The organism is Desulfosarcina sp. (genome assembly GCF_046496365.1).
In the GTDB taxonomy this organism is placed as follows: domain Bacteria; phylum Desulfobacterota; class Desulfobacteria; order Desulfobacterales; family Desulfosarcinaceae; genus Desulfosarcina.
This window is the reverse complement of record NZ_JAWOHB010000157.1, coordinates 1-57,671: the sequence shown is the minus strand read 5'-3', so window position 1 is coordinate 57,671 and position 57,671 is coordinate 1. Positions and strand designations below refer to the sequence as shown.

The window sequence follows — 57,671 nt, the reverse complement described above, 5'->3', positions numbered from 1 at the left end:
TTTCTGGAGATGGCTTTTCGAACGGACCACCGCGAACGACTCGAAAAACCTGACGGATACGGCAAAAAGGTTGGGGACTGCGGCGATACGGTGGAGTTTTTCATGAACCTCGACGGTGCCGTCATCAGCACCTTGGCCTACGATATCAACGGCTGCCTCAACACCAACGCCTGTTGCAATGCCGTGGTTGCCTTGGTTGCGGGCAAGGCGGTGGATGATGCCTGGGAGGTTACCCCGGAACAGGTGGCCGGTTTTCTTGAATCTCTCCCCCAGGATCATTTCCACTGCGCCGAACTGGTGGTGGGCACCTTGTACCTGGCTCTGGCCAATGCCCGGGAAAACCGTCGCTTTCCATGGAAAAAAATGTACCGCTGATCGCCGTCAATCGGCGCGCAGCGGCTTATTTTTCCTTGACAGAAAATGGCAAGTTGACTATAGGTTCGACTTTGAATTCGGCTTATTTCCAGCCGTTGTGCAGGTTTTCCACCGCAACAATCCAAACGTAAAAGCTGAGGCAGCCATTTCAGCACTCGTGGTTGGTTCACGGGCGCCACCGGAGTGAAACCGTAGATGAATTCAGCACAAGCAGTGGCGGCCAAAAAACAGGAGATCCTCAAACGCTGGTTTCAGATCACGGTTGACTCCTATCCAGTCGACACAGCGCGTTTTCTAAAAAGTCAGAAAGATCCGTTTGCCAATCCGGTGGGACAGACGACCTACCAGAGCCTCGCTGCACTGGTGGATGCGCTGATTGCAGGCGCCGGGCGTGAGGTAATGATCCCGGCCCTGGATCCCCTCCTTAGAATCAGGGCCGTTCAGTCCTTCACTCCCTCCAAGGCCACAGAATTTATCTTTTCCCTGAAGTCCATCATCCGGCAGCACCTGCCGAATGCTGGCGGCGATGCGGGTGTGGACCTGAATGACCTCGACCGGCGGATTGACGAGATGGCCATGGCGGCATTCGATATATACATGGCCTGCCGCGAAAAAATATATGAACTCAAGGCGACGGAGTCCAGAAAGCAGTTTTTCGGTTCATTGAAACGAGCAGGATTGATTGTTGAAACCGAGGCAGACGGGCCCGGTTTCTGAAACTTCCCTTATAATCTTTCGATTCAGGCATCCGGCAGCGGCTCCGAATTTGCCGCAAACCCCTTTTCGGGAGGGTTGCGATGTCACTGGTGGCATCGGACCAACTGCGGGGAGGTGGTTGCACAAATTTTAATCTGCCGGAGGCCAAGGAGTGAGGTGCGGTTCGATGAATAAAAATTACATGGTTAGCCTCATAGCGGTTATCGTGCTGTTTCTGGCCGCTTATGTGGGGACGCAGCAGGGGGTGGGCCTGCAGGTGGTTTTCGGCATCATTATACCCTATCTGGCAGTGATCCTGTTCGTTGTCGGTTTTGCCCGCCGTGTAATGGGATGGGCCCGTTCGGCAGTGCCGTTCCGAATTACCACCACCTGCGGACAGCAGTCGTCCATGCCCTGGATCAAGCAGGCCAAGATCGACAACCCGTCGTCAACCCTTGGCGTCATTATCCGGATGTTTTTAGAAATTGTCACCTTTCGATCCCTGTTTCGCAACACGCGCATGCAACTGAACGGCGGCACCCGGCTGACCTACCAGTTGGAGCTCTTCCTCTGGATCGGAGCCCTGGCGTTCCACTATGCCTTTTTTGCTGTGATTGTCCGGCACCTGCGGTTTTTCACTGAGCCGGTCCCGTTTTTTGTCACCCTTGTGGAACAGGTAGACGGCTTCATGCGCATGGAGGTGCTCTACGATTCCGTTCAAGCGGGCCTTCCCGGGGTCTACATGTCCGGCCTGGTGCTGTTCGCCGCAGCACTTTACCTTTTCCTGCGCAGGGTGATGATCTCACAGGTTCGCTACATCTCCCTGGCGGCCGATTTTTTCCCGCTTTTTTTGATTATGGGGATTACCCTTTCGGGTCTCTTCATGCGCTATGTTTCCAAAACCGACATCGTTGCCGTCAAGGCGCTGACCATGGGGCTGGTGACCTTTCGTCCCACCATTCCCGAGGGCGTCAGCGGCCTGTTCTTTGCCCACATGTTTCTGGTTAGCATTCTTCTGGCCTATTTTCCGTTCAGCAAGCTGATGCACCTGGGCGGGATCTTTCTCAGCCCCACCCGGAACATGACCGGCAATACCCGGCAGGTTCGGCACGTGAACCCCTGGAATCATCCTGTCAAGGTTCACACCTATGAAGAGTACGAAGACGATTTCAGAGAAAAAATGGTCGAAGCCGGCCTGCCGGTCGTTAAAATGCCCGAAGAACAGGCCTAAGGAAAAAGGAGCAGATAATGGCAGATGAGATGATCAAACCCGACGAGCTATTGTCACAGATAGATTATCGTCCGTCCGCCGCCGGTTGGATGGACACGCCCGTTGATATCCGCAAGGGGATGTATTGCTACGCCTCCAATCCCAAGAGCGTCGAAACCCTGGGCCTACCCAATGCGCGGCCCTGGAACCCGCTGGAAGACGACTGGAAGCTTCCGGAAAACTGGCAGCAGATTGTTTACGAGGGTTTTCGCGAACGTCTGGACAAGTTCCGATCCTTCAAGGTGTTCATGGACATCTGTGTGCGCTGCGGCGCCTGCGCCGACAAGTGCCATTTTTTCATCGGCACCGGTGATCCCAAGAACATGCCGGTGCTGCGTGCCGAATTGCTGCGAAGCGTCTACCGCAACGATTTCACCACCGCCGGCAAGATTTTAGGCCGGTTGGGCGGCGCCCGACCCATGACCCTGGATGTTCTTAAGGAGTGGTGGTACTATCTGTTCCAGTGCTCCGAATGCCGGCGCTGTTCGGTCTATTGCCCCTACGGCATCGATACCGCCGAAATCACCATCATGGGCCGGGAGATCCTGAACCTGCTGGGCCTGAATATCGACTGGATCGCCACCCCGGTGGCCAACTGCTACCGCACCGGAAACCACCTGGGAATTCAACCGCATGCCTTCAAGGACATGCTCGATTTTTTTGTCGACGACATCGAGGAGATCACCGGTGTCCGGGTGGCCCCTCCGTATATGGAGAAGGGCGCCGACATCCTTTTTATCACCCCGTCGGGTGATGTGTTTGCCGATCCGGGTACCTACACCTGTATGGGCTACATGATTCTGTTTCACTACCTCAAGGAAAAATACGGCCTGAGGATCACTTGGAGCACCTACGCCTCTGAGGGCGGCAACTTCGGTTTCTTTACCTCCCACGAGACCATGAAACGACTTAACTCCAAGATGTACGCCGAGGCCAAGCGTCTGGGTGTCAAATGGATTCTGGGCGGCGAGTGCGGGCACATGTGGCGGGTGATTTCCCAGTATATGGACACCATGAACGGCCCGGCTGACTTCCTGGAAGCACCGGTCAACCCCATCACCGGCACCAGGTTCGAAAACGCCAGTTCGACGAAGATGGTTCACATCGCCGAGTTTACCGCCGATCTGATCAAACACGGCAAGCTGGAGCTTGACCCCGGCCGCAATGACAACAAAATCATCACCTACCATGATTCCTGCAACCCCTCCAGGGGCATGGGCTTGCTCGACGAGCCGCGCTATGTGCTTCGGAACGTGGCCAATAATTTCTATGAAATGCCGGCCAACACCATCCGGGAACAGACCTTCTGCTGTGGCAGCGGTGCCGGTCTCAACGCCGGTGAAAACATGGAGCTGAGGATGGCCGGGGGCTTTCCGCGGGCCAACGCAGTAAAGTATGTGCATGAGCAATTCGGTGTCAACATGCTGGCCTGTGTCTGCGCCATCGACCGCGCGGCACTGCCCGCATCCATGAGTTACTGGGTGCCGGAGGTCGAGGTGACGGGTCTTCACGAACTGGTGGCCAACGCCCTTATCCTGCCCGGTGAAAAGGAAAGAGAAACTGACCTGCGCGGCGAACCACTGCCGGGAATGGAGGAGTAGCCGATGAAGGATAAAAATAAGATTCTCGCGGGGCTGGTTGTCTTTATCGCCATCATTACTTTTCCCTTCTGGTTCAACCTGGGAAAAGCCGCCCCCGCGCCGGAGCTGGAACTGACCGATAGAGCCAAAGCCGCCAAGACCTGCGTCATGCCCACGGCATACATGACCACGGAGCATATGCGGCTGCTGGACGTGTGGCGCCACGAAGTGGTCAGAAACGGGGAGCGCATGTTCGTCAACGCCGAGGGCAAGCTCTTCAACATGAGTCTTTCCAACACGTGCCTGGACTGCCATTCCAACAAGGCGGAGTTCTGTGACCGGTGCCACAACTATGTTTCAGTAAGCCCCTATTGCTGGGATTGCCACATAGATAACCCAAAAGGAGAATAAGGGATGAAAAACAGCAGAAGACGCTTTCTTCAGATAGCTGGCGTTTCCGCGCTGGGTCTTGGGGCAAAACCCGTACTCAACGCCTTTGCTGCAGGAGGGGCTGCGGGGCCCGGTTTCCATGTGGCCCAGGGAGAGAGTGCCCTGGCGGCCAAACAGTGGGCCATGGTCATTGACACCCGCAAGCTTCAAACCGCCGCAGACCTGGAACCCATCATCGAGGCCTGCAACAAGATCCACAACATTCCCACGGCCATCGAAAACAAAAACCACGAGGTCATGTGGATATGGGAAGCGCACTACCATAACGCCTTCACCGACAAAACCAATAATTTCCTCAACGAAGAGGTGGAGCACCGACCATTTCTGCTGCTGTGCAACCACTGCGAAAATCCTCCCTGCGTGCGGGCCTGCCCCACCCAGGCGACTTTTAAGAACGCCAACGGCATCGTCATGATGGACTTCCACCGCTGCATCGGCTGCCGCTTCTGCATGGCGGCCTGTCCCTTCGGTGCACGCAGCTTCAATTTCAGGGACCCGCGTCCCTTCATCGAAGTCAACAACAAGGAATTCCCCACCCGCATGAAGGGTGTGGTTGAAAAGTGCAACTTCTGCGCAGAGCGCCTGGCAGTCGGCAAAATGCCCGCCTGTGTGGAGGCCTCCAACGGCGCCATGGCCTTCGGTGACCTGTACGATGAGCATTCGGAGGTTCGGGAACTGTTGAAGGAAAACTACACCATCAGGCGGAAACAGACCCTGGGAACAGAGCCGTCCGTCTACTACATCGTGTGAGGTGAGCATGCTTGAATTAGCCGTAAAAGGAAACAAATGGTACTGGGGATGGGTGGTCGTCCTGCTGGGTATCATCGGAGCCGGCTTTGGAATCTACCTGCTTCAGCTCAAGTTCGGTCTGGGTATCACCGGAATGAGCCGGGACGTGTCCTGGGGCTTTTACATTGCCAACTTCACCTACCTGGTCGGTGTGGCCGCCGGAGGCGTGATGGTGGTGCTGCCCTATTATCTGCATGACTATAAAGCCTATGGCAAGATTACCATTTTGGGTGAATTCCTGGCCATCGCTTCAATCGTCATGTGTCTGCTCTTCATTCTGGTGGACCTTGGGCAGCCCATGCGGGCGCTCAATGTTTTGTTGTACCCGACGCCCAACAGCGTGCTGTTCTATGATGCCATCGTGCTCAACGGCTACCTGTTCCTGAACCTGGTGATCGGTTGGAATGTGCTCGAAGCCGAGCGCAACGGTGTGCACTACCAGCGCTGGCTCAAACCGTTGATCTACATCTCCATCCCCTGGGCGGTCAGCATCCACACAGTGACCGCCTACCTGTACTGCGGCCTGCCGGGACGTCACTTCTGGCTCACGGCCGTACTGGCGCCGCGTTTCCTGGCCTCGGCCTTTGCCGCCGGACCGGCCCTGTTGATTCTGCTGTGCCTGTTCATCCGGCGCTACACCAATTTCGATCCGGGCAGGCAGCAGATTCAGACGCTGGCCAAGACTGTGGCCTATGCCATCTGCATCAACGTCTTTTTCTTCCTGTGCGAGGTTTTTGTGGCCTTTTACAGTCAGATCCCGGGCCACACCACCCACCTCAAGTACCTGTTTGTGGGCCTGCACGGCCATGGCGCCCTGGTACCCTGGATGTGGGCTTCCATGATCCTCATGGCTACGGGCATCGTGTTGACCGTCACACCGGCTACCCGCAAAAACGAGACATCCCTGGCCATCGCCTGCATCGTGATCATCATGGGAACCTGGATCGACAAGGGCCTGGGCATGATTTCGGGCGGTTTCGTGCCCAACCCGATGCACGAGGTCAACGAATACATACCCACCATGCCGGAAATCGGCATTACCCTGGGCGTATATGCCATGGGTGCGCTGGTCTTGACTGTTCTCTACAAGATGGCCATTGGCGTCAAGGAAGAGGTCCACGGCTGATCATTTCGCTGACGTTTAAAAATGAAATGGCGGGTGAGTCTACCCCGCCATTTCATTTTTCTCCCGTTTTTTCAATTTAAAACCCTTTTCATCGATGACCTTTCAATTTCCTGGACCGCAACAACGGATTTGTCCGGTTGCCGCCTGTCAGAAGGCGCATAGAAATGAATGAAGTCTGGATGGCATTTGGACTCACCCTGTTTGCAGGCATGGCAACCGGCATAGGCAGCGTTGTCGCGTTTACGGCAGAGCGGACAAACTACCGCTTTCTCTCGATCGCAACCGGGTTTTCGGCGGGCGTCATGCTTTATGTCTCCTTTGTCGAGATCTTTTTCAAGGGCGTGGAATCGTTAACCGCCCAGTATGGTGATTATTGGGGACACTGGGTCAATGCCGCGGCTTTTTTCGGTGGAATTTTTTTAATCGGCCTGATCGATAATTTAATACCGGCTGCTGATAACCCGCATGAAACACCGTCTGAGGATGAAACGGCACCGCTCCACGATCCATGTGCGCCGGTACCGGCGGCCTATTCAGGCCTCCCGGAAAATGAGTGCATGTTGATTTCAAAGTTGCACGAAGATGAAACGCGTCACAAAAAGCTTATGCGAATGGGGCTGTTCACGGCTCTGGCAATAGCCATTCACAATTTTCCCGAAGGGTTGGCCACCTTTTTTGCGGCCCTGGAAGATCCGGCGCTGGGTGTCGCCATTGCCGTGGCGGTTGCATTACACAATATCCCCGAGGGTATCAGCGTGTCGGTGCCAATCTTCTACGCCACCGGCAATCGGAGAAAGGCCTTTATCTTTTCGTTTCTCAGCGGTTTGGCTGAACCGTTGGGGGCGGGCGCCGCTTACCTGGTGCTACGGCTGTTTGTCGGCGGCGACACGAACGCCATACCTTCCCAGCTAATGGGAATTTTATTTGGAGGTGTCGCCGGAATCATGGTCTATATCAGTCTCGATGAATTGCTGCCCACAAGCAGGGCCTACGGGAAGGGCCACGACAGCCTGATTGGCCTTGTGGCGGGAATGCTGGTGATGGCAGTGAGCCTGCTGTTGATGAGATAGCCTGATGAGCTGCAGGCAACGGGTTTATGGGTCATTTCAGGGCGTGGGTCATGATGTTGAGGGTCTCCATATAAATGGCCGGGTCGTGGCTGGCCCGGGGGCCGGCCACATTGAGGGTTTCGATCCGATTCATCTCAATCCACGAGGCAATCAGCGAACCGGCATCCGACGATCGTTGCAAGAGGGTCAGGTCGATGTGCAGCAGGTGTTTGCCGTGTTTTAATGCCATTTTGCGGGTATAGTCGGTGCCGCCTGTGGGGCTGCCGCGGGAGATGAGCAGGGTCCCATCCGAATCGGTAACATTTTTTTCCGTGCGCGCTGCATATTCGTCCGTGGGCATTTCCTGCAATCGATAGTGGGCGGGCAGGCTGCCGTCCTCGGCCAGGCGCCCTTTGGGAAGCCACCCGCCGTGGGCGATGCCCCTTTGCATGGCGACGTCCAGGGCCGCACGATCGACACCGGTCTGACCTCCGGAGATTATCTTTTTTAACATGCCGTGATATCCTCTGCTGTTAACGAAGCGGTCTCACAAAATCCTATTTTGGCTCAATCTCTGTGTTTCCAATGCTGCCGTCAGCATAACCCAAAGCGGCTTTGGGGGCAAGTCAACTATCAGACCAGCAACCGACCGTCCATATGGACCAGGCAATTTGAGACAATCGATTTTCATCCCTTCGGTGTCTCAGCCAAGCCTCCAGCGCAGCGTATGCTTCACGGTTTGCAGCGGAGAGAATTCCACGTTCCACCAGAATCGACAGCAGACCGGACAGCGTATGGGATCGATTTACCGGTTTGGCTTTTCCATCCGATTCGAGTGTGCTAAGGGAGATGCAAACAGTGGGAGCTGCCGGTTATTTCCTGATATTGTCAATGGCGGTGTGTTTATGAAAAAATTAGTGGTGAAGGCCGCGTCAGGATCCTCGCAAATCCTGGTGGGAGAGTCGCTGGACAATCTGGGGCGGTATCTTGATGCGCGCCGCACGGTGATCATTACTGACGATACGGTCAAGGGGCTTTACCAAAATCGGTTTCCCGTCTGCCCGGTCATTTCCATCGGCTTGGGTGAGAAGATCAAAACCCTTGAAACGGTGGCTGCCGTCTTCGGCCAGCTGGTCGACCTGGAGGCGGACCGCTCCACATTTCTTTTGGGGATCGGGGGGGGGATCGTCTGCGATATCACCGGATTCGTGGCTTCCACTTACATGCGGGGGATACGTTTTGGATTTGCCGCCACCACATTGCTGTCGCAGGTGGACGCCAGTGTGGGGGGAAAGAACGGGGTCAACTTCGGCGGGTACAAGAACATGGTGGGGGTATTCAACCAGCCGGATTTCGTTGTCTGCGACCCGGCGATGCTGAAAACCCTGCCTGTCCGTGAGATCCTTTGCGGTTTTGCCGAGATCATCAAACACGCGGCCATCGCCGATTTTCGCATGGTGGATTTTCTGGATAATCACCGCGATGCCGCTTTGGATTTAAATGACGCCATCGTTGCGCATCTGGTCTACCGGTCGGTGGAGATCAAGGCGGGTGTGGTCACCCGTGATGAACGCGAACGCGGCGAACGTCGCAAATTGAACTTCGGCCATACCTTCGGTCATGCCATTGAAAAACTCACCGGCATTCCCCATGGCGAGGCGGTGGGTATCGGCATGGTGCTGGCCGCCAAGTTGTCCGTGCAGAAAGGACTGCTGCCACCTTTTGGCGCCCGGCGCCTGGAGCGGCTCGTCGAAAGCTACGGGCTGCCTGTGCTGCCACCGATGGATGCCCCATCCCTGTTCACGGCAATGCGCAAGGACAAAAAACGGGAAGGGGCCCGAATCCATTTTGTCTTCCTGGACGCCTTGGGCAGCGCCCGTGTTGAAGAGATTCCCTTCAATGAACTTCAACGGTCGGTCAATGCGCTCAAAGTGAGATAGACGCGCTGAGGATCAAGCGTTGACCTCGGATCGACCCTCGCAGGGCATCCGGATGCCTTCTTCAGGCGCGCGTGGACCATCCAAAAGCCGCAGAAAGCTGGCACCACCTATCTTCGATGAGGCGCTCAAGCGATGCGTTTTCTGTTTCTCGAACCCTTTTACGGCGGTTCGCATCGAGAATTTGCCGATGGCTTGGCGGCTCATTCCTGCCATCATATCCAGCTGGAGACACTGCCCGCACGGTTCTGGAAATGGCGCATGCGCGGCGCCGCACTTCACTTTATCCGTTCCGTCGGGGACCTTTCCTCCTTTGACGGTATCATTACCACCGGTTTGATGAGCCTGTCCGATTTCACCGCGCTGTGCGGCGGCCGCCGTAAGCCGACACTGGTTTATCTGCATGAGAATCAGCTGACCTATCCCCTGGCGCCCGGCGAGCAACTCGACTTGCAATTCGGCTTCACCGACATCACCACGGCCCTTTGTGCGCACCGGGTCCTGTTCAATTCCAGTTTTCATTACGATCAGTTTTTCGCCACGCTTCCCGGTTTCATCGGCAGGATGCCCGATCTAAAACCTGGCTGGGTGATTGAATCCATCCGCCAGAAAGCCGGTGTTCTCTACCCGGGATGCCACTTTGATGCAGGTCATCAGGAACCGCCGCCGCTGCCTCCCGGGCCGCCCCTGATCGTCTGGAACCACCGCTGGGAGTTTGACAAGAATCCGCAGGCCTTTTTTGCGGCCCTTGACCAGGTGGACCGAAAGGGCATTGATTTCCGCCTGGCTCTTCTGGGCGAGAATTTCCAGGCCGAACCCTGCGAATTCACGACTGCCAAATCCCGGTTCGGCGCAAAGATAATTCATTGCGGCTATGTCCAATCAAAAGCCGATTACGTGGCTTGGCTCAGGAGGGGTCATGTCGTGGTCAGCACGGCAATTCAGGAGAACTTCGGTATCGCCATGGTTGAGGCCATGCGACATGGTTGCCTGCCGTTGATGCCCCATCGGCTGGCTTACCCGGAAATTCTTCCCAAAGAGTTCCACGCTGCGTTTTTATACCGCAACACAGATGACCTGGGGGATCGACTGGCAACGCTGCTGCTTCACCCGGATCGTTTTAGGCCCCATCGGACGGTGCTGGCGGACATGATGGCCCGTCATTCCTGGGCGTCGGTCATCGGGCGGTATGACCGGGAGCTGGAATCGTTGGCAGGTGCCGGTGGTGGGAGGGCGGATGCCCGGTGACAGAAGTCTGGTGCCCGAAGGCCGGCGTCCGCCGTAACCGGCTGACTTTGCGTCCGCAGGCACACTTACCCCACGGCAGACGTTGACACCTTGGATGGATGACCCTATATTGGTCAAGATTGAAGCAAACCATTCCACGCCCTCATGCGGCGTGGTTTTTTTCATTCCAAGCACAAGGAGAAATTGATGTCGAACCAGAAGGAGAACTACAAGGAAAAAATCGAACGGGCCACTGCAGTCTTCCAGACCAACATGGGGACCTTCGAAGCTGAGTTGTACGCCAAGGAGTGCCCGGAAACCGTGTGGAACTTTATCAACCTGGCTGAAGGCCGCCAGAAAACGCCGCGGGGCGGGAATTATTTTGACGGGCTGGGTTTTCACCGCGTCATCAAGGACTTCGTTATTCAGGGCGGTTGTCCTTTCGGGAATGGCACCGGTGGACCGGGCTATCAGTTTAAGGATGAATTCGACCCCGCACTCAGGCATGATTCCGCCGGCGTGCTTTCAATGGCCAACGCCGGTCCCGGAACCAACGGCAGCCAGTTTTTTGTGACCCTGGCGGCGACACCGCATCTTGATAATCGTCACTCGGTATTTGGAAAAGTCACCCAGGGGATGGATGTGGTGTTGAAAATCGGTGCCCTGCCCACAGGCCCCATGGACAAGCCCAAAGAACCGGTGGTCATGAAAAAGGTGACCATCCGGCGTCAGACCCGGACGGTGCATTCAAGCTGACGCCATTATCGCGTTATTCTGCCTGGAGATGGGCAATTGCCAAAGAGGTCAACTATGCTTGAAGTCAAAGTCGTCAACTTGAAAAGCGCGAAAGTGGACACCCTGGTGGTGCCGGTTTGTGAAGATCGTGAGATTCACGGCGATTCAACCCTCAAATCGCTGATCGATACCGCAAAATCGGTGGCCGCCCTGACCGGTAAATCGGGTGATGTCATCACCCTTTTTCAACCCGCTTCCGGCAGCATCAACCGGGTCGTTTTTTTTGGGCTCGGAAAAGCCGACCACCTGAATGGTGAAGCCTTCAGGTCCTTTGCCGGTAAAGCGGCCAGGTGGTGCATCAATGCCGCCCTGCCTGACATGACCCTTGCCACACCCTCGGTTTCCGAGTTGACGATCGATGTCGAGACCCTTTTCCGAACACTTATGGAAGGGGCATGTCTAGGCAATCATATCTTCGATCGCTACAAGCAGGATAAAGAGAAGGAACCCCTTAAAGCGGTGGTTATCATGGCCACCGGCGCTCAGAAGAAGCGGTTTTCGGCTCTGTCCGAATCGGTAGCCGCTGTTTGCGACGCCAGTCTCCTGGCCAGGGAGTGGGTGACGACGCCATCCAACGAAAAGCGTCCGGAAGCCTTTGCCGGGATGATCCAGAAGGCCGCCCGGTCAGCCGGGCTGGAAGTCGGCGTCATGGATGACCTATGGCTCGAGAAAAAGCAGTTCGGCGCCATGCTGGCGGTGGGCCAGGGCAGCAGCGCCAAACCCCGCCTCGTGACGGTGGAATATGCACCCAAGGGTGCCAAAAAGACGGTTGTCCTGGTCGGCAAGGGGGTCACCTTCGATTCGGGCGGGCTCAACCTGAAACCTTCCGGTGGCCTCGAAACCATGAAGATGGACATGTCCGGCGCCGCCGCCGTGGCCGGCACCCTGCTGGCCGTAGCCCGTCTCAGGCCGGCCGTCAAGGTGGTGGGTGTCATGCCCCTGGTTGAAAACATGCCCTCCGGAACGGCTATCCGGCCGGGGGATATCATCCGTTCCTTCAATGGAAAAACCATCGAAATCGGCAACACCGACGCCGAGGGGCGGCTGATTCTCGTTGATGCGATGGCATGGGCCATCAAGCATTACCAGCCGGACACCCTGATTGACCTGGCCACCCTCACCGGTGCATGCGTCATCGCTCTGGGTGAGAAGATTGCCGGTGTATTTTCCAAAGATCCGTCACTGGCAGCGGCCATCGTGGCTGCGGGACAAAAAACCCACGAGCGTTGCTGGCAGCTTCCGCTGCCTGATGATTACAAAGATCTGCTGAAAAATGAATTTGCCGATCTGAACAACGTCAGCGATGGCCGCTGGGGAGGGGCGATCGTCGCGGCCCTGTTCCTGTCTGAATTTGTCGGCGACACACGCTGGGCGCACATCGATATTGCCGGGCCGGCCTGGTCCAAAAAAGCCTCTGATTATTGCGGGGCCGGAGGCACCGGTTTCGGTGTCAGGCTGCTCTGCGAGGTGATAGCGAATCTCTGAGGACAGCAACTGTCCCCGAAAAGCGGTTCAATCCACCCAGGCACACATCAGCGATGCCCGGCAACCATTGCCTCGGCCAGCTTTTCCGCCGACCAGCCGAACAGGTCATCCACGGCCACCGCATTCAGGTAGTCATCGGCCCAGGGGACGCTGTTTTCCTGGACGATGTTCTTGATGTGTTCGTATTTCCCGCCCAAAGCCTTGATTTTTTTCTCCAGCGGTATGGCCTCCTTGAATCCGATATTGAGCAGCAATAGGTAGCGGATGCGGCTGCCGTCGGTGGGATCTTCGGATGTGGCCGGAATCACCACGATGCTGCGGCCGTCTTTTCTGCCCTTGCCGATATAGATGTTGCCTTGGTGAACGATGATGCGTTTGGTGCCTTTCAGCACCGGGTCTTTCTCGACCCGGGAGGGTAGTTGGGCCAGGACGCCCGTCTTTTTCAGGATGGCAATGGTGGTCTGGTCTGTAGGATCGCCCAGCAGGCCCAGGCCGTCGATGCGGTAAAGGATGCTGCCCTTGACGGTGTCGATAACACCCTGGATGTTTTTCAAGACGATGACGTTGCGGTTGACCACTTGGGCGACGTCCAGCCGGTGGTCGGAGAGGGAGTCGAAAAGGATGCCCTCCACCCGTTCGCTGATGCGGCTGGTTCCAACGGTAACGGTTTTGGCCTGGTGTTTGATGGCGTCCACCGGACGTGACATGAGGTTGATGGCGTCTCCCAGCACCTGGAACAAGGTGTCGAGAATGTTTTTCGCTGTTCCCTTGAGGCCGAAATCCATTTCGAAATCGGACAGTGGCAGCCGACCGGACAGGTATTTGAACAAGAGGGTCAAATCTGAGGCATGGGTGATGGCCGTGGGAAACTTCTTGGCCTTGCGTCGGTTGCGAAAGGCCTGGAAAAAACCGGCCATCTTCTCACGGAAAGTCTTTTCCAGCATGACTTCGTAGACATCCAGTCCCTGTTCGGCGAGATCATCAAGCGTCTTGTGGATGGAAGCCCGGACCTCGTGCAGGAAACGGGAGCCTTCGTGAATGGCCAGGGCGGCGTGGTAGCCCCAGATGTGGCCCACCAGCGTGTTGAGAATCGGTGCGAACTGGGGACTCACCCGGGGGACGTGAAAGACATCCTCCGCATAGGCTGTGAAACGTTCTTCGCCTTCGTCGGCGATAACCACCGGCGCAGCCTTGTGGGCCTTGAAGATGGCTGTGTCCTTGATGATGTCCCCGATCACGGTGCCCTTGGACCCGGCGGCGCAAACGATGATCAGCGGCTCTGAGGAGAGGTCGATGTGCTTTTTGTCCTCCACAAAGTCCGAGGAGATGGTCTTGTAGCACAGTTCGCTGAGTTTGATGCGGATTTCATCCGCTGAGGACTTGTTGGGTCCGCTGCCCACGGCGGCCCAGTAAGTCTTGGTGGCTGCCAGACGGCGGGCCGATGCCTGGATCGACTCGCCCATGGCCAGTACGCTGCGCATGTGATCGGGAATCCGCAGCAGCTCGATAATCTGGTCCGAAATGAACTCGGTAGACCGACGGCCTTTGATGCTGGCCACTTTCAGGCCCAGCAGTGCACCGGCGACGATCTGAGAATAATAGGCCTTGGTGGAGGCCACACTCATCTCGATGTCCCGGCCGCTGGAGGTATACAATACGCCGTCGACCTTGAAGGTAATGTCCGAGTCCCGGCGGTTTACGATGGCCAGGGTATGGGCGCCGCGTGCCTTGACCATGTCCACCGTGCGGTTGGTATCGGTCGTGGTTCCCGACTGGCTGATGGCCACCACCAGGGTGTCGGCCATGCTGGTGTCGTCGTCGGCTTCATTCAATTCGAATCCACTGAGCTCCGAAGCCTTGAGGGCGCGCACCTGAATGGCGGGATCGGCCAGATAGGATTTCAGTAAATCGGCGCAAGTCTGGGCGGCCACCCCTGCGGTGCCCTGTCCCACAAAAAAGACCCGCCGGATCCGATCCTGCGCGAAGGCCGTTTCCAGCGAGCGGGGAAAGTTTGCTTGGTCGAGGTGGATAACGTAGTGCCTGGTGCCATCGCTGTCGGCAATCTTCCATCGATTGAGCAAGGTGCGCTCGACCGACAGGGGCGCTTCGGAAATTTCTTTGAGGAAATAGTGGGGGAAATTCTGGCGATCAATGTCCCTTGAAGTGATTTGCGTGTGCTTGATATCGGCCGGGGTCAGCGTGATGGGGGTACCATCGTAGTACATGGCAGTGATGCCGGCGAGTCCCCCCGGAGAGCGCTGGTCCAGCATGAAAATCTGGCCCTGGGTTTTGCCGTTTTTCCCATCCACCACCTGTTCGCCGTTCATCTTCAGGAAATGGGATGTCTCTTCGATAAACCCGTACACCTCGGAGGCCGGCATATAATGGTCTGCAGCCAGTCCCACGAAAACGGCCTGGCCGCTGCCTTTTTGGGCCAAAAAGAATACCCCCGGGGCAAGGTCGGTGTGCATGGCGATGGCATGGGATCCCTGAAAATCGCTTACTGCCAGTCGAAAGGCTTCGGCCACACCCGCACCCGTTTTCAGGTAATGCTCGATCTGCAGCGGGATAATTTTGGTGTCCGTGGTGATCGTTGCGGGGATTTTGCACCCGGATGCTTCCCGCGCCGATTTAAGATCCAGGTAGTTGTCGATGTCCCCGTTCAGGCAGGCGTGGATGATGGGGCGGTCCTTCAAGGTTGCACCGGCCATGGTGTTGTCCACCGGGTGACAATTGGGTTCGGTAATGGCGCCCACCGATGCCCAGCGCGTATGGGAAGAAACCGTGTGGAAGGTGCAGGGCGCACCGGCAATATGGTGCAGAATCAGGTCCTGCTGGATCTGCTGGCGCAGGAAGCGGATATTGTCCCCCAGGCTGCCGATCTCGGCGGCGATCTTGTAGACCGTGGTCAGGGCGACGATCGGCTTACCGTCATCGCCGGTCGACCGGTTCAGGCTGATGCTGGTGTTGCCCAATACGTCACGATTCATGCGCTGCTCAAAATCCGGGGAGAGACCCTTGCGCGCCAGCTGCGCCGAAAGTGCTTTATACGCCTTGGCCGGCATGATGAACAAAATGGAAATTCCCGCCGAATCCCGCCCGCGAACTTCCAATCGGTCGATGCTGTTGAGCACGGCGTTGATCTGCCGGAAAACGGTGATGCGGTTTTCGGCCCCGCTGTTGGCCCCACCGGGCATCAGTGCGGTGATCCGCTCGATGCTGCCGGCCAGTTCAACATCCAGACACCAGACCATGTCTTTGAGTGTCTCGATGCGTGCGGCGATGACATCCACCGCCCGGGTCGCAAGTTCGCCCACCTGTTTGGACAGCAGCGCCTGCTCCCGTTCGAGAATTTTGGACAGTCGACCGGACAGGTCGGCCAAGGATTTCTGGGCGTCTGAATCTTTGAACAGCTTGACAAACGGCGCTTCCTGTTTGAGGCAGCGGATTTCAGCCAGCAGGGTGTCCAGGTTTGCCTGTCCCCCCAGATAAGCGCCGGCCAGGGTCTCCGTCTGCGGGAGCAGGGTTCCCAGTCCGGCTGCTTCGGCGCTGTCGACGCGCGCTGCCAATGCCGATGGATCACTTGCCGGTTTCCGGTTGGATCTTCCCTTGACTGCGATGATACCTGCCAGACCGCACCCCAGCCGATTGACAGTGCAGGGGAAGAGAATCACCGCAGGTCCGGAAATCGATCCCGGAAAGCGTCCGCAATGGATGCCCGGCAACCGTGATGCCAGCTGTTGCAGCCGCTGAACCGGACGAGATATGTGCGCTGAGGTATAGGCGGCCAGTTTGGCCACAAGGTTTGGATTCATATCGGTCCTTTATCGGATCTGTCAGGATTGCCGACGACGGTGCCCGAGTCGGTCGGCCGTTGGCGCCAGATTGATGCAATCCACGCCTGTCATCGAATTTTCAGCCTTTCAGCAGCGCGGCAGCCCGGCAGACTTTTTGATTCCATTGTCTCGACTCCCGGCTCCGGAGTATTGGAAGACCGGTTACATTTTCAGATAGAGCGATCTGATTTTTTCCCGGGTCATGATAGTTTTCCAGTCCTTGCCCAGGGCGTTTTCCCACAGGGGCTCGAGAACCAGGGCTACGTCGACCATCTTTTCCATCTGGGCATCGGTGATGCCGGCCGTCAGGTTACGCGGCAAATCGATGTTCAGACCGGCCATCATCTGCCGAAACTCCCGGACTCCCTCGGGGTAATAGGCTTCGAGATGGTCGAAGACTATGCAGTTGCCGATGCCGTGATGCGTCCCAAGGACATATGAGAGCCCGTAGGAGAGGGCGTGGCAGATGCCCACCTGGGAATAGGCGATGCTCATTCCGCCGCAGTAGGAGGCCATCATCAGCCGGTCATCCGCATCCTCGGGGCTGGAAAGAAAGACCTCCCGGCAAAGGTCCATGGCCTTTTCACCGTACGCCCGGGAGAAACTGTTGAGATAGGTGCCCTCCAGGGATTCGACACAGTGGATATAACAGTCCATGCCGGTGTAAAACCGCTGTGGATTGGGTGCACCGGCGATCATTTCCGGGTCCAGAACGATCTGATCGAAGACCGTGTGGTCGGAGTTGATGCCCAGTTTTTTCTGGGGTCCGGTGAGTACGGTGGTGCGGGAGACTTCGGCTCCGGTACCGGACAGCGTAGGAACCGCGGCGTGGTACACAGCCGGTTTTTTGATCAGATCCCATCCCTGGTAGTCAGCGGCCGAACCCCGGTTGGTAAGCATGAGTGCGACGGCCTTGGCCAGGTCCATGGTGCTGCCACCGCCGATGCCGATTATCCCCGAGGGGTGGCTGTCCAGTTTTCCAGCCATGTGTTCTTTGATCTGCATGGTGAGCTGGTCCACATTGGCGGTTTTGGGCTCGTCATCGACGTTGACCCATACCATCATATCGTCGGCATTGAGCGGCAGGCGGTTTTTCAGGGGGCCGTTTTTGAATACATCGTCCACCAGAAACACCATCACGGCCTCACTGCCCTGCCTTTTTTCCTGCAGAATATCACCCAGCTGCGAAAAACATCCTCGGCCGAAAACTACCTTGGAGACCATTTTAAAGTTGCGAAACATTTGTTTTCCTTTGTGTGTATTTGCCCTGGATCCTCGACTCCTCAACCCCCTCGAATACCTGAACCGTACTATTCATGGCCCTTTTCACAAAGCGGGTCTCTTCCTTCAGATGAGGGGTTTGATCGCCTTGACGGTCGCCTGGACACGTTGTTCCAGTTGATCCGGTGTCCATCCCAGCTTGATCTGCATGGAGATGGCCCGCTGCATGATGGCGTCTGACCGTGGTGTGGCGATTTTGCCGAAGTCCGGACAATTGGCCATGGTCTGAATGGGTAGCCGGGCCGCGGCCTTCATGGCATGCAAATGGTTCCATTTGCGGAGGTAGTGCCACTTGTTGTCAAACCAGTGAAAACAGCCGTCTACCCCGGCCGCGGCCAGCGCCTTAACCGCCTGCCGGGCCGAATCCACGTCCGGCATGAAAAAAGAGAGAAAGGTCGCCGAATCCCCGTCGGGATCCGGCAGCTGGCGGAATGCGATTCCGGGGATGGCCTGCATGGCGGATTTAAGCGCCGCTTTGTTGCGCCGCTGGGTTTCCAAAATCCAGTCCAGTTTTCTTAACTGGGCCAGACCCACGGCGGCGTTGAGTTCACTGATCCGATAATTGGCGCCGATGATCAGGTGGTCTTCGGCACCCCGGTCGCTGCCGATATGGTCATGCCCGTGGTCCGCGTAGGCATCGGCGGCAACATAGACCTGCCTGTCGTCGGTGATCAGGGCGCCTCCCTCGCCACAGGTGATGGTCTTAACCGGATCAAAGGAGAAGCACCCGGCCTTGCCGAAGCTGCCCAGGGCCCTGCCTTTGAACGTGGCCCCCACGCTCTGGCAGGCGTCTTCTAAAAGTGTCAGGCCCTTATTATCGCAGATGGCCTTGATTTCGTCGATGCGGGCCATGGCCCCGCACATGTGTACGGGAACGACGGCTTTGGTTGCGGGTGTCAAGGCCGATGACAGCCCCTCCGGAGAGAGACACAGCGTTTCGTCGATCTCGGCGAACACCGGCACCGCTCCGGCCATGAGCACCGACTCGATGGTGGCTACGAAGGTGAAGGGGGGCACGATCACTTCATCACCGGCGCCAATGCCGCAGGCGGCCATGGCCGTGCACAGGGCGGCCGTGCCGCTGGCACAAAGATGGGCGTAGTCAACGCCCAGGCGCCGGGCCAGCTCGGTTTCAAATGTCCTGGCTTTCCAGTGTCCCTTGCGGGCCCAGTCAAAGCCATAGCGAAACAGGACACCTGTTTCCAGCACATCATTGACTTCCTTTCGTTCTTCGTCCCCGAATATCTCAAAACCGGGCATAAAGGCCTCCTTTTATGGGCGGATGATCAGCTACCCGCTGGAATCCTTGCCTGTCTGCTCTTTTTTGGCAAAATAGTCCTTGAAGTACTGTTCTATGACCATGCGGGCATACTGGCCTGCGCGGATGCCGATGTAATCTTCATGGGCCACCATTACCGACACCACTATCGTCTCGGTGCCCTTCTTTTCCGTGGCAAACCCCGCGAACCAGTCGAAGCGGGCGTCATGGGCCCGATTGTAGATTGAGCCGGTTTTGCCGCCAAGCTTCAGTCGCGACAGCACCTTGTTGCGGGTGTGGCCGCGAAATACTTTTTTTGCGGTTCCGGAGGTCACGGTAGCGGTCATGAGCTGATCGAGCACCTTGGCGGTTTTCGGGGAGACAGCCGCCTGCAGAAAGCGGGGTTGGCTTTGATAAACAGGGGTGCCGGCGTCATCCACAATGCGGTCTATCAGCGTCGGTTCCACCGGTATGCCGTCATTGACCACCGCCGATACAATCAACGCCCCGTGGAGGGGCGAAAGTGTGGTCCGCCGGTTGAACCCGCTGGCGATTTCCGCCCGGTGGTAGGATTCGTCGTTGACCGTCAACCGGCTGATGGGCCAGGGGAGTTCGAAATCCACCTCCCGGTTGAAAGCGAAGGCATCGCCGTATGCCTGCAGGGCCTGCTGTTCGAGGACCAGGGCACCAATCTTTCCAAACACCGGGTTTACCGACTGGGCAAACGAATCTTTCAGGGAAATTGAATTGGTATAGCGGTTGGTTTGGTCTGTCAACTGGCGTTTGTAAAGGGTGTGTTTGTAGCCGTTGAAGTTGAATCGGGATCCGGCCGTATAGCCTTTTTCTTCAACCGCCGAGGCCGCCGTCACGATTTTAAAGAGGCTGGCTGCGGGGTAGTCGGCCGTCTGGCAGGGGTCAAGCCCGGGATCGATTTTGTTGAATCCGGCCATGGCCAGGAGCCGACCTGTGCTGGGTTCCATGGCCACAATGGCAATATAGCGGGAATTGACCCGGTCCATTTTCTTCAGCAGGTACTGTTGAAGTTCAAGATCCAAGCTGGTGCTCACCTGGTAGGTGCGGCCGTCGAAGTTCACCTTGACGGGATTCTCTTCAAGGTTGATCAGACGGGTTTCTCCCAGCAGGATGTGGACATCTGATTTGTCAATCAGCGCAGGAACCGGTTGCGCCTCCGCTAGCGCGGAACCGGTATCACGCAATACGGTGACGTCATTTCCGCCGGTGGACATGATCCACCAGAACGCCACAATCGCCAGAACCAACACGCCTGCAACCGCCCAGTGGCCCCGGTGCAGTTGCACGCGCCCGGACAGGCGGCGGTTGCGTTTGAGGTGCTGCTGATACGCTTTCCAGCTGGGCTGGACGGATGAATTTGTATGATTGCGTTTAAACAAGCCGGTCATTGGCTGCAACAAAGCTCCTGGCTGCCGTCAGCGCAACGGCGTACCGGGTGTGACGGATTTGTCAAGTGTCGCCACGGTGACGCCGGCTTCGTCCGTTGCCGCAACCAGCATGCCTCGTGACAGGACGCCCATGAGCTTGGCCGGCTTCAGGTTGGCCACTACGATGACCTGCTTGCCGACCAGATCTTCAGGGGCGTAGCTGCCTGCGATGCCGGAAACGATAGTTCGCTTCTCGCCCAGGTCCACCTCCAGCTCCAGCAGTTTTTTAGCACGGGGGACGGCCTGTGCAGATACCACGGTGGCCACGCGCAGGTCGATTCTGGCAAAATCGTCGATGGTGATTTCCGGCTTGATGGGAGGGTCCATTTTCTGGGATGCGGTTGTTTCCATGGGTTGAGGTTGTTTTTTCTCCGGGTCGATGCGTGGGAACAGGGAAATGGCTTTTCTCAGCTTGACGCGCGTTTTCAGCCCTCCCCACGCGCTGAACCGGTCCAGCTTGTAAAAATCGTCATCCCCGCTGAGCCCCAGGTGTTTTTGCATGGTGGCGGCAGTTTCGGGCATCACCGGGTAGATCAGGACGGAGATGATGCGCAGTCCCTCCAGCAGATTGTAGAGCACCGTTTCCAGCTCTTTGCGGGCAGCTTTGTTTTTTGCCAGTAGCCACGGCGCGGTCACATCCACATACTTATTCATATGGGTGATAAATTCCCAAACCGCTGCCAGGCCTTTGTGAAAGGCAAACTCGGTCATACCGGCCGTATAGGCCGCCACCGCGGTGCGTGCGTGGCTCTCAAGGCCCAGGTCCATCGTCCTGGCCGTGTCGGGATCCGGTTCAGGGACCACTCCCTCGAAATATTTATGCGCCATGGCAAGCACCCTGGAAAAAAGATTGCCCAGATCGTTGGCCAGGTCTGCATTGATACGCTGGATCAGGGCTTCTTCGTTGAAGCTGGAATCCAGGCCAAACACCATGTCCCGCATGAGAAAAAAGCGGAAGGCGTCCAGGCCATAGATGTTTTTCATCTCCAGGGGCTCCACCACATTGCCGATGCTCTTTGACATCTTACTCTGGTCCACGTTCCAGTAACCGTGAACGTTGAGATGCTGATAGACGGGAATTCCGGCGGCCTTGAGCATGATGGGCCAATAGATGCCGTGGGGTTTGAGAATGTCCTTGGCCACGATGTGTTGAGCCACGGGCCAAAAGGTCTTGAACAATTCGCCATCCGGGTAGCCCAGCGCAGATACATAGTTGAGCAGGGCGTCGAACCACACGTAAGTGACGTAATCCGGGTCAAAGGGCAAGGTGATGCCCCACTTGATGCGTGATTTAGGCCGGGAAATGCATAAGTCCTCCAGTGGGTCGCGCAGAAAAGCCAGGACTTCGTTGCGGTAGCGTTCGGGACGGATAAAATCGGGGTGCTGCAGAATATGGTCGATGAGCCACTGCTGATAGCGGCTCATCTTGAAAAAATAGTTGGACTCCCGGATGGTTTCCGGGGGGGTCTGGTGATCCGGGCAGCAGCCGTCCACCAGCTCCCGTTCGGTGTAGAACCGCTCGCAGCCAAAGCAGTAAAGGCCTTCGTAGGAGCTGAAATAGATGTCGCCGGCATCGTAGATGCGCTGGAGGATGGTTTCCACCACGGCCATGTGGGCCGGGTCCGTGGTACGGATGAAGTCGTCATTGGAAATGTTGAGTTCCGGCCACAGCTGCTTGAAAAGCCCGCTGATCTGATCCACGTACTCCCGCGTGGTCCGGTTTTCCTTTTTGGCGGCGCGGACGATCTTGTCGCCATGCTCATCCGTCCCGGTCAAAAAATAGGTCCGGTCGCTGGTCATGGCATGAAAGCGCCTGATCACATCCGCGGCAATGGTCGTATAGGCATGGCCCAGGTGAGGTCGCGCGTTCACATAGTAAATGGGGGTGGTTATATAAAACGGCGAGGCCATGATTTAACTCCTGTCGCTGATAATGTCATCAAGGTTGATTTCAACTTCGCCGCCCTCCTCCAGTCTTACCATCAGGCGGTTGCAGATCACGTTGTGGCGGGTAACCTTTCCCGGTCCGTTTTTGGTGGCCACCACCTTGCCGATCTTGGGGAAATCCTGCTTCAGTTTCCGGTAGGTGTCATTTTCAAAAGTCAGGCAGCACATGAGCCTGCCGCACTGACCCGAGATTTTGGTCGGGTTCAGGGAAAGCCCCTGCTGCTTGGCCATGCGGATGGATACCGGTTCGAACTTCTCCATGAAGGACGAGCAGCAGAACATGCGCCCGCAGCGACCCAGTCCTCCACACATCTTGGCCTGGTTGCGAATGCCGACCTGGCGCATCTCGATGCGGACCTTGAATTGCTTGACCAGGATTTTGACCAGCTGCCTGAAGTCCACCCGCCCGTCGGCTGTGAAAAAGAATGTCAACCGGCTGGCATCGAAGGTGCTTTCCACAGTGAACAGGTTCATCTTCAACCCAAGGTCTTTGATGTTTTTCATGCAGAAGGCATGGGCTTCACGCTCCAGCGCCAGGTTGTGTTCGACCTGTTTCAGGTCTTTCTCATTGGCTTTGCGAAACACTTTCTTCATCGGTTTGCCTGGTATTTCGGTCTCTTCAACTTCCTCCGGCGCTGTCTCCACCGTTCCGAATCCCAGGCCTTTTTCGGTTTCCACGATAACCTGGTCGCCTGCGTTGAGGACAAAGACCCCGCAACTGAAATCGTAGACCTTGCCACCGGTCTTGAACCGGATTCCCACTTTTTTATTCATGGCTTCACTTTTATCAGAAGCAGGTGCCTGCCATTCGCAGGACCATTGCATCCAGGGTCAATCTTGCGTTGGTATTGGCTCGCAGCGCCGTCAGCGCAAGTTCTACCGCATCAATACGGCCTATCAACTGGGTCTGGCTGAATTGTCCGGCTGTCGCTGCGAGGGCTTCCAGGCGGTCCTGGTTTAAGACCCGTCGCGGGTCGCTGCCAACCACCAGCATGTCCCGCAACCCCATTGTAATGATTTCCAGCGATTCTTCAATCAAATCCTTCTTCCCGGCCAACATTTCTGACCAAGTCAACCAGGCCCGAATCTCGGGTACGCCGGAATTGGTCATCAGACCGCACAGGGCATTGATAATCCAGTCCCGGCGGCTGAGCCATCGGCTGTCAACCTGTTTTTGTGCACGGGTGTAACTGCCGCCGCATAGGGCGGCAACCGTACTGGCGGTTTGTGCTTCGACGCCTCCGGTCGTCTCGAGCAGCTGTTTAAGGTCCGCCGCACAAAGTGGGGAAAAACGGATGTGCCGGCAGCGGGAGACCACCGTGGGCAGCAGGTCAGATCTCTGGCGCGCCGTCAGCACCAGCAGGGTTCGGTCCGGCGGCTCTTCAAGAACTTTCAGCAACGCATTGCCAGCCTCTGGGTTCATGGCTTGCGCTTCGGACAGGATGACCACCCGCCGGTCCGCCTCATTGGGCTTCAAGGTCAGGGTCTGGAGCAGGGCCCTGATCTGGGCGATTCTGATAACCGAGGCATGGGGAGCAACACGAATGATGTCTGGATGCTGGTTTCCGGCAATCTTTCTGCAGGGAGCACAATTCCCGCAGGCATCCACGGCATCGAGATGAGGTCGCTGGCGGATCGTCGATTTCAAGGCCAGGCAGTTGCAGGCCATGGCAAAAGCCGTGGCCGTCATTTTTTTCCCCACCCCGTCGTCACCGGAAAACAGCAGCGCGTGGGGCAAAGTCCCATTGCGGATAAAGCTCTTGAGCAGCCTGATGGGCTGATGTTGGCCAACGATGGCCCTAAATCCGGCTGCCGTCGTCATTGTCCATGGATCCCGGAAGGTTGAACTGCAATAGTGAGGGCATTACCCGTGGCTTGCGGCGGGTAGGATTCAAGCAGCACCGCACATTGATGGGTTGGGGCTTGGTTGTGGAAAACCCGTTGGCCAGACGTCGGCATGACCTGCTGGTTATTGATCCACCCGCTCCTTGAGCTCTTTTCCGGCTTTGAAAAAAGGAAGTTTTTTGGGTCTGATGGTGACCTTTTCCCCGGTTTTTGGATTTCTACCCGTATAGCTTTTGTACTCCTTCACGAAGAAGCTGCACAGACCGCGAATCTCAACGCGTTCGCCATCGGACATGGCATCGGCCATGCTGTCGAAAAAAATCTGGACCACTTTTGCCGCTTCGGATTTGGAGATGTCGGCCTGGGTCTTCAAAGCGGAGATGAGCTCCAGTTTGTTCATGTAACCTCCTTGAACGATCAGTAGGGTATACGGGTTCGAAAATGACTCTATAAAATAGAACTTAATAGAAAGTCAAGTAGTTATGATAATATTTCCGGCAGTTTTTCCACGTCCTCGGCATTGACGTTGACTGCGGCGAACTGTCCCAGGGCCTCGATGTTGACAATGACGCGGCCGTCACCGCGATAGCTGGAAAAGATGCCCACCACTCCGGCGAAAGGGCCGCTGATCACCATTACCCGATCCCCTTTTTGAAACCGGCTGCCGGTGACCACTTCCCCGTCCGTGGAAACCATGATCCTGAGAGATGCAATGGTCGCATCGGCAATGGAAACCGGTCCATGGGCGCTGCCGATGAGCTTCACCGCCCCCGTGGTTTTCAATATCTCAATATGCTCGCAAGGGTTCAGATCGGTCCGCACGAAGACATAACCGGGGAAAAGGGGCACCCGGATCATCTTGTGGCGGTCCCGCCGCCGGCTTTTTACCGTGATCTTAGGCAGGAAGACATCCAGCGTCTTTTTGGCCAGCCCTTCGTGGACCACATTCTCAAAACGGCTTTTGGTATGCAGTGCATACCAGGCCCGCGTCAGTTTATCTCCAGTCATGGGATGTGGTCTCGATGAAAAAGTCCGTCAATTGGTTTTAACCATCCTGCCGGATCAGGACCCCGGCGGGTGGATCGTTTAGCATCCCTGAGGTCAAAAGGCAATGCCGATCGGCAACCGATGGCGATCATTTTACGCCGAGACCACCGATGCCCATCAGGTTGATCATGGCGGAGAACGTATTGTTCTCGCCTACCACCCCAAAAAAGAGATCAACGGACCAGCATTGGGCCGCATAGATAAACCCGGCACCCTTGATAATATCCGTCTCGTCCCGCATATTGCGTTCGTATTCACCCCTGGCGGTGAGGTGATGGGTCAGTTTGACCGACAGGGCGGCGCGTATGGACTCATTGACGGTTTTTTGGTAGCGGTGCTCGATCCACATCCGGTTGCCGCGATGGTCAGCGAGGGCCGCACCTACATTGTGAGATGAGAAATGGGTGTCGTAGGTGTTGTAACTGGCGTCGGAAGCGACATTTAAATAACGTCCGAGATTGAATTCCAACTCGCCATAGATGTCTGAAAACGGTTCCGGCCGATCGTCCCGCGCCGCTGCGATGTCATAGCTCTGCTCCAGATAAAAGCGGCAAAAACGATTGTAGCCGAAGGGCGCCGGCGCCGGCAAAGCACTGCGCATCTGCTCCGTCAATTTCATCTTTTTGCCTGCCATCCTGGATGAAAGGCGGTCATCGCCGATCGCTGCACTGGACTGAGGGACCGTGGACGTCCTTGCCGTGAGGGTGTTGGTCAGTGAGTAAGTAACCTGATTTACTGCTTCGATCCGGTCCAGATCGGTAAAGTTCGGCAGATCCGACTGGTCCTGATCCGGAATGTATTCGTACACCACCCGGGGCTTGATGCTGTGGCGGATGCGATCCACGGCCGCTACCGGACTCCCCATGACCTTTGAAAACTCCGAGGAAAGATCCAGGCGTGCATCGTAGATCTGGCGGTAGGTCGTCTGGTCCAGGGAGTCGTTTTCCCAGCGGTCCATGACCCAGGCAGTCTGGCGCCATCCGGCCGACGGTTCCATCGTCAGGTAGTTTTTCCATCTAAGCGGCAGGTAGGCCCGGGGAAACATGTCGCTGCGATGGCCGCGTTCACCGTCCTCGCGGTAAAAATAGGTATACTCGGCGTCCACGTCCCAGTAGACGCTGCTGTCGAAAGCCTGCTGTTTAAGGCTGCTGAATGTGATGGTGGGGAGTTGCTGCAGGGTATCGTCGGCGGATTCCCAGCGCCGGTTGGTTACGTTGTCGTTCCACAGCAGGTCGGCGTTCAGGCTGTACCTGGACCAGATCCGGCTAAGGTTCAACCGGTTGGTGCGCGTGTTTTCATCGTAAGTGTCCAGGTCCCGACCGAATGCCTCCAGAAGATAATCCCGGGATTCGTCAAACCCGCTGCGCCCGCCCTTGAACTCGTCGAGATAGTCCTGATCACTGACAATGTCCAGGTCCAGTTTCGCCATGGCGCCCCAGGGCAGTTCCTGGTCCAGTTTGGTTCGCAGCCAGTAGCGGTCCGTGTTGGGTCGATCATAGGCGTCGTCATCGTAGCCCCACTTTTGGGTGGCTTCGGGCGTGCCATCATCGGTTTGACGGTCCTCAAGGCCGTCAACCATGACCACCCCAAGGGATTCCTCGGTCAGGACATACCGATATTCCAGGCCGATCTTGGTGCCTCTTTTCTCCATGTAGTGTGCATATAGGCTGGCATCGCTGCTGTCGCCGATGGCCCAGAAGAGCGGTTGATTCCAGGCAGCCCCTTTGCGGTCCGAATAACCCGCCTCCGGAATAAGCAGGCCTGACTGACGCCGGGTTTTTGCCGGAAAGAGCAGGTATGGCGTATACAGCACCGGTATGTCACGGGCCCTGAGTACAGCATGGGTGGCGGTGCCGTAGCCGTCGATGGTCACCTTGAGTGATCGGCCGGTGATAATCCAGTCCGGCCGGTCTCCGTCGCAGCTGGTGATCGACCCCCTTTTTGCCTGGTAGGTGTTCTTGCCGGTTTTTTCGATGCGCTCGCCGTGAATGTAGAAATGGTTCTCCTTCAGGAAAACCGAGCCGTCATGCACGACACCGGTTTCCTGATTCAGGTCCAGTTCCAAGCGTTCTCCGGTTAGAATATCCTCCCCCACGGTCATAACCACATGGCCGGTGGCCGTGGCGGTCATGGACCGATGATTGAAGGCGACCTCATCCGCAGCCAGGCGGGCGGCCTGCTTTTCGATGACCACATTGCCCCGGGCGTGATAGGTGGTGGTTGCGGCATCGTATTCCACCGCGTCCGCACTGATCTGCCAGGGCACCTTCGGGCTGCCGGTGAGCCGGTCCGTCAAGGACTGGGCCTGGGCACCGGACGTCCAGAACGCCCAGACGAGGATGGTCAGAATCACTACCGGATGGTGTCTGGCCGAAGATGGTGGTCTGGGCGTGAGCGGCGGCATTAATCGAATAAGGGTGTTGGTGTTATGGGAATGAGGTGGTTTCAGCAGGGATCCCGCGGGTGCGGGTGCAGGATAACCGCTTGCACATATATGAAAAATTAAATATAAAGCTATCCGGTTTGAAAATGCAACCATAGTTTTAACCGTAATCTATCGACGGGCATTGCGCGGCGATGCTTGATAAGCAAAACGAGTGGTGATGCAAATACTTTTGACCAACGACGATGGCATCCACGCGTCGGGATTATGGGCCCTGCAACACGTTTTTTCGGAAAGACACCAGGTGACGGTAGTGGCGCCGGACCGTGAACGCAGTGCCGTGGGCCACGGGATCACCCTGCACCAGCCCATCCGCTTTGAAAGGATGTGTGTGAATGGCGGCCCGCCCGGCTTTGCCGTCAACGGTACCCCGGCAGACTGCGTCAAGCTGGGATTGGCTGAGCTGCTTGACACACCGCCCGGGCTGGTCGTCTCCGGCATCAACCCCGGCGCCAATGTGGGCATCAATGTCAACTATTCGGGAACTGTGGCCGCAGCCAAAGAGGCGGCCATGGCCGGCATCCCCGCCATGGCCGTATCCATCATCGCACCCGGCGACAAACATGTCGAGGCAGTTGCCCGGTTCGCCGAATCTCTCGCAAGGCGGATGATGGCCTGGCGGCTTCCCAGGGGGACCTTTCTCAATGTAAACTTCCCCGACCTGCCGATGGAGGATATCCGCGGCGTGCGCTGGAGTCGGCAGGGGAATGAGGTATTTGCCCAGCACTTTGAAAAGCGGAGCGATCCCCGGAACCGGACCTACTACTGGCAGGGGTGTGACGGTCATAAGGCCTACGACCATCCGGATATCGACGGGGCTGCTCTGGCTGACCGGTGTATCTCAATTACCCCCATCAAGTGCGACATGACCGATTACGAAACCTTGACGGCCCTGGCCGGCCGGGACATCCCCCTGACCCCTTAGCAGACGGCCGATATCTTTCGCCAGGCCGTGGGAAGGAGAGACCCATGAGCAAACGATTTGTTTCCGAACTCGTCGCGGGCAGCGCCATCGACGAGGTGTTTCTGCTGGCTGAGCGCAGCATGGGCCATAAGAAAGACGGGAACCCTTTCTTGAATGTGACCTTGTCGGATCGCACCGGTCAGGTGAAAGGGGTGGTGTGGGATCAGGTTGCGCGCATTGCCGGTGCTGCAGCCGAGGGGGATTTTGTGCATGTCCGGGCGCAGGCGGGTGAATATCGGGGCAATCTGCAGCTGGTGGTCAAGGATATGGTCAGGGTGCCGGCGGACCAGGTTAATGCCGGGGACTTTCTGGCTGTCACCACCCGCGACGTGGCCAAGATGATCGACCGGCTTCGGGAGATGACCGACCGCATGCAGACCCCGCATCTGAGGGCGCTTTTCACCGCCTTCTGGTCCGACGACACCTTTGTCGCCGCCTATACCCGGGCACCGGCGGCCAAGCACATGCACCACGCTTACATCGGTGGATTGTTGGAACACACCCTCTCCATGGCCGTCCTGTCGGAGATGATCGCCGGGCATTACAGCGGTGTGGACCGTGACCTGCTGCTGGCGGGCGTAATTCTGCACGACGTGGGCAAGGTCCGCGAACTGGAATACGTCAACCGCATCGATTACACCGATGAGGGCAGGCTGCTCAGCCACATCATCATCGGTCTTTCGATGCTGGATGAAAAACTCAAACAGGTGCCGGATTTTCCTGAAACCCAGGCCCAGCTGCTCAAGCATATGGTCGTCAGCCACCACGGTTCGCGGGAGTTCGGCTCCCCCGAACCGCCCAAAACCATCGAGGCGGTTCTACTCAACTATATCGACGAGATGGATTCGCGGGTCAACAGCATCCGTGAATTTGTCGCCAAGGATACGTCGGACGGATCCTGGACGCCCTATCACCGGCTCCTTGAACGCCATTTTTTCAAGGGACCCATACAGAACGAATCATCCGGCGACGGATGAACCCGGGTGAGTGCATTGCGCCCATTCTTAATACGGTAGCATGCCTTCGTTCAATGTGTAGGCGTCAGCATTCATGATTGGATTTTCCAAGGTATTGAGGACCTTTTTATGTTCATTACCCTCGAAGGCATTGAAGGGTCAGGGAAAACCACTCAGATAAAGACGATCGCCCGATGGCTGTCCGGGGCCGGCTTCGACTGCCTGACTACCCGGGAGCCCGGCGGTACGTCCATCGGTGCACAGATTCGTTCCGTCCTGCTCCACCCGGACAACAGCGATCTGGCACCCGCGGCTGAACTGCTGCTCTACGTGGCGGATCGGGCCCAGCATCTGGAAACGGTTGTGCGGCCGGCACTGGCGGCCGGAAAGGTGGTCGTCTGCGACCGCTATTTCGACGCCACCCTGGTTTATCAGGGTTATGCCCGGGGATTGGACAGACGGATGATCCGCCAGATGCACCAGCTGGCCTGCGACGGCATGACGCCCGATCTGACCCTGCTGCTGGACTTGGACCCCCAAGCCGGGCTGGCCCGTGCCTGGAGCCGCATCCACGCCGATGCCGCCCATGCACAGGAGTCCCGCTTCGAAAAGGAGCGGCTGGCTTTTCATCAGCGGGTACGGGCAGGGTACCTGGATCTGGCCGGCCTTGATCCGCAGCGTTTTGCCGTCATCGACGCCGCTGTTGGACAGCAGGCGGTCGCTGCGCAGATCGAGGCCGTACTCGCGTTGCGTGTTAAACATGCCTCCGGCGGTGCGGGGTAAATATGATTTAGCCGGAACAGTAAAGGCAAGGCGGACATTCATGTATCAACCAACCCTTTTAGATACCAATTCGTTCCTTTACCGATGGGCCCCCTGGTCATGATTCACAGCATTCTCGATCATATCGGCAATACCCCCCTGGTGGAGATCAGGCAGCTCAACCCCAACCCGCATGTCCGCGTGCTGGCCAAGCTGGAGTACCTCAATCCGGGCGGTTCCATCAAGGACAGGCCGGCGCTGTCCATGATCGAGGCCGGTGAACGGTCGGGCGAGTTGAAAGCAGGCAAGACCGTGATCGAAGCCACCAGCGGCAACACGGGCATCGGCCTGGCCATGGTCTGCTCGGTCAAGGGTTACCGGCTGCTGCTGGCGATGAGCGAAGCAGCCAGTGTGGAGCGGCAGCAGATCTTAAGGGCGCGCGGTGCGGAAATTCTGCTTACCCCCGGTCATCTGGGCACCGACGGAGCCATCGAGGAGGTTTACCGCCTGGCCCGGGAAAACCCCGACACCTATTTCATGACCGATCAGTACAACAACCCGGCCAACTGGCAGGCGCATTACAACGGCACTGCTGTGGAGATATGGGAGCAGACTGGTGGAACATTGACCCACCTGGTGGCCACCATGGGAACCTCGGGCACCTTGATGGGGCTGTCCCGTCGGCTCAAGGAATTCGACGCCGGGATCCGGATTGTTGGGGTCGAACCCTATCTGGGGCACCGGCTGCAGGGCCTCAAAAATATGAAAGAGGCTTATCAGCCTGAAATTTTCCAGAAACGCCTGCTGGACGAGAAGGTCAACGTCGAAGATGAGCCGGCCTTCGAAATGACGCGGCGTCTGGCCCGGGAAGAGGGGCTCATGGTGGGCATGAGCAGTGGTGCCGCCATGGTGGTGGCCGCTGATATTGCCGCAGCGATGGCACAGGGGACGCTGGTGGTCATATTTCCCGACGGTGGTGAGCGCTACCTGTCCACACCGCTCTTCGCCGTCCGGGAAAAGATCGACCTCAGGCTTTTCAACACCATGACCCGGACAAAAGAGCGGTTTCTGCCTTTGAACCCGGGCAAGGTCTCGATCTACGCCTGCGGCCCCACCGCCCATGCCCGCATGCACGTTGGAGAGGGTCGTCGCTTCGTCTTCTCCGACCTGCTGGTCCGCTACCTGGCCTATCGGGGGTACATGGTCAAACAGGTGATGAACATCACCGATCTGGACGATAAAACCATCGAGGGATCGGAACAGGCCGGAATGTCCCTGGAAGACTTCACCGGCATGCACATCGATTCCTTTCACAAGGATATTAAAACCTTGGGAATTCAGCCGGCGAACCACTATCCCAAGGCCAGCGAGCATGCCGATGACATGGTCAGCCTGGCTGACCGGCTGGTCAAAAAAGGCTACGCGTACGAGAAGCTGCGCTCCATCTATTTCGACATTTCACGCTTCAAGGCTTACGGTCAGTTGTCGGGAATCGACCTCAACAAGATCCGTCTCGGTGCCACCGTGGATCTGGAAGAGTACGAAAAGGATAATCCCCGTGACTTCACCCTGCTCAAGCGCACGCGCCTGTCGGAACTCAAGCGCGGCATTTACACCCGGACCGAATGGGGCAACATGCGCCCATCCTGGCACTTGCAGTGCGCTGCCATGTCCATGCGCTACCTGGGAGATTACTACGACATCCACTGCGCCGGCCGGGAGCTGGTCTTTCCCCATCACGAAAATGAGATCGCCATTGCCGGTGCGCTGACCGGCAAAAACCTGGCCAAATATTGGGTCCACTGCGACCGGGTGCTGGTGGACGGCAAGAAGGTGGACGAAAAAGGCGATGTGCTGACCATTCAGGCCCTGCTGGATATGGGTTTTACGGGACGGGAGATCCGTTACTGGCTGCTTTCGGTGAACTATCGCAAGCCGGTCTTTTTTTCCGTGGCGCGTTTGAACCGGATGCGCAAGAGTCTGGGTCGCCTGGATGCCTGCATCCGGGCGTTGAAGACCGTCCGTCAGGGGAAACCATACGGGGAGTTGGACCAATTATGCTACGACATAAAGAGTGGCTTTTCCACCGCCATGGACGACGATCTGAATATCTCCGCGGCCCTGGCCTCGCTGTTCAGCACCGTCAAACGGGTCAACACCTTGATTCTGAAAAATGAAATTGACCGTCCAGGGGCCGAAAAGGTTCTCGAAACGCTGACCCGCATCAATTCCGTGGTCAATATATTCGATTTTGAGGACGCGACGGAGAACCCGGCCGTGCAGCAGTTGATTGCGCAACGGACGCGCGCCCGGCAGACCAGGGACTGGGCCCTCGCAGACCGGCTGCGCGACCAGTTGCTGGAATTGGGAGTGGTGCCCCGGGATGATCGTGTGCGTCCATAAATGGCAGCCGGCGGCTCAGCCCCGCACGCGCGCATCGCATAAACCCCCGCTGCAGTGCGGCCGCACCTGTGAAACACCACGTGCGTTTCACAGGTGCGGCTTTAAAGGCAAGGCGGAATAGACCTGAACCACCAGCGACTATTTTTGCATAAACATGGAGAGCACCATGAAACCTGTATACATGCCGTTCACCTATCTGTCGGAATCCACGGCGCGCATCCTGAGCGCGCTTGTGGGTCCGGTGGTGATTTACCAGCCAATGAAAAAAAACATTCCGCAAAGCCTGACGCAACTGGCATCACAGGGGTTGGTTGAGATCCGGACGCCCATGACCAAAGACGACGATCGGCTGCACGCAGCGCTGTCCGAATTTACGGACTGGGCGCGCATGAATCCAGGAAAATCCACGCCGGGTGCCGGATTCATCGGCCAACGGCAGGGGGAAATTCCATTTTTTGATGAAACCACCATCAACCGGATCCGTTGCGACATCAAACGCTTTAAATTGCCGAGCGATGGTTCAGATCGTGCGTCGGATATTGTGGAGGCTGGCTTCAGCGCCCGGTTGTTTCTGGCCCTGGCTCAGGACAATGACCGGGCCACAGACCATCTGGACCATGATCTCAGCCGATTCAAGGTTCTGGAAAAGGATTTTCTGGCATCCTTGATCGATGCCGATGAGGTGGATTTCAACCGCCAGATACTCGGCGGAACCACCTGGCGGGACGATCCAGGCAAAAAACTGACCGCACAGCGTATCCGTGCATGGGCAACCCTGGCCGCAGCAGATGCCGATCCGCCGGAAATGATGATCACCACAAGCATGGCGGTGATCGATATGCTGCTCGAAAGCCATGCAGCCGTGCTGGGGCTTGAAAAACTGGCCGGCATTCGTGTTGCGGTCCAAGATGCCGGCTCACTGCCGAGAGTTGGCAGGGTGCTGACCGATCTCGCCGTCCGTGATTCCCTGCCATCTGCAGATCTTGCCTCTTTCGAGGCGCTGGCTGCCGATGCGGTCTCCGGGTCGACGGCCACAGTTTCCCTATTTATCGCCGCCAATCGGACGCCTGCAACCGTGATTCGGCGTATGGCGCCGGCAAATCCCATCCCATCTGCGCCAAACGGAACCGCAACACCACTTCGCCACACCCTGATTGTCCTGGTGGAGGATTGATCACAAATCCGGTGAAACGCCCAATTGGCGGGGAATTGCGAGCTGTCTGGTGGGGGGCAGAAAAAAACGGTTTCAACGCTTGACGGGGTCTTTTATTTGGTATAAGCCCTTTCCCATTAAAAGCGAGCAGATGTTGATAATTGGATCAACACGCATAGAAACTATTGAAAGGAGACTTTTGAGATGGCTTTTACCCCGATCGTGGACGAATCCAAATGCGTTGGCTGCGAAGAGTGCGTTGATGTGTGCCCCGTGGAAGTATTTGAAATGCAGGATGAAAAATCCGTTCCAGTCAACGCAGAAGAATGCCTCGGCTGTGAAAGCTGCGTAGAGGTGTGCGAAGAGAACGCCATCACCGTTGAAGAAACCTAATCGTTTAAGGCGTTTAAGACGTAAAAGCCCCCGCCGGATTCATCTGCCGGGGGCTTTTTGTCCCCACCGTGTGCCGGCAACCCATGCATGAAAATTACAGGGAACCAGCCATGTACCGTTATCGGATTGTCGAGACGGCCTTCGGCTTCTGCGTGGTGGCTTTTTCCGTCGACCCCTTCAAATTGCTGCAAATCAAGCTGCCCGCGTCCGATCTCGATGAATGCTGCCAGCCATTCGATGAAGGCCATGGCCGTATCGACAACTCCCATGCCGATGTATTGCCCATTGCTGCCAGCCTGATTCGATATTTCAACGGGGAGCAGATCGAGATCCCCTGGTCGGTGATGGATCTTTCCCGCTTTACCCCCTCTCAACAAGCCGTTTACCGCAGCGTCTCCAAGATCCCCTACGGCGAAACCGCGTCCTACGGCCAGGTGGCCCGTATGGCCGGCCTTGCCCGCGCCGCCCGCTTCGTGGGCACCACCATGGCCAAAAACCCTTACCCGGTTTTCATACCCTGTCACCGGGTGATCCGAAGCGACGGATCTACCGGACTGTTCGGCGGCGGAGAGCCATTGAAGGTCAAAATGCTGGCCCTGGAGGCTGCGCGCCGTTGAGGCCTGCCAATATTTCAGCCCCAAGCCAACACCATTTGCGTGGTTGGCGCGGCGGCTCATTTCCCCTCAATGAGCATCCGCAGGATCGCCGCCCGATCGGCATCGGGATTCCGGTTCAAAATGGCCGCCACGCGGCGGGCCGTGTAGGCGGTGGCGATGGAGGTGCCGGCATACGTGCCCGGATCGCCCTTGTATCCCACCGGCAGGTCGGCCAATCCCGGGGCGGACAGGGCCACGAACTCGCCGAAGTTGGACTGGTCCCATGCATCCCCGTTGGGGGCCAGTGCGCCCACGCCGATCACGTTTTCATAGGCGGCCGGATAGACCGGGTTGCCCGTGGGGGCGTTGCCCGCGGCCGCCACTAGAATCAACCCCTTGGCGGCGGCGTAGCGGGTAGCCGATTCCAGCAGTGCGCTGGGCGTCTCCGATCCCCAGCTCAGACTCAGCACCCGGGCACCTTGTTCGATGGCATAGTCGATGCCGCGCATCAGCGTGTAATTGGAGGTGAAGCCGTTGTCGTCAAATGCACGGATGGCCACCACCGGGCTGCCGGCGGACGCATCGGCTGCGGCGCCCAGGGGGTTGACCGCCCCTGCCGCAATCAGTGCCATCTGGGTGCCGTGGCCCAGTTGGTCACCGACCTCGACGCCCGGGGATACGGCGTCGTATGCAGCCTGGATGAAGGGGCTGTTCGCATAACCGGAAAGCAGGCCGCTGTCCATTACGGCGATTACCGTTGCACCTGCTGACGGTGAGGGTGACAGCGGGGGTGGTGAGGGTGTCCCGGTTTCGCTTTGGGCAGGCTTGCCGCCTTCCAACGGGTAGGCGTAGTCCGGTTCTGCGTTGCGGATGCCCGGCATGTTGGCGATTGTTTCGGCGACTGCCGGCACATCACTGCCATGGGGCAAACGCAGCCGAAGTATTCCCAGCGGCTCGTTTGCATCGATGATGGTGGCACCCAGCCGATCCAGCAGGGCCGCAAGCGCTTCTTCCGTGATATCCGATTCAAGTCGCAGCAGCAGGATGTCGCTTACATGATAGGCCCCGTTTCCCATTTTCACGATGTTCAGGTCGGCGTTTATATACAACGGCCGGAGTCGAGCCCTCTGCCCCTTGTAAAAGATTTGGATTTCCCACAGCCGGGGTTCACCGGCGGTGGATTTAGGATCCTTTTTCCAGATCAGGGCATAATCGACGGATTTAAGGATGCTGGCCATGGCAGTGCCGATGGGTTGGTTGTCGAAGGATGCACTGATTTTTGGATTGATACGCGGGTCGATACGGATGTGGATTCCCTGATCGGAAAGCGATTTTAAAATCTCAGCAAGGTGTTTTTCTCTGGCGTGGAGCGTCAACCGGTCACCGTTGATCTGGACAACCGTATCCGCTGCCGTTACGCCCAAAGGGCCCATCACAAGGCAGAGCAGGCATAATCCAATTATTTTTCTGACTGGGTTCATCTTGCGTACCCCATCTTCTTTAATGACCCGCCGAGGAAGAACCAGCGGGCGGCAAAACCGGCAAGGATGATTCCTTCTCCACGAATTCGGCCGTGCCCTGTACCAGTTTGAAGGGCGCCTTCAAGGTTCTTTCCATCAGGTTGAGCACCCCTCTGCCGACCGCAGCTGGCGACATGGGGGTGACCTGGATGTCGGTGAGCGGTCCGGTGGCATGCAGGGGGATTGAAATCAGGGATCCGCCGGCAATATAGTTGATAACGGGTATGTTGTTGACGATCCTGTCAATGGTCTTCAACGGCGCCGCCAGCAGGATGATGTCCGCCGTGCTGTTTCCGAGATCGATGCTGCCCTGGCCGGTGATCTTCAGGGAGATTCCGTCCAGCAGGATTTCGCTGAGCTGAAGTTTCCCCCCACCGATTTCGGCCTTTGCATATGCTTTTGTGTAACCGTATCCATTTTCAGTGAGATCGGATTTTCCGCCGGTGAACACCTCAGTGACATTGAGAACGGAGAAAATTTTCATCAGTGTGCCGGCATACTCGATTCTTCCTTTGTCCGATGAAAATTCCATCTGCCCGGATAGGAATTGGGTCGGGTTTGCCTGTGTTGGCGGCAGGTGGATTTCTCCGCTGAGGTCATATTGTGCCTGGGTGTTAACCGGCCGTTGCCAGAGGCACGCGGTGGTCTTCTGCAGTGACGCACCGGTTGCCGATGGGCGGATTTGCAGACCAATGCCCCGGGGTGAGAAATTCAACTCCCCGGTGGTGGAGATCCCGCACAGGATTGCCTGGTGCACCTCAACCTCCGCGGTGCTGCCGTCAACCCGGATGTCGGCCAGCACAGGGGACCAGGTAAACCCGCCGTAGGTGAAATCGGCGGTCTTGAGGTGGAGTATTCCCCGCGGAGCAACTGCCGTTGCGGCGCCCGTTTTATCCGTGCCAACGGGTTTAAGGGCCCGGATCAGTTCCTCGTCCAGCCGATCGGCGTCAACGTTGAGATCAAAAGTCAGGGGCCCGTCCTGATTGCCCAATGTTCCGTCAACAAGCAAAAGGCTGTTGCCGAGGGATACTTTGGAGGAAGCGATTTCCAGCCGGTCGCCGCTGCCGGTGATGGAAAATTGCCTCACATGGATGGGCTTGGGAATCAGACCGGGGATATGCAGCCCTTCTCCCGCCAGCTTTCCTGAAAATGAAGACTTCAGCGGTGATCGGGCATCGATAAGGGCGTGAAAATCGCCATCGAGACGGCCGGACAGGGTCTGGTTATTTTCGAGAAGCCGGTCGGCGGTCTCTTTCTCCACGTTGCCGGAAAAGCGGACCTCCATGCCGTCGGTGTGTTTTCGGGCGGCGGCGGTTGCCTGTGAGCTGCCGTCGGCGAATTGGATTCGTCGAAAGTACCACTCCTGCGGGGAGACCGTAAAATCCGCAAAGAGGTCGACGCCGCCGGCAGTCTTCATCCCACCCATGAAGGTGAATGTTTGCGCATTCGACCAGGCGATGTTGACATCAAAGAGGTCCACCGGCGGTTTCATCTGCAGATGTTCAGGGAAGGGTAATAAGGTGCTCAGCCACTCGATCGCCGCCGGTCCCATGGATCCGTCGACGCGCAAGGCGACAGATTCTGGATTGATGATACCCCTGGATTGGTAGGAGGTGACCAAGGCGCTGTCCAGAAATTCTATATTGACGTCCGCTGCCCGCTCATTCCCCGGAGCGTAGATGATCTCACCATCCCAGAGTCTGACCGCAAACGGCACCAGGGGGCTGGTGAGGCGAATATCCTCGGGGGTTCCGGAAATTTCCAAGGCCCAGTTTTGCGGTTCATGAAGCGGGCCGCTGATACGCAGGCCGGACAATCGCCCGTTGCCGTTGACCGATGCAACATAGGATCTGGCGCCGGAAAGGCCTTCGAAGGCCGTCAGCCAGGCGTACATGGGTGCTGCATCGACCGTCACCGAAGGGCTTGATATCCACAGGGTCGGTTTTTTTTCCCAAGCGATGGCGGCATCCAGTTCCTGAAACGCGGCCCCCTTGAAATGGCCGCTGACATTTTTGAAGGCCACATGCCGGTCTTCGTAAATGACATCCCCCTCCATGCGTTCAAGATCGGCTGCAATGCCCGGGATGGTGACCAGCCCCCGGGACAGGTGGCCTGCCGCCTGCATTTTTTTCAGATGCCATCCGGTTGCGTTGATATCGAATCCGGCGAAATAGGTGGCATGGGTCAATTGTCCTTCCCTGGCCACCGAAAAGGCCGTCCGGACTCCAGCCAGGTCGCCGGCGATGGCGCGGGTGGCCGCACCGGCGACGGCCACATCCAGTTCGCCGGCGGAAGCACGCACTTCGAAAACGGATCGGCCGGCATCCCCCGTGGGCGTGATTCCCGCGGCGGCAGAAAGATCCAGGGCCGGCTGCGCGGACGTAAGGGTATCGATGGACACGGACAGGCCTTTGTCGGCAAAGCCAAACTCGCCTGAAGCGGCGACGGTGTCCAGGGTCAGTTTCAAGTCTTTGCGCAGGGCTGTCAGGGAGGGAAACTGAAGGTCAAACCGGCCGTTTACCGATTCAGGTCCGTCGACGGTGAAGTTGACGTTGACCGCTGCCTGGGTGTCTTCGGAGATGATGCCGCCGGGAAGGGCAGCATGGATCAGCAGGGGGCGAATGTTCAGGTCGGTCAGGGAAATTTTTCCGCTGGCCTGCAAGGATTGAATGTCGGCGTCGGCGCGGAGGTCCAGCCGGCCGGTCAGGTCCGACCGGCATTGCAGGTTCAGAGACAGGTCGCCATCGTTATTGCCCACGGCGGCCTGGATGCCGATAATCCGAAAATCGGGTGCATCGGTGAACGCCAGGGTTACCGTTCCCCCCTCTATTTGCAGATCCGATCCCGGGTCGATGGCTGGCAGGGCGCTAAAAATACTTCCGATGGTTGTCCTGACACGCGCTTCAAGAAAACGGCCCTCTTTTTCCACCTTTGCGTTCGGCGCATGCTTCGGATCCAAGCCCATGAAGACCTTGACGTCGGGGCTAACCAGGGCAAGTCGGTGGATACTGATCTGGCCTTTGAGGAGCGATAGAATCCTGGGGTAGATGGACAATTCCTGGGCGGTCGCATCAAATGCGTCGGACCGGCGCAGATGCGGGTAACGAACCTTCAGGTGGGGCAGGGGAAGGAAGCTGATGTCCAGACGGTCATAAGCCAATGTGCCGCCCGTCGCCTGGGCGGTTTTGGCGATGATGATCGACTTTACCATCTCGCGGTTGGCCAGCATGTGGGCGGTCAGGACAGCTGCCAGGAGCAGCACCATGACGATTCCCGTGCAAGCCAAACTGACTATGAAAAGTTTCCGGATGCGATGCATGCATTTATCTCCGGACCGGAACGGCAGGCAGACAAGCGAAACGATGTGGTTGCCTGGCAGGATTTTCAGTTTCATTGGATCGATTTTAAGACTCGGCAGTTGCTTAAAATCTTTTCGAGTATGACTTTGGTGATCAGATAGGTGGGTTTAACCCCCTCTTTGCCCATGGCCCCGGCGGCCAGTGTGCTTCCCGTTTTGATGGGATTGTCCGAGGCATAGTAGGCATAGCGTATCGGCATATCCTCCCGGGCGTTGCCCTTGATAATGGCCGCGCTGATGGCGCGCTGAAAATGGCCGCCTTCCATTTCCAATCCGATGGTCTGCCAGTCTGTCTGAAATTTTTCCAGCATGTCCCGATTTTGCAAAGAGGTCCCCAGGACCGTGACCATGGGACCCGCGAACACCTTTTGCGTATCTGGGAAATCCGACGGCGAAAGATCGTTGTCCACCCGGTAGTTGTCGGAGGTGCCTTCGAAAACGTGGGCCGTGGCCAGCATGATGTCGCCTTTATCGCCGGTCAGGATGCCGGCCTTGCCCATAATGGAGATGGAACTGTAGTTAAAGTCGGCGGTGGAGCCGTTTTTTACATAGGACTCCAACAGATTTTCCATGATCTCGAATGCCTGGGCTCCAAAAGCATAGTCGATCACCAGGATGACCGGGGCGGTTTCAGCAGATTCCGGGACGGTGATGTCAAGTTCGGGGTGCAGTGCCAACCCGTTCAACTGATAGGTATCGATGATCTGACAGTCGATGTGAGCCCCGGAGCGATCCGGCAGCCCTAAAAAACCATGGGCTGCGGCGAAGTTTTCGATTTTGTCCTGGTGTTGGCGCAGATCGTGGAAGAAGTCATACAAATTGCTGCCCGGGGAATGCCCGGGATTGTGCAGTGCCGCAAACCCGTAGAGAACATTCAGCACACTGTGAAGGTTGGCGCTGACGATGTGGATCGGTCTGTGGTGAAGGTTCTGCCGAATCAACTGTGCTTTAATATCCGCCGCCCATTTTTTTTCATACTCCTGCTGGCCAATAATGCGCATGAGTGATGGCGTCAGGTAGACGATAATGGCATCGTTCCTGTTTTTGTTTTCGGCCTCGATACGCTGGCCCAGACTGTGGATCAGGTGAAAAAGCCCGTTGTTGCTGCCTTGCAGCTTCTGGTTGGCTTCAAGGTAGTGAAACGCGTCCCGGGTTTCCTGGTAAGGGCGGCCTAGGATGATGCTCAGGCTCCACAGGGCCTGGTCCAGCCCGGCATCGGAGAACTGATTCTGCAGGCCAACGGATTTTTCAAGTTCGCTCCATTCGATGGTGAGGTTGCCGGAGTCATCGGTCATGCGGCTATGAATTTTGCGTGCTTCAACAACCAGAAAGGTCATATGGGTGAGAATGTCGTATATCTCGCTCAGGCCCCGGGTGATCACGAAACACATTTCGTTTTGCCCCACCCGGTAGCAGGTGCGCCGACGCTTCAAGGGGATGGTCGGCTTCAACACGTCGTTTTTAAAGGGGTCCTCCTCGGTGAGGATGATGCGATTGCACTCCTCGATGCCTTTGGGAAGCCGGTCGATGACGTATTCGAGTCCCTTGAGCTCCACAATCCGGGGGTCGTTCATGCTGCCGTAAATTTCGGGGCTCAGGTTGCGCAGGCATTGCTCCAGCGCCTTGCCCATTTTGCCGCAGGGGCGATAGAATCCCCTTATGGCCGACGCGTCGGTCAGGGTTTTGAATTCGCGGACGGCATGCCGGGCTTTCTGAGCTTTGGTAAACTCTCTCAATGGTGCTCCTCCTCAAGCGACCTTCACCGAGGTGTTTTTTGATTCTATAACATAATCAGGCCTAAGTTGAATAGGCGTAAACCCATCCAAGGAACCTGTTCAAGGGACAGCGGCTCGTAAGTGAACGAAGTGATCGGTGCAACCAGCCCTGCGTTGGGGTGGCGCAGCAGCGATAACAGACACCCATACCAGCATCGGTCCACGGGTGAACGGTTTCATGGCCTGCCTACTGTGCCCGGTAAACGGTGATTCAATGATAGGTCCTGCCCACCAGTGTGCCGTCGATGACTCCTCATTGTCTTCCCGGACCGCTTGCTTACCATTGACTTGCAAGGTAAGGATCATTCAGGAGTCGTGGCAAGGTCCGAGCGACCTCTCCTGCCTGGTTCTTCCTCTTTACAAAAAAAATGAACACCGACTTCCACTAGCGAGCGATCAAACAATGGGCGATGATTTAAAGCATGCTTTACTGAGATGGGTTGATTCAGAAACCGGGATAGCGGCGTTTGCGTCCGGCGGATATGAAGAGCGCCTTGACTGGGCCCCAAAACAAGGAGGTTTTTAATGCGCATCGCCATCGTTGGTACCGGCATATCCGGGATGACGTCTGCCTTTCTACTCAGCCATGACCACGAGATAACGGTATACGAGGCCAACAGCGCCATCGGGGGCCATACCGCCACCGTTGATGTCCCCCTGATGGGCCGCAACTGGTCCGTGGACACCGGTTTTATCGTGTTCAACCATAAAACCTATCCCAACTTCACCCGGTTGATGAATCATCTGGGCGTGGCTTCTCAGCCATCGGTGATGAGTTTCAGCCTCCAGGATGTCGAAAGTGGGCTGGTGTTCTGCCCCAGCAACTTGAATTCCCTTTTCATACAGCGGAGGAATTTTTTGCGCCCTGCATTTTATCGAATGTTGATCGATGCTTGGCGCTTCCGGCGCGAGGCCCCCAAACTCCTGGATTCGGATGATGACGCGACGACGCTGGCTGCCTACATGGCCGACAATGGCTACGGCTCTGACTTTATCGACTACTTTATCATCCCCATGGGGGCGGCCATTTGGTCCGCCGGGCCGGATGCGTTCCGGGAATTCCCCGCGCGTTATTTTATGGCGTTTTTCGAAAATCACGGTTTTCTGAACATCTCCGACCAGCCGCAGTGGCGGGTTGTCAAGGGTGGGTCGCGAAACTATATCGGCCCACTTACCAGGTGCTTTGCCGACCGCATCCGGCTGAACAGTCCAGTGCTGTCCATCACACGTTCGGCGGACAAGGTGACCATCAAGACCGCCGGCGGGGTCGCGGCCGATTACGACCACGTTGTGATCGCAACCCACTCCGATCAGGCGCTGGCCATGCTTGCCGACCCGTCGGAAGCCGAACAGGCCGTCTTGGGCCGCATCAATTACCAGGCAAATGAAGCGGTGCTGCACACCGACACCGCTGTGCTTCCCCCCCGGCGTGCGGCATGGGCCAGTTGGAACTACCTGAACCCTGAGCAAAGATCCGACCGGGTGGCCTTGACCTATAACATGAATATGCTCCAGGGCCTGGATGCACCGGAAACCTTCTGCGTCTCGCTGAACATCGGCGATCGCATCGATCCGGTAAAGATTATCCGCAGCTTTGTCTACCACCATCCCGTCTACACGCCAAAGAGCCTTGCCGCCCGCCGACGTCACGCTGAAATCAGCGGGGTGAACCGCACCTCCTTTTGTGGCGCGTACTGGGGATACGGGTTCCACGAAGACGGGGTCAACAGTGCGCTGGCCGTTTGCCGCGCGTTTGGAAGGGGGCTGCCATGAAAAGTGCGATTTACCGGGGCACCATCCGCCATCGCCGATTTGCGCCGGTTGAGAATGCCTTTCAGTACCGCATCTTTTTCATGTTTCTGGACCTCGCTGAATTGCCAGGGGTCTTGGACCTTCACCCCCTGTGGTCATCTGGCCGGGTCAATTTGGCTTATTTCCGTCGCCGGGATCATTTCGGTGATTCCGGGACCGCTTTGGATCAGGCACTGCGGGACCATGTCGAATCGAAAACCGGTCAGCGGCCCGCAGGTCCCATCCGCATGCTCACCCATTTGAGGTATTTCGGCCACTGTTTCAACCCGGTGACCTTTTATTACCTGCACGACGGCAGCGATACCCGTCTTGAAACCATCGTGGCTGAGATCACCAACACACCCTGGGGCGAGCGCCATCTTTATGTCCTCAATGACACGCGCAACATTCACCCGGATCGGCTGTGGCGCCGGTTCCGTTTTTCCAAGGAATTCCACATTTCCCCGTACATGCCCATGGACATCGATTACGACTGGCGGTTTTCGGTGCCGGGAGATCATCTCAATGTGCATCTGATCAACTTGAAAGGCGGGCGGCAGGTCTTCGACGCCACATTGAAACTCTCACGCATACCGATCGACCGGCAGAATCTGACGCGCATGCTGCTGCTCTACCCGGCCATGACCGTCAAGGTTGTTGCCATGATCTACTGGCAGGCACTCAAATTAAAACTTAAACAGACCCCTTTTTATGGCCATCCTGTTGAGAACACACCTGTTAATTGACGAAGGAGGTTTCCACATGACCACTGCTACCATTATTCCCAGAAAGGAGAGCGTGCCTTTTTCCGGCCCCGTCCGTTCTCTCAACGGCTTGGGGCGGCGCCTGGTCCTGTCGATGCTGGAAAAGCTTCAATATGGCCGGCTTACCCTCAAGGACAGCCGGGGGAAAAATACATTTGGCCGCGAATCTGCTGAATTCAATGTTTCGGCTACTATTCGGATCCACCGGGATGATTTTTACCGGTTCTGCGCTTTCGGCGGCAGCATCGGGGCCGCTGAGGCCTTCATGCTCGGCCACTGGACCGCCGACGATCTCACCGCCGTGATGCGCATCATCGTGCGTAACAAAACGGTTTTCGGGGAGATGGACCAGGGCTGGACCGTGCTTTCCCGGCCCGTCAACCACGCCTTTCATCTGATGCGCAGAAATACGATCACCGGAAGCCGACAGAACATCATGGCCCACTACGATCTGGGAAATGACTTCTACCGCCTGTTTTTAGACGAGACCCTGACTTACTCCGCCGGCATCTTCGAAACGCCGCAGAGCACCCTGAAAGCGGCATCGATCGCCAAGTACGACCGGCTTTGCCGCAAGCTCGATCTTAGACCCCGCGATCATATTCTGGAAATCGGCGCCGGTTGGGGCGGGTTCGCTCTGCATGCGGCGCAGAAATATGGATGCGAGGTTACTGCCACCACCATTTCGAAACAGCAGTACGATTATGCCAGGGCGAGGATCGAAGCGGCGGGTCTGTCCGAACGAATCCACCTGCTGCAATCCGACTACAGGCAATTGACCGGCAGTTATGACAAGCTGGTTTCCATTGAAATGATCGAAGCCGTGGGTCACCAGTACTACGACAATTTTTTCGAGGTCTGCGGACGATATCTGAAGGACGACGGCCTCATGGCCATCCAGGCGATTACCATTGCCGACCATGCCTTCGACCAGCACAAACTTTCGGTTGATTTCATCAAGCGCTATATCTTTCCGGGAAGCTGCATTCCCTCGGTGGCGGCCTTGCTCTCAGCCATGTCCCGGTCAAGTGATCTTCGGTTGTGTCATCTGGAGGACATCACTCCCCACTACGCCACCACCCTGCGGCTCTGGCGCCAACGGTTTTTCGAAAGCATCGACAAGGTCCGCGAACTGGGATTCGACGATGTGTTTATCCGCATGTGGGACTATTATCTGAGCTACTGTGAGGGGGGGTTCATGGAGCGCTATATCGGCAGCCTGCAGATGATTTTCACCAAGCCCTTAAACCGCCGAACCGGCTTTCTTGTGCAGGTTTAGGGACTTGGGCAGGGTTTTCAGCACCATCAAAATTGATGGTTTCGTAAAAAGTCGAAATTTCAGGTTTATTGTCATCCTCGCGAAGGCGGGGATCCATAAGATTCAGATAGTTATAGACTCCCGCCTCCGCGGGAGTGACACTGTTTGTGACTTTTTACGGGTTCATCAAAATTCATTCAATTACAAAAAAAAAATCTTGATTTCCCCCATAAGGGTGCTATTATTCACGCTAATCGAAGGTCTGTTTCAGTTTGGCAGGCCGGTTTCGTTATGAAGGTGCTGTTCATGTTTTTCAGTGGCACCCTTTATGTATGAAGCAAGAGAATTTTTTTGAAAGGAGGGTGCCAGCATGGTCAACGGCGTAGTAAAATGGTTTAACAGCAGCAAAGGCTACGGCTTCATTGAGCAGGAAGATGGTCCGGATGTATTTGTCCATCACTCAGGTATCAATTCAAACGGATTCCGGTCTCTCAATGAAGGCGACCGGGTTACCTTTGAGATCGTTCAAGGTCCTAAAGGGCCGTCCGCAGCCAATGTGACGGTTGTCTAAGGTTTCGACCTGATCTAAAAATCAAAAAGGGGGTATGCGCATTGCATCGCGCACGCCCCCTTTTTGATTTTAGATTGACAGATGCCGACGGTAAATGGTGCTGGATGAAGCGGCCAATGCATCGGGCCGTAAGTCCGCATCCGCTATTTGTAACCCAAGACGGTGAGCTCCCAGTTCAAGATCCCGAAGATCAGCATCAGGACGGAGAGCCCTCCCATCAGCCATGCCAGCGTTTCGATATTGGGTTTATTTCTGCTGCGGCCCCATCTGAAAAGGGCGTACCATCCTGAAAAATAGAGCATGATTAAAATGAATTTCAACATATTAACCCTCCTTGCGGATGCTTCCCGCAAACTTTCTTGCGCTGATGCCCCGGGCGCATCTGCAACTGGCTGAGTATGAAAGAAACGGGTGGAAGTTAACCGCGATAGCGAGCGCATTCCCCGCGGCTTGCCACGGGGAGGATTTAATCAGGTTCGCAAAAATTCGGTTTCATGTCAAGTAGTTGGTTCAGCAGTTGTCATCCGGCACCCTTTTCGTATGTGCTAAAATTTGCATAACGGTTAAAGAGGTATTATAGTTGAATTGGAACCCGGCTGCACGGATAGGTGCAGTCGGGAACCTTGGGAAAAATGAGCTTTTTCATTCTTCCTCCTCCTTGGGCAGGTCTTTCCCCAGACCTGCCCATACTTTTTGGCGCCCACCGGGTGATCCGCTTCGGGTCGACCGCTGATGCGGGCATCGATAAACGCCTGGACACGATCGCCTGGTATGAGCAAACATAGACAGCCGTTGACGCAACCGATTAAACCGGGCAATGTCCCCGACGGGCTGCGGCCCGGTTTCTTGCAGCGGCAGATGGCATGGCCGGCTGCCTGATCTGATACAATTGTGAGATGCATGACCATGGTCGACGGCGCATTCCCGATAACGATGCTCATTCATGCCGGCATTATTGCCTTCGCGGCCATGGTCCATGGCACTATCGGCATTGGCTTCCCCCTGATCGCCACCCCCTTGCTGGCCCTGACCACCGATGTGCGCACGGCCATCCTGCTGTTGGTGTTTCCGACGGTTGTGATCAACGTGGCCAATATCCTCAAGGGCGGCAGGTGGGGACGCAGCCTTGCGCTTTACTGGCCGCTGGCGGTCTACGGCATGATCGGGAGCCTGATCGGCACCCGGCTGCTCATCGCCGTTTCGCCGGAACCTTTCCGACCGCTGTTGGCGGCCATGCTTGTGTTCTACCTCAATGCCGAACGTTTAGGCGCTGGTTTTGCCTGGATCCATCGCAATCCCCGCATCGCCTTTGCCGGCTTCGGCCTGGTCGCCGGCATCCTGGGCGGCACGGTGAATGTTATGCTGCCGGCACTGATCATCTACGCCCTGGAAGTCCGCATGTCCAAAACCGTGATGATCCAGGTTTTCAATTTCTGCTTCCTTTTCGGCAAGCTGACCCAGGGGGCGGTCCTGGCAATGGCCGATCTCATGACGGCCGAGGTGGTGTGGGCGTCGGTTCCGTTAGCCGCGCTGGGGCTGCTGGTGATGCTGCTCGGCATGCGCATGCGTGATCGAATCCCCACCGGGACCTATCGCCGCTGGATGCGTTGGCTGCTGGCGGCCCTAGCTGTCATGCTGGTCGTCCAGTTCTTCCGTGGATGAGAAGAGAAGAGTAACGGGGTCACCTTGATTGGCGCACTAAAAGCTGTTGACACTAAATGCGTGTCGGGTATACGGTCGCTTATGGCACGACAATGGCGGATTGCGTTTCCTGGCGCACTGTATCGAGATGAAGACCCCCAAAAAATTCTTGAGATAGCCTCCGAGGCCTTGCTAATTGACATAGAAGGCGTTCGAAAATCAAAAGAAAGCTTGATAATGACGCAGCGCTAAGAGGGAGACGCGAGACATTAAGTGCGCTGATCAAGGCTTGATCCCCATTGTATTCCATTGTATTCATGCAGCCCCAGAGCCGAGTGTTATGCGCAGGAAGGAATCAGTCATGATAGGCTTGGTAAAACGGTTTGAACGGTTTCTAATTCAAGTGCTTATGATTATGATGGCCATTGTCTTGTTTCTGGCAACGGTAGATTTAGGCTGGACGATCTATAAGGACATATCACAACCACTCTCCTTGATCCTCTCCGTTGACCAACTGTTGGAACTTTTCGGGCTCTTCATGCTCGTGATTATCGGAATTGAATTGCTAGAAACAATCGTGAAAACCTACCTGACTCAAGGCCTGCCACATTACGAGGTTGTCTTGTCAGTAGCGATAATTGCCATTGCCCGCAAAGTGATCATCCTGGACATTAAAGAGATAAGTAGCCTATCTCTCGTTGGAATAGCATCCATAATATTGGCTTTGACCGTCGGTTACTATTTCATGAAGAAAGCAGAGGATGGGCGCGGTAAATCAAAGGAACTTTCAGGGAATACATACATCGGCGCATAACAACGGATTGCGGCCGACGCTGCTCCGCTGCGCTTCTCAACGCGGCTGAATCCGCCCGTTGGGCGACAGGCACAGCCAGTATTACAACCCCAAAAGAGAACTTCCCTTCCACCTAATCATCAGGATACATGGCGTTGATCGTTGCCTCGTATTGAGCGAATGCCACATTTTTTTTGAGTTTCATCGTTGGCGTCAGCAAGCCGTTTTCGATGGTGAACTCCGGTACGATGGTAATCTTTTTGATCGTTTCGAAACTGGCGAATTCCTTGTTCTTTTCGGCCACTTCCTTCTCGATCATCGCCCGCACCTCGTCGTTGGCTATCAACGCTTCCATTGAGTTGAAGGTGATCCCCTGGGTCTGTGCCCACTGGCTTACATTGTCAGAATCGATGGTGATGAGCGCGCTGAGAAATTTCCGCCTGTCGCCGATGATGCAAATCTGATTGATGTACTTGGACGTGGCGATGACCCCTTCTATGGCGGACGGTGCAATGTTTTTACCGCCGGCAGTGATGATGAGATCCTTTTTGCGACCGGTGATTTTCAGGAAGTTTTCGCCGTCGATCTCACCCAGATCACCGGTGTACTGCCACCCGTCGGGTGTGATCGTTTCGGCTGTCTCTTGCGGCATTTTGTAATACTCCTTCATGATGTTTCTGCCGCGATACATCACTTCACCGTCGTCGGCAGTTTTCTGCTCGATGCCGGGACCTGGAGGGCCGACCCAGCCGAACCGATAGTTGTCATAACGGTTGAGATTGGTAAACGATGTATTTTCCGTCATACCGATGCCCTCAAGAATCAGAATACCGGCGGCGTGGAAGAACTTGGCAATGGAGGGGTTTAACGGTGCTGCGCCGCTGATGCACCACTTGATCCTGCCGCCCAAGGCTGCCTGCACTTTGCTGAAGACCAGTTTGGTGGCCAGTGCATACTTGATTTTCAAGCCGAAGGGGATGGGCTGTTTGTTGAGCTTGCAGTCGCTGACCGCTTCTCCCACGCCACAGGCCCACCGGAATATTTTCAGCGCTGCGCCGCCCTTGGCTTCCGCACCGCTGATGACTTTGGAGTAGACTTTTTCGTAGATGCGGGGCACGCTGGCAAACCAGTGCGGACTGGCCACGCGGATATCTTCGACGATGGTTTCCATGCTGCGCGTGAATGTCGTTGTGCACCCGGTGAGCATGGTGGCGTAGACACAGGTGCGGGCGAAGACGTGGGCCAGCGGCAGGAATAAAAATGCTTCCTGCCCTTCGCTGATATTGGTGCTGCCTTTCACCGACTGGGCCGTAAAGGTGATGTTGTCGTGGGTCAGCACCGCGCCTTTGGGCACCCCTGTCGTGCCGGAGGTGTAAACGATGCCCGCCGGGTCCGGCGGTGTCACGGCGTCCACTCTTGAATAAAAATCGGCATCGGTGACATCCTTGCCCAACGCCAGAAAGTCTTCAAAGCTGATGACCCAATCGTCTGCCGGTACATCTCCGGCAAACAGGATCACCTTGCGGATGTCGGGAATCTCGACCCTGATTTTCATCAACTTGGCCAGTTGTGCATTGTCCTCGGCGAAAATCACCACCGCATCCGAGTGATCGACGATATAACGGACATCCTTGGGCAGATTGGACTGGTAGATGCCCACCGTCACCGATCCGATGCTGGTGATGCCCATATCGCAGAGCACCCACTGATAACGCGAATAGCTGATAATGTTGACCTTGTCGCCTTTTTCCACCCCCAGCGCCATGAGCGATTTGCCCACCTGTCGGACCTGATCGTAAAACTGGTTCCAGGTCACCGAATCGGTTTGCCCAGGTTCCGTAAACCACTTGTAGGCAAGGGTCTCGCCATATCGGTCGACCGTTTGTTTAAGCATGGCGTGCATGTTGGAATAATCGACAAAGTCCATATCGTTTTCTCCCCCTTTGTGCGGCAGAGGGCCTGCCGCGGTTTTTATGCGTTGCACATAAAACTCCCCGGAACAACGAATACCACAGCGCGATGATACTTGTCCATGCAAATGGGGTATCTTTTGAGCTTATGCGCGCATACAATTCAGCAACTCATTGACGTCAACCGTTGCGATACCGGAATTGATATCGGACATGGCATAGGGAATGATCAACGCGTTGTTATGAATTAGCGCACCGCAAGAATAAACCACATTGGGAACATATCCCTCGCGCTCCTTCTCATTCGGGGCAAGCAGCGGCTCGTCCAGGCGGGCGATGATTGTTGAAGGCTTTTCAAGATCGAGCAGGATGGCACCCATGCAATATTTGCGCATGGGCCCGACGCCGTGGGTGAGCACGATCCAGCCCTTATCCGTCTCCAGGGGAGATCCGCAGTTACCGATCTGGATGAATTCCCAGGGATGTTCAGGTTCCTGGATAATTTGGGACTTCTGCCAGAAATGGATATTGTCCGAGAACATAATATGATTATTCTCGCCGTCCTGACGCGAAAGCATGGCATAGCGGCCGCCAATTTTTCGCGGAAAAAGTGCCATACCCTTGTTTTTGATGGCTTTGCCGTTGAGGGTGACGATGTTGAAGTTGATAAAATCCTTGGTTTCGATCAGTTGCGGCAAGATCGCATGGCCGTTATAGGCGGTATAGGTTGCGTAATAGGTGCCTTCCCCCTGATTATCGAAAAATTGAACGAAGCGGGCATCTTCAATGCCTCTGCTTTCGTTTTTGGAAACGGGAAAGATCACCCGTTCGGATACACGGTGATCGGGGTGGAAACTGACCTCATAATTGGAATTTGCAAGCCAGCTCATGGTCTGGAAGGTTCTGTTTTGGTTCGCTTCCGGAAATTGCGGTTTTGCGCGAAGGTTTCCAATTGTTTCGATTAACTGATTATATGTAAAATCTTCCGGCAGCCGGTTAAGAATATGGGCGCTTATCTCATCGCCGGCTCCCATCTCGTTTAGCTTGAGTTGGAAAGGATTGCGCTTGTATACCGGATCCAACTGCAGCTCCGGTGTCTCTACAAAATTGCTGACCGAGTCGAAGCGAAACCTATTGGTCGGGTCAAGAACACCGCTGCGAAAGACAATTGACGAAATATGGCCCTCACCGGTTGCCCTCAGACTCATGATAAAGCGCAGGCTGCCTTTCTTCAGATGGCTCTGATCCGGATGGGGAACGATGGAGGGGTTGAAAAGGGCGGCCGATTCAATAGCGTACTCCTTGGTAAAGTATGCGCCGATGAGTGACTGTTGAACGTCGCTGAGCACGGTATTCGGTGGCAGATATGGCTTCACCACATCCACGTGCCGCTTAAAAACGTGCCCGATGTCCTCGTGCCGCCCGGAAAAATCAGCCATTGTTTGCGCCATTAAATTTTGGGCCGCCATGTCCGGCATGCTGAGGATGCGCTGAATTATTTTATTGATGCGATTCCGCTTGTCGGGAAGGTGAAGCCGGGTGATCACCCGTGACGCATCTCCGATGATCTTAATCGATTTTCTTTTAACTTTGGGCTTTTGACGCTTTGTGGGACGCATATCCGTGTGTCCTTCTTGTGGTGGGTTAGATCTTCAATGCCAGCCTGTCCCCAAGTTGATTCCCCGGCCTGCGATCATCCGGCGATGATCATCTACAGCGCAGGCCGTGAAACCGTTAGGCACAGCGCCACCAGGTCATCGATATCGGCCGTACCGGCGCACATAACCGTATCCGCACCGCCCCAGTAGATTTTTACCGTACCGTCTGCTTCCGGAACGGCGCCGCAGGTAAAAACCACATTGGGTACATAGCCGGTTACCTCCCACGGATCCTCGGGCTGCAGTATCCAACCATCGGAAACGCCGATGACCGTGGCCGGATCATCAAGATCATGCAGGGCCGCGCCGAGTCGATACACCGTTCCGGACATGGTCTTGAAAACGCCATGGTAAATATGCAGCCAGCCCTTGTCGGTTTTAAAGGGGGGTGCGCCGGGACCGATTTTCATTTCATCCCAGTGATAGGCCACCGGCTTCATAATCACCTGGGAATCGCCCCAGTGCACGAGGTCGGGAGAGTAGGAAATCCAGATCGACCAGGGTGAGATTTCCGAATGCGGCCGGTCCAGACGCACATACCGATCGCCGAACTTCTCAGGGAAAATGACCACGTTGCGCAGGTCGGCCTGGGTGATCAGCGCAATCCGTTCCACCTTTTCGAAATCGCTGGTTCGCGCCAGGGCAATCCGTACGCCGTGACGGGAATAGGCGCTATAGGTCAGCAGGTATTCCCCCTCTACGGGACAAATTCTGAGGTCTTCGACGCCGAAGGATTCATATTCGGCAAAAACAGTGTCCGTAGAAGGGATCAGAAATGGCTTGGGATAAACTGTAAATGAAAAACCATCCTCGCTGTCGGCCCTGCCGATGATGGAGCGCCCGTTGCACAGATGCGACCGGAAGAGCATGATGTAACGACCCTTGTGTTTGACGACGCCGGCATTGTGAACGGTAGCGACCGGATAGGGCACATCCCGGCTTGTCAGGATGGGGTTTTTTTTATGGCGGGCAATAATTGGTTTGTCGGTTTTCATATGGGTCCGTCCTGTAAAATCGTTTCGTAGACATTGAGGTACGCATCGATCATGCGGTCGACGGTGAAATACCGTTCAACATGGCGCCGGCAGGCTGCACGGTCGATCTCCTTGATATGTTCAACCCTCTCGATGGCCTCATCCACGTTGTCCACCAAAAAACCGTTTTTCCCGGTGTCGATCAGCTCGGACATGCTGCCCCGATCAAAGGCGATAACGGGCGTACCGCAGGCCATGGATTCGATAACGGACAGTCCGAAAGGCTCATCAAACTGGATGGGGTGGAGCAGCGCCAAAGCCTTGCCGAGCAGCCGGTTGCGTTCAACGGGCCCAACGCTGCCAACATAAACCGCCGTGTCGTTGTCGACGCGGGGGGCGACATATCGGTCAAAATAGGCCTGGTCCTGGATGATGCCTGCCATTATCAACTTTTTACCACAGGCCCCGGCGATATTCAGGGCTTCGCGAACCCCTTTGTCCTGGTGAATGCGCCCGAAAAACAGCAGGGTGTCGTCCGGGGCAGGTTGAAAGTCAAACTGATGCATATCGATGCCGTGATAAATCGTTTGGATATAATCAAGGTCCGGCGATCGATCGGCATCGCTGATGGAAACATAGAACACGCTGCGGTTGTATTTTTTGTAGACCGGCAAAATCCCGGGCGATGAAAAGCCGTGAATGGTGGTCACGACCGGCGTGGTGGTCAGCCTGGTGTAGGTCAACGGCAGAAAATCAAAATGATTATGGATGATATCGTAGGCATCGGCATGCTCAAAGAGTTCCGAAATATGCAGGCACTCCCAAACTTTGGGAATGAGTGCGCGGTCTTCTTCATAGCCCCGTGGGCAGACGGCATGCAGCCTGCCGCTGGTCTGCGAATCCGCGGTCGCAAACAGAGTAACATCGTGGCCGCGTGCAACCAGCCCTTCGGTCAACAGCGACGCCACACGCTCCCAGGGACCGTAGTGGCGTGGGGGTGTGCGCCAGGCAATGGGGGAGAGCATGGCAATGTGCATGATTGTTCCTTGGTTAACTGGATTTTTATGATGCCTACTGGTTTAAGATCTCGTCGGCATAGAGCTTTTGCAAGGTCATCAGCGCAAGCAGCCAGGCCAGGGAGGACTCTGCGCCTTCATTCTGGTTGATTCCGTCGGCCATCAACCCATCACGGCAGCCCCCGGTTTTGGCATCATAGAGCGGCAAGTTGAGGTCGTTGTGCCCGAGAAACCAATTGAAACACATGACCGCTTTGTCGAACCATGATTGATCCCGAGTGATATCAAAGGCTTTCACACACGCTTCGACCATGGTGCTGGCCTCGATGGGCTGCTGGTCGAAACGCGCTCTGGGTCCGCCTTGTCCATACCACCCGTTGCTGCCGATGGGCACGAAGTGGCTCTCTTCGGTCTGGATGGCAAGCAGCCACTTGAGTGCGACGAGTCCCATATCCACCATGTCGCTGCGTTGCATCCGCTGGCCTGAGAGCAGCAGGGCATGGGGTAGTTTGCCGTTGGCATAATTCAGGGTGTTCTCGGGCCATGGCCAGCTGTCGGTTGCATGGTTTTTGAACTGATCGAAAAGCCTGTTAGCCAGGATTTCCCGGACTCTGCGCACATCGCTGTCCCCGGAGAATTTATCCAGGTAGGCATGCACGCCCACGAGGCAAAAGGCGATGGCCCGGGGCGAATGAAAATTTTCGACCGCTGGCAGGGCCTTTTTGAAGAGGGTCGTACTCATTGCCAGATGTCCTGGGTTTTGAAGAAAATCCACCGCGTTGCCAAGGCTCCATATCGCCCGGCCATGGGCATCCTCGGAACCGATTTCTTCCGTCCACTGCCGCGAATAGCTCATGAAATTGCGAAAGCGCTCTTTTTTCTCATTGAACGCATACAGAAGAAATCCAAGATAATGACCGCTGAGTGAATCGAGCCCCCAGCCGTTTGTCGGCAAATATCGTTGACCCATGGCGGCAACCAGCAGCGCTCTGGCATTGTCGTCGGTACAGTAGCCATGGGTACGATCGGGGATGGTAAAATTGGCATGTTGCAGGATGCCGGTATCATCGGTAAAGGCTTTCATGTGATCGAGCTTGATCTCCGGCAGTTCAAAATTGGTGATGGCCTTGATATTATCAACGTAGGAATGTCGCGGCCGTGGGTTCTGGGTGCGGTTGTGCAGTACTTCACTGAATACCTGGAGGTAATTCCGGGCGACCTCCTTCCACACGGCCTCACGGGTGAATGTATACGCTTTTTTGCGCATGGCGTGCCGCTCGACATCGTTGCCCAGAAGGTCGATGATCTGTTCCGCCATGGCTTCCGGATTGCTGAAGGGCACAATTCGGCCGCGGCCTTCGGCAAGCATCTCGTTGGCATACCAGTAGGGTGTCGAAATGATGGCTTTGCCGGTGCCCATGGCATAAGCCAGGGTTCCGGAGGTAATCTGGGATTCTTCAAGGTAGGGGGTTATGTATATATCGGCGATGCCCAGAAACTCACACAATTCGTTGATTTCAACAAAACGATTTTGAAAAATGACCTGCGCACCGATATCGAGTTTGCGTACGAGCTGCTGCAGGGTGATACGGTAGGCATCTCCATGCAATTTCAAGATATGCGGGTGGGTTGCCCCCAGGATAATATAGGCCACATCGGGGTGTTTTTTGATGACCGTCGGAAGCGCCTGCAATACATTTTCGATGCCCTTATTCGGGGAAATCAAGCCGAATGTGAGCAGGACCTTTTTGCCCTCCACACCGAATTTGTCTTTGTTGAAGCTGGGATCGATGAAGGGTGTATCCGGAATGCCGTGATGAATAAAGACAATTTTCTCTTCGGGCACCGCGTAGATCGCTTTAAGAAAGTCAAATGCCTTATGGCTCATCACGACCAGTTTGTCAGACAGTTCGGACAGTTTGCCCATGACGGCACGATATTCCGGCGCGGGGTCCTGCAGCACCGTGTGCAAGGTCGTCACCACCGGCATGCGCAAATCAGCCAACAGTTTCAGCAGATGGCTGCCGGCCAGTCCGCCGAAAATACCGTATTCATGTTGCACGCAGACGATATCCGTCTGACTGATGTTGAGAAATTGGGAAGCGGTGCGGTAATCGCTCAGCTGGTTCTGGTTGATCTCGAAACGCACGTTATCCGGATAAGGATATCCCTCGGGTTTATCGTTCATGGCCGCTGCCCAGCAGTTGATATTGGGTGCTTCCGCTGACAATCCTTGGACCAGATCCATGGTGAAGGTGGCGATGCCGCATTGGCGCGGCGGGTAGTTGCCGATTACGGCAATTGAATGGATCCCACTATAATGCTTAATCACGGATGTCATGACAGCTACCTTTTTGACTTTCGGATATTCAATTCCGGTGGGAAAACTTGGGTACTATGTATACGTGTGGCCGGGTGTTTTTCCCCGAGCGGCATGAACGGCTTCCATCCCTTCAGATTGATGGATGGTGTAAATGTGGATGTCGTGCGGTTCCAACAGCAGGCTTTGGGTTCCCAGCAAAACACCGAACATATCGGACTGTAGATGTTGATCAAGGTCTTTTCGCGACTGCCACTCCTCGAGAAGATTCAGAATATTTTTATCTTCCATATTGCAAAAGAGGGCATAGCTTTGGCAGCCGGGTTCTATCTCCATCGACCCAATCATGGAAAGCAGCGTTTGCACCAGTTCTTTCTGCTTCTCCGGTAGCACATTCATGGTAATTTTAACGACGATCATTGTGTCAACCTCCCGGCGATGCCAGCCACTCTGGTTAGGCGATGATTCACGCACCGAACGCTTCTTCGCATTGGTCTGCATCCAAATCACTCTCAAGGTTCATGCCGGAATTCGGCTGTCGGGTATTTTTACCGCATCAAACTGTATTAATTGATTAATTTTAACAACTGAATCCATGCGGGCGGATCCGGGGCAGGCAACGGGAGCGGCCATATATAACCATTGGTCATATGCGACCAATAAAGGATGGCTTTGGCGATATTGCCGGGCCGGCGATTGTTTGCGCAGCACATCAATCGTACTCGCCGGAATCGGGCAGTTTACCCGTGGGGAATTCGTGATCCTACGCGGTTTTAAGGTTTGCGGATATCCAGCTTGTGCATGCGGGCGCGCAAGGTGCTGCGGTCGAGGCCCAGGATCTCTGCCGCACTGTGGTTGCCGCTGACTTTCCAGTGGGTCTGCGCCAGTACCTGCATGATATACTCCCTTTCTACATCCGCAAGGGTCCGATTCGCCTGAGTCAAATTCTTGACCGGCTTTTTCAGTTCATCCACCAGATGCAGTTTGGGTCCCGACGAGTTGATCACCGCCCGTTCGAGGACATTTTCAAGTTCGCGAATATTGCCGGGCCAGTGATAGTTTTGCAGCGCGGTCATCACATTCACCGGAACCAGGCTGATGGTTTTTCCCAGTCGCTTTGAAATTTTATCAATAAAATAATTGGCCAGCAACGGAATGTCCTCCCTGCGCTCCCGAAGCGGCGGCAGGGTGATCGGAAA

47 protein-coding genes (1 of these 47 running past the window's edge) are annotated in these 57,671 nt (G+C 56.2%); 25 read left to right on the top strand and 22 right to left on the bottom strand.

Annotated features, from left to right (window positions below):
• From R6V78_RS16165 to zupT, 8 genes are all read left to right on the top strand, one after another.
• Nucleotides 1–375, top strand: partial view of an iron-sulfur cluster assembly scaffold protein gene (locus tag R6V78_RS16165; RefSeq protein ID WP_410290414.1) — the 3' portion only. It extends 51 nt beyond the left edge of the window; only the last 375 of its 426 coding nucleotides appear in the window; its start codon lies beyond the left edge, outside the window; its stop codon occupies nucleotides 373–375.
• Nucleotides 376–570: 195 nt separating this feature from the next.
• Nucleotides 571–1,092 carry an RsbRD N-terminal domain-containing protein gene (locus R6V78_RS16160; protein WP_410290413.1) on the top strand — a complete coding sequence of 174 codons (522 nt, stop codon included), beginning with the start codon at nucleotides 571–573 and terminating at the stop codon, nucleotides 1,090–1,092.
• A 166-nt stretch (nucleotides 1,093–1,258) separates the two neighbouring features.
• The gene (gene dsrM / locus R6V78_RS16155; RefSeq protein WP_410290412.1) at nucleotides 1,259–2,302 is read left to right on the top strand and encodes a sulfate reduction electron transfer complex DsrMKJOP subunit DsrM; all 1,044 of its coding nucleotides are present in this window, start codon (nucleotides 1,259–1,261) and stop codon (nucleotides 2,300–2,302) included.
• Nucleotides 2,303–2,319: 17 nt separating this feature from the next.
• On the top strand, nucleotides 2,320–3,942 hold the full coding sequence (gene dsrK, locus R6V78_RS16150) for a sulfate reduction electron transfer complex DsrMKJOP subunit DsrK (RefSeq protein WP_410290411.1): 1,623 nt from the start codon (nucleotides 2,320–2,322) through the stop codon (nucleotides 3,940–3,942).
• A 3-nt stretch (nucleotides 3,943–3,945) separates the two neighbouring features.
• Nucleotides 3,946–4,332, top strand: coding sequence for a sulfate reduction electron transfer complex DsrMKJOP subunit DsrJ (gene dsrJ / locus R6V78_RS16145; RefSeq protein ID WP_410290410.1), 387 nt, complete (start codon nucleotides 3,946–3,948; stop codon nucleotides 4,330–4,332).
• 3 nt (nucleotides 4,333–4,335) lie between these two features.
• Nucleotides 4,336–5,121 carry a sulfate reduction electron transfer complex DsrMKJOP subunit DsrO gene (gene dsrO / locus R6V78_RS16140; protein ID WP_410290409.1) on the top strand — a complete coding sequence of 262 codons (786 nt, stop codon included), beginning with the start codon at nucleotides 4,336–4,338 and terminating at the stop codon, nucleotides 5,119–5,121.
• Between the two features lie 7 nt (nucleotides 5,122–5,128).
• Nucleotides 5,129–6,286, top strand: coding sequence for a sulfate reduction electron transfer complex DsrMKJOP subunit DsrP (dsrP, locus tag R6V78_RS16135; RefSeq protein ID WP_410290408.1), 1,158 nt, complete (start codon nucleotides 5,129–5,131; stop codon nucleotides 6,284–6,286).
• Nucleotides 6,287–6,450: 164 nt separating this feature from the next.
• Nucleotides 6,451–7,356 carry a zinc transporter ZupT gene (zupT, locus tag R6V78_RS16130; RefSeq protein ID WP_410290407.1) on the top strand — a complete coding sequence of 302 codons (906 nt, stop codon included), beginning with the start codon at nucleotides 6,451–6,453 and terminating at the stop codon, nucleotides 7,354–7,356.
• 31 nt (nucleotides 7,357–7,387) lie between these two features.
• Here the strand turns inward: zupT and R6V78_RS16125 are convergent, their stop codons facing one another.
• Entirely contained in the window at nucleotides 7,388–7,849 is a 462-nt protein-coding gene (locus R6V78_RS16125) for a putative molybdenum carrier protein (RefSeq protein WP_410290406.1), read from the bottom strand.
• Between the two features lie 391 nt (nucleotides 7,850–8,240).
• On the opposite strand from R6V78_RS16125, the gene aroB reads away from it, so the two are divergent.
• The 4 genes from aroB to R6V78_RS16105 all read left to right on the top strand — a co-directional run bounded on the left by aroB (nucleotide 8,241) and on the right by R6V78_RS16105 (nucleotide 12,779).
• Nucleotides 8,241–9,275 (top strand): 3-dehydroquinate synthase, encoded by a 1,035-nt coding sequence (gene aroB, locus R6V78_RS16120; protein ID WP_410290405.1) that lies wholly within the window; start codon nucleotides 8,241–8,243, stop codon nucleotides 9,273–9,275.
• 132 nt (nucleotides 9,276–9,407) lie between these two features.
• Nucleotides 9,408–10,520, top strand: coding sequence for a DUF3524 domain-containing protein (locus R6V78_RS16115; RefSeq protein ID WP_410290404.1), 1,113 nt, complete (start codon nucleotides 9,408–9,410; stop codon nucleotides 10,518–10,520).
• A gap of 186 nt (nucleotides 10,521–10,706) precedes the next feature.
• Nucleotides 10,707–11,255, top strand: coding sequence for a peptidylprolyl isomerase (locus R6V78_RS16110; RefSeq protein ID WP_410290403.1), 549 nt, complete (start codon nucleotides 10,707–10,709; stop codon nucleotides 11,253–11,255).
• Nucleotides 11,256–11,291: 36 nt separating this feature from the next.
• A complete protein-coding gene (locus tag R6V78_RS16105) occupies nucleotides 11,292–12,779 on the top strand; it encodes a leucyl aminopeptidase (protein ID WP_410290402.1) in 1,488 nt (495 codons plus the stop codon).
• 47 nt (nucleotides 12,780–12,826) lie between these two features.
• On the opposite strand, the gene R6V78_RS16100 is transcribed toward R6V78_RS16105, so the two are convergent.
• The 10 genes from R6V78_RS16100 to R6V78_RS16055 form a co-directional block, all read right to left on the bottom strand.
• Entirely contained in the window at nucleotides 12,827–16,594 is a 3,768-nt protein-coding gene (locus tag R6V78_RS16100; RefSeq protein WP_410290401.1) for an SIS domain-containing protein, read from the bottom strand.
• Between the two features lie 183 nt (nucleotides 16,595–16,777).
• On the bottom strand, nucleotides 16,778–17,857 hold the full coding sequence (locus R6V78_RS16095; protein ID WP_410290400.1) for an iron-containing alcohol dehydrogenase family protein: 1,080 nt from the start codon (nucleotides 17,855–17,857) through the stop codon (nucleotides 16,778–16,780).
• 105 nt (nucleotides 17,858–17,962) lie between these two features.
• Entirely contained in the window at nucleotides 17,963–19,156 is a 1,194-nt protein-coding gene (locus R6V78_RS16090; protein WP_410290399.1) for a DegT/DnrJ/EryC1/StrS family aminotransferase, read from the bottom strand.
• 30 nt (nucleotides 19,157–19,186) lie between these two features.
• The gene (locus R6V78_RS16085; protein ID WP_410290398.1) at nucleotides 19,187–20,575 is read right to left on the bottom strand and encodes a penicillin-binding transpeptidase domain-containing protein; all 1,389 of its coding nucleotides are present in this window, start codon (nucleotides 20,573–20,575) and stop codon (nucleotides 19,187–19,189) included.
• Nucleotides 20,576–20,602: 27 nt separating this feature from the next.
• Nucleotides 20,603–22,525 (bottom strand): methionine--tRNA ligase, encoded by a 1,923-nt coding sequence (metG, locus tag R6V78_RS16080; RefSeq protein WP_410290397.1) that lies wholly within the window; start codon nucleotides 22,523–22,525, stop codon nucleotides 20,603–20,605.
• 3 nt (nucleotides 22,526–22,528) lie between these two features.
• On the bottom strand, nucleotides 22,529–23,335 hold the full coding sequence (locus R6V78_RS16075; protein ID WP_410290396.1) for a stage 0 sporulation family protein: 807 nt from the start codon (nucleotides 23,333–23,335) through the stop codon (nucleotides 22,529–22,531).
• 13 nt (nucleotides 23,336–23,348) lie between these two features.
• A complete protein-coding gene (holB, locus tag R6V78_RS16070) occupies nucleotides 23,349–24,383 on the bottom strand; it encodes a DNA polymerase III subunit delta' (protein WP_410290395.1) in 1,035 nt (344 codons plus the stop codon).
• 147 nt (nucleotides 24,384–24,530) lie between these two features.
• Complete coding sequence (locus R6V78_RS16065; RefSeq protein ID WP_410290394.1) at nucleotides 24,531–24,806, bottom strand: HU family DNA-binding protein; 276 nt, start codon at nucleotides 24,804–24,806, stop codon at nucleotides 24,531–24,533.
• An 80-nt stretch (nucleotides 24,807–24,886) separates the two neighbouring features.
• Nucleotides 24,887–25,414 carry a transcription termination/antitermination protein NusG gene (locus tag R6V78_RS16060; RefSeq protein ID WP_410290393.1) on the bottom strand — a complete coding sequence of 176 codons (528 nt, stop codon included), beginning with the start codon at nucleotides 25,412–25,414 and terminating at the stop codon, nucleotides 24,887–24,889.
• A 127-nt stretch (nucleotides 25,415–25,541) separates the two neighbouring features.
• Nucleotides 25,542–27,806: an LPS-assembly protein LptD gene (locus R6V78_RS16055; protein ID WP_410290392.1), complete on the bottom strand. Its 2,265-nt coding sequence runs from the start codon at nucleotides 27,804–27,806 to the stop codon at nucleotides 25,542–25,544.
• A 250-nt stretch (nucleotides 27,807–28,056) separates the two neighbouring features.
• Between R6V78_RS16055 and surE the strand changes: the two genes are divergently transcribed.
• From surE to R6V78_RS16020, 7 genes are all read left to right on the top strand, one after another.
• Nucleotides 28,057–28,821 carry a 5'/3'-nucleotidase SurE gene (gene surE / locus R6V78_RS16050; RefSeq protein ID WP_410290391.1) on the top strand — a complete coding sequence of 255 codons (765 nt, stop codon included), beginning with the start codon at nucleotides 28,057–28,059 and terminating at the stop codon, nucleotides 28,819–28,821.
• Between the two features lie 44 nt (nucleotides 28,822–28,865).
• A complete protein-coding gene (locus R6V78_RS16045) occupies nucleotides 28,866–29,837 on the top strand; it encodes a 3'-5' exoribonuclease YhaM family protein (protein ID WP_410290390.1) in 972 nt (323 codons plus the stop codon).
• A 108-nt stretch (nucleotides 29,838–29,945) separates the two neighbouring features.
• Nucleotides 29,946–30,599 carry a dTMP kinase gene (gene tmk, locus R6V78_RS16040; protein ID WP_410290389.1) on the top strand — a complete coding sequence of 218 codons (654 nt, stop codon included), beginning with the start codon at nucleotides 29,946–29,948 and terminating at the stop codon, nucleotides 30,597–30,599.
• A 99-nt stretch (nucleotides 30,600–30,698) separates the two neighbouring features.
• Entirely contained in the window at nucleotides 30,699–32,981 is a 2,283-nt protein-coding gene (gene cysS / locus R6V78_RS16035) for a cysteine--tRNA ligase (RefSeq protein WP_410290388.1), read from the top strand.
• A gap of 166 nt (nucleotides 32,982–33,147) precedes the next feature.
• Complete coding sequence (locus R6V78_RS16030; RefSeq protein ID WP_410290387.1) at nucleotides 33,148–34,155, top strand: hypothetical protein; 1,008 nt, start codon at nucleotides 33,148–33,150, stop codon at nucleotides 34,153–34,155.
• A gap of 183 nt (nucleotides 34,156–34,338) precedes the next feature.
• On the top strand, nucleotides 34,339–34,527 hold the full coding sequence (locus R6V78_RS16025; protein WP_410290386.1) for a ferredoxin: 189 nt from the start codon (nucleotides 34,339–34,341) through the stop codon (nucleotides 34,525–34,527).
• Between the two features lie 110 nt (nucleotides 34,528–34,637).
• On the top strand, nucleotides 34,638–35,144 hold the full coding sequence (locus tag R6V78_RS16020; RefSeq protein WP_410290385.1) for a methylated-DNA--[protein]-cysteine S-methyltransferase: 507 nt from the start codon (nucleotides 34,638–34,640) through the stop codon (nucleotides 35,142–35,144).
• 56 nt (nucleotides 35,145–35,200) lie between these two features.
• Here R6V78_RS16020 and R6V78_RS16015 read toward each other — a convergent pair whose 3' ends face one another.
• The 3 genes from R6V78_RS16015 to R6V78_RS16005 form a co-directional block, all read right to left on the bottom strand.
• On the bottom strand, nucleotides 35,201–36,604 hold the full coding sequence (locus R6V78_RS16015; protein ID WP_410290384.1) for a S8 family peptidase: 1,404 nt from the start codon (nucleotides 36,602–36,604) through the stop codon (nucleotides 35,201–35,203).
• A 19-nt stretch (nucleotides 36,605–36,623) separates the two neighbouring features.
• Entirely contained in the window at nucleotides 36,624–39,962 is a 3,339-nt protein-coding gene (locus R6V78_RS16010; RefSeq protein ID WP_410290383.1) for an AsmA-like C-terminal domain-containing protein, read from the bottom strand.
• Nucleotides 39,963–40,033: 71 nt separating this feature from the next.
• Nucleotides 40,034–41,737 carry a DUF6909 family protein gene (locus tag R6V78_RS16005; RefSeq protein WP_410290382.1) on the bottom strand — a complete coding sequence of 568 codons (1,704 nt, stop codon included), beginning with the start codon at nucleotides 41,735–41,737 and terminating at the stop codon, nucleotides 40,034–40,036.
• A 564-nt stretch (nucleotides 41,738–42,301) separates the two neighbouring features.
• On the opposite strand from R6V78_RS16005, the gene R6V78_RS16000 reads away from it, so the two are divergent.
• The 4 genes from R6V78_RS16000 to R6V78_RS15985 all read left to right on the top strand — a co-directional run bounded on the left by R6V78_RS16000 (nucleotide 42,302) and on the right by R6V78_RS15985 (nucleotide 46,160).
• A complete protein-coding gene (locus R6V78_RS16000; RefSeq protein ID WP_410290381.1) occupies nucleotides 42,302–43,549 on the top strand; it encodes an NAD(P)/FAD-dependent oxidoreductase in 1,248 nt (415 codons plus the stop codon).
• The gene (locus R6V78_RS15995) at nucleotides 43,546–44,313 is read left to right on the top strand and encodes a DUF1365 domain-containing protein (protein ID WP_410290380.1); all 768 of its coding nucleotides are present in this window, start codon (nucleotides 43,546–43,548) and stop codon (nucleotides 44,311–44,313) included. Before R6V78_RS16000 ends, R6V78_RS15995 begins: the two co-directional genes overlap by 4 nt.
• 16 nt (nucleotides 44,314–44,329) lie before the next feature.
• Nucleotides 44,330–45,610, top strand: a complete 1,281-nt coding sequence (locus R6V78_RS15990) for a class I SAM-dependent methyltransferase (protein ID WP_410290379.1) — start codon at nucleotides 44,330–44,332, stop codon at nucleotides 45,608–45,610.
• Between the two features lie 349 nt (nucleotides 45,611–45,959).
• Nucleotides 45,960–46,160, top strand: coding sequence for a cold-shock protein (locus R6V78_RS15985; RefSeq protein WP_410290378.1), 201 nt, complete (start codon nucleotides 45,960–45,962; stop codon nucleotides 46,158–46,160).
• A 143-nt stretch (nucleotides 46,161–46,303) separates the two neighbouring features.
• Here R6V78_RS15985 and R6V78_RS15980 read toward each other — a convergent pair whose 3' ends face one another.
• A complete protein-coding gene (locus tag R6V78_RS15980; protein ID WP_410290377.1) occupies nucleotides 46,304–46,483 on the bottom strand; it encodes a hypothetical protein in 180 nt (59 codons plus the stop codon).
• A gap of 577 nt (nucleotides 46,484–47,060) precedes the next feature.
• On the opposite strand from R6V78_RS15980, the gene R6V78_RS15975 reads away from it, so the two are divergent.
• Complete coding sequence (locus R6V78_RS15975) at nucleotides 47,061–47,822, top strand: TSUP family transporter (RefSeq protein WP_410290376.1); 762 nt, start codon at nucleotides 47,061–47,063, stop codon at nucleotides 47,820–47,822.
• Nucleotides 47,823–48,162: 340 nt separating this feature from the next.
• Nucleotides 48,163–48,615, top strand: a complete 453-nt coding sequence (locus R6V78_RS15970) for a phosphate-starvation-inducible PsiE family protein (RefSeq protein WP_410290375.1) — start codon at nucleotides 48,163–48,165, stop codon at nucleotides 48,613–48,615.
• Nucleotides 48,616–48,727: 112 nt separating this feature from the next.
• Here R6V78_RS15970 and R6V78_RS15965 read toward each other — a convergent pair whose 3' ends face one another.
• The 7 genes from R6V78_RS15965 to R6V78_RS15935 all read right to left on the bottom strand — a co-directional run.
• Nucleotides 48,728–50,521: an AMP-dependent synthetase/ligase gene (locus tag R6V78_RS15965; RefSeq protein ID WP_410290374.1), complete on the bottom strand. Its 1,794-nt coding sequence runs from the start codon at nucleotides 50,519–50,521 to the stop codon at nucleotides 48,728–48,730.
• 129 nt (nucleotides 50,522–50,650) lie between these two features.
• Nucleotides 50,651–52,123, bottom strand: coding sequence for a glycoside hydrolase family 130 protein (locus R6V78_RS15960; protein ID WP_410290373.1), 1,473 nt, complete (start codon nucleotides 52,121–52,123; stop codon nucleotides 50,651–50,653).
• Nucleotides 52,124–52,215: 92 nt separating this feature from the next.
• Entirely contained in the window at nucleotides 52,216–53,157 is a 942-nt protein-coding gene (locus tag R6V78_RS15955; RefSeq protein ID WP_410290372.1) for a glycoside hydrolase family 130 protein, read from the bottom strand.
• Nucleotides 53,154–54,173 (bottom strand): glycosyltransferase family 4 protein, encoded by a 1,020-nt coding sequence (locus R6V78_RS15950; RefSeq protein ID WP_410290371.1) that lies wholly within the window; start codon nucleotides 54,171–54,173, stop codon nucleotides 53,154–53,156. Before R6V78_RS15950 ends, R6V78_RS15955 begins: the two co-directional genes overlap by 4 nt.
• Before the next feature lie 34 nt (nucleotides 54,174–54,207).
• Complete coding sequence (locus R6V78_RS15945; RefSeq protein WP_410290370.1) at nucleotides 54,208–56,493, bottom strand: glycosyltransferase family 4 protein; 2,286 nt, start codon at nucleotides 56,491–56,493, stop codon at nucleotides 54,208–54,210.
• A gap of 54 nt (nucleotides 56,494–56,547) precedes the next feature.
• The gene (locus R6V78_RS15940) at nucleotides 56,548–56,892 is read right to left on the bottom strand and encodes a putative quinol monooxygenase (RefSeq protein ID WP_410290369.1); all 345 of its coding nucleotides are present in this window, start codon (nucleotides 56,890–56,892) and stop codon (nucleotides 56,548–56,550) included.
• Nucleotides 56,893–57,245: 353 nt separating this feature from the next.
• The coding region (locus tag R6V78_RS15935) for a helix-turn-helix domain-containing protein (protein WP_410290368.1) at nucleotides 57,246–57,671 on the bottom strand (426 nt) is incomplete at its 5' end.

Excerpts from the sequence above, each read along its gene's own strand:
- R6V78_RS16160 (WP_410290413.1), top strand. The coding sequence starts at position 571 with ATGAATTCAGCACAAGCAGTGGCGGCCAAAAAACAGGAGATCCTCAAA.
- dsrM (WP_410290412.1), top strand. The coding sequence starts at position 1,259 with ATGAATAAAAATTACATGGTTAGCCTCATAGCGGTTATCGTGCTGTTT.
- dsrK (WP_410290411.1), top strand. The coding sequence starts at position 2,320 with ATGGCAGATGAGATGATCAAACCCGACGAGCTATTGTCACAGATAGAT.
- dsrJ (WP_410290410.1), top strand. The coding sequence starts at position 3,946 with ATGAAGGATAAAAATAAGATTCTCGCGGGGCTGGTTGTCTTTATCGCC.
- dsrO (WP_410290409.1), top strand. The coding sequence starts at position 4,336 with ATGAAAAACAGCAGAAGACGCTTTCTTCAGATAGCTGGCGTTTCCGCG.
- dsrP (WP_410290408.1), top strand. The coding sequence starts at position 5,129 with ATGCTTGAATTAGCCGTAAAAGGAAACAAATGGTACTGGGGATGGGTG.
- zupT (WP_410290407.1), top strand. The coding sequence starts at position 6,451 with ATGAATGAAGTCTGGATGGCATTTGGACTCACCCTGTTTGCAGGCATG.
- R6V78_RS16125 (WP_410290406.1), bottom strand. The coding sequence starts at position 7,849 with ATGTTAAAAAAGATAATCTCCGGAGGTCAGACCGGTGTCGATCGTGCG.
- aroB (WP_410290405.1), top strand. The coding sequence starts at position 8,241 with ATGAAAAAATTAGTGGTGAAGGCCGCGTCAGGATCCTCGCAAATCCTG.
- R6V78_RS16115 (WP_410290404.1), top strand. The coding sequence starts at position 9,408 with ATGCGTTTTCTGTTTCTCGAACCCTTTTACGGCGGTTCGCATCGAGAA.
- R6V78_RS16110 (WP_410290403.1), top strand. The coding sequence starts at position 10,707 with ATGTCGAACCAGAAGGAGAACTACAAGGAAAAAATCGAACGGGCCACT.
- R6V78_RS16100 (WP_410290401.1), bottom strand. The coding sequence starts at position 16,594 with ATGAATCCAAACCTTGTGGCCAAACTGGCCGCCTATACCTCAGCGCAC.
- R6V78_RS16095 (WP_410290400.1), bottom strand. The coding sequence starts at position 17,857 with ATGTTTCGCAACTTTAAAATGGTCTCCAAGGTAGTTTTCGGCCGAGGA.
- R6V78_RS16090 (WP_410290399.1), bottom strand. The coding sequence starts at position 19,156 with ATGCCCGGTTTTGAGATATTCGGGGACGAAGAACGAAAGGAAGTCAAT.
- R6V78_RS16085 (WP_410290398.1), bottom strand. The coding sequence starts at position 20,575 with ATGACCGGCTTGTTTAAACGCAATCATACAAATTCATCCGTCCAGCCC.
- metG (WP_410290397.1), bottom strand. The coding sequence starts at position 22,525 with ATGGCCTCGCCGTTTTATATAACCACCCCCATTTACTATGTGAACGCG.
- R6V78_RS16075 (WP_410290396.1), bottom strand. The coding sequence starts at position 23,335 with ATGAATAAAAAAGTGGGAATCCGGTTCAAGACCGGTGGCAAGGTCTAC.
- holB (WP_410290395.1), bottom strand. The coding sequence starts at position 24,383 with ATGACGACGGCAGCCGGATTTAGGGCCATCGTTGGCCAACATCAGCCC.
- R6V78_RS16065 (WP_410290394.1), bottom strand. The coding sequence starts at position 24,806 with ATGAACAAACTGGAGCTCATCTCCGCTTTGAAGACCCAGGCCGACATC.
- R6V78_RS16060 (WP_410290393.1), bottom strand. The coding sequence starts at position 25,414 with ATGACTGGAGATAAACTGACGCGGGCCTGGTATGCACTGCATACCAAA.
- surE (WP_410290391.1), top strand. The coding sequence starts at position 28,057 with ATGCAAATACTTTTGACCAACGACGATGGCATCCACGCGTCGGGATTA.
- R6V78_RS16045 (WP_410290390.1), top strand. The coding sequence starts at position 28,866 with ATGAGCAAACGATTTGTTTCCGAACTCGTCGCGGGCAGCGCCATCGAC.
- tmk (WP_410290389.1), top strand. The coding sequence starts at position 29,946 with ATGTTCATTACCCTCGAAGGCATTGAAGGGTCAGGGAAAACCACTCAG.
- cysS (WP_410290388.1), top strand. The coding sequence starts at position 30,699 with ATGATTCACAGCATTCTCGATCATATCGGCAATACCCCCCTGGTGGAG.
- R6V78_RS16030 (WP_410290387.1), top strand. The coding sequence starts at position 33,148 with ATGAAACCTGTATACATGCCGTTCACCTATCTGTCGGAATCCACGGCG.
- R6V78_RS16025 (WP_410290386.1), top strand. The coding sequence starts at position 34,339 with ATGGCTTTTACCCCGATCGTGGACGAATCCAAATGCGTTGGCTGCGAA.
- R6V78_RS16020 (WP_410290385.1), top strand. The coding sequence starts at position 34,638 with ATGTACCGTTATCGGATTGTCGAGACGGCCTTCGGCTTCTGCGTGGTG.
- R6V78_RS16015 (WP_410290384.1), bottom strand. The coding sequence starts at position 36,604 with ATGAACCCAGTCAGAAAAATAATTGGATTATGCCTGCTCTGCCTTGTG.
- R6V78_RS16010 (WP_410290383.1), bottom strand. The coding sequence starts at position 39,962 with ATGCATCGCATCCGGAAACTTTTCATAGTCAGTTTGGCTTGCACGGGA.
- R6V78_RS16000 (WP_410290381.1), top strand. The coding sequence starts at position 42,302 with ATGCGCATCGCCATCGTTGGTACCGGCATATCCGGGATGACGTCTGCC.
- R6V78_RS15995 (WP_410290380.1), top strand. The coding sequence starts at position 43,546 with ATGAAAAGTGCGATTTACCGGGGCACCATCCGCCATCGCCGATTTGCG.
- R6V78_RS15990 (WP_410290379.1), top strand. The coding sequence starts at position 44,330 with ATGACCACTGCTACCATTATTCCCAGAAAGGAGAGCGTGCCTTTTTCC.
- R6V78_RS15985 (WP_410290378.1), top strand. The coding sequence starts at position 45,960 with ATGGTCAACGGCGTAGTAAAATGGTTTAACAGCAGCAAAGGCTACGGC.
- R6V78_RS15980 (WP_410290377.1), bottom strand. The coding sequence starts at position 46,483 with ATGTTGAAATTCATTTTAATCATGCTCTATTTTTCAGGATGGTACGCC.
- R6V78_RS15975 (WP_410290376.1), top strand. The coding sequence starts at position 47,061 with ATGACCATGGTCGACGGCGCATTCCCGATAACGATGCTCATTCATGCC.
- R6V78_RS15970 (WP_410290375.1), top strand. The coding sequence starts at position 48,163 with ATGATAGGCTTGGTAAAACGGTTTGAACGGTTTCTAATTCAAGTGCTT.
- R6V78_RS15965 (WP_410290374.1), bottom strand. The coding sequence starts at position 50,521 with ATGGACTTTGTCGATTATTCCAACATGCACGCCATGCTTAAACAAACG.
- R6V78_RS15960 (WP_410290373.1), bottom strand. The coding sequence starts at position 52,123 with ATGCGTCCCACAAAGCGTCAAAAGCCCAAAGTTAAAAGAAAATCGATT.
- R6V78_RS15955 (WP_410290372.1), bottom strand. The coding sequence starts at position 53,157 with ATGAAAACCGACAAACCAATTATTGCCCGCCATAAAAAAAACCCCATC.
- R6V78_RS15950 (WP_410290371.1), bottom strand. The coding sequence starts at position 54,173 with ATGCACATTGCCATGCTCTCCCCCATTGCCTGGCGCACACCCCCACGC.
- R6V78_RS15945 (WP_410290370.1), bottom strand. The coding sequence starts at position 56,493 with ATGACATCCGTGATTAAGCATTATAGTGGGATCCATTCAATTGCCGTA.
- R6V78_RS15940 (WP_410290369.1), bottom strand. The coding sequence starts at position 56,892 with ATGATCGTCGTTAAAATTACCATGAATGTGCTACCGGAGAAGCAGAAA.